Raw genomic sequence first — 57,671 nt, forward strand, 5'->3', positions numbered from 1 at the left:
CTGAAGGGAGCGCAAAGGTAAGAGATCATTTCCGACTTCCAAACCCCGCAGCAAAATTAATTTTTTCCGTTTTTCAAACTCTTCCAGAGCAGCTCGCCGCTCTCCCCCGTAACACCGTCTGCGTCGTTTGGGAGTGCAAATATCAGGACTTTTTGTAGAACAACAAGGCAACAATAGAAATAAATGCATAATTCCGGCTAACTCACTGATTACAAAAGATTAAAATTTTGAAAGGTAAATTTGTCAATCGCAGCTTAGTAAAGCATGTGATGTAAACAGCATATTCTGTTAGAATTGAATTTGCTGAAAAATTATTTTGCCTTATCAAGAGTTTGATTTAATACCTGAAGGTAGGGAGCTCAGGGTAGTACTTTTTTCTTGGGTCTTTGGTGGAAAAAACATATCTAACTGAAACTTCATGCGCTCCACCTGAAACTCTTTGACCTAGCTTGGAAATAGAAAAATCGTAGCTATATCCAAAATCCAAACCTGAGTCGAACTCAACGCCTAGAAGTCCTATTAATGATTCACTATTGGGTAAATTATATTTAGTTGGAAGCCCTCTATACCATAAGCCAATTATCAGAGGCTCAAAATAAAACTCCGCTCCTATATCAAGTTGATCAAAAGCTCCCTGCTTTTTGTAATTGAAAGCAAAAGCTAAGGATCTCTCTTGGTCAGTATTATTGAAGAAATCATTGATGTATCCAGGCGCAAGGTTAAACCGCATCCCTCCCTGAACGGAATATTTGATTGGCAGGCGGTTCGAATTCACCTCTAAATAACTAATCTGAGGCTCTAATAGGTGAAAGGCAGAAAAACCTAACCAAAACTTTTCCTCATAATATAATAGTCCTGCATTGATGTCGCCTGTACGTAATTGGCTATCCCCAGTAAATCCTTGACCTGGTTCTCCGACAATGACGCCTTTGTCAATATCTAACTGAGTCCCTAGAATAACCTGATCAAAAAGTACATCTCTTGACAACAAGCTGCCTTGGGCTCCAACATGTAGATAACGCTTTTCCCCTAAACGCAACCTATAACTATAAACAAGACCAATTTCTGAAGTCGTACTCTGGGTGAATGATTCTTTTGCTCCAGAAATAACAATTCCAATTCCCGAGTTATATTTTTCAGAGAAATAATCAGCATATGCTGTATAAGCTATAAAGCTTTGATCCAACGCTGGCCACTGGTTTCGGAAATTAACCCCAACACGTGTAAGCTCTGTACTTCCTGCTAAAGCAGGATTTAAATAGAAAGGGTTTGCATAAAACTGAGAATACTGCACATCCTGACTTTGTGCCTTCGTTCCCAGAACTAGGAGAATGGAAATGATAAAGCAAATCCTTGTCATTATCTGATCAGTTTGAATTTGCCAGACTTTGTGACCTTTTCCCCATCTGTGGCCACCGCATCATATCTATAAACGTAAAATCCAGCATCCAATAGCTTTTCGTCAAGTTTCCCGTCCCAGCCAGGAGTATTCAAGTCGTCAGTTTGAAAAATCAAATCCCCCCAAGAATTAAAAATCATGAGTTTGCCGGAAACAAGTCCTTTGAATTTTGGTACAAAGAATTGGTTAGAACCATTTAAAGGAGTGAATCCAGTGGGGAACATTACTCTATAGCTTCGGATAATAGAAACTCTTTGAGTTATTGATGCTTCACAGCCCCACATATTAGTGACAGTTAACACTACATCAAAATCACCTTTTTTCCCAAAAACATGAGTTGGGTTTTTCTCAGTTGAAACTGATCCATCTCCAAAATCCCAACTCCAGCTTTGTGCGCCATTGGGCGATAAGTCTCTAAATTGAAATTCATCGTCAGGAAAAAACCCACCATCTTCTTCTCCCTTAACCCCAGTTCCTTTTATTTCAAATGCGAAATTTGCTATCAACTCCTCTTCAAGAATAACTACTTGTATTGGCTCAGGAGATGAATAACAATCTAAGTCTGCATGCTTTATTTGAAGTTGATATTCACCAGAAGCTGAGATCTCCTTCATTTCATCATCCAAATATGTTAGGCCTCCACCAGAAAGCTTGTAGTCAAAAGTAAAAGGATCGTAATTCAATATGCTGCTAGTAACATCTACAGATTCCCCAGGAACACAACCAACAACAGGTGATTCGAAATCAAAATCAGGAAACTCTGGAAAACTCACCAAAATAGAATTGGATATCGCAGGGCAGTTTTTACGATTGTATGCTTTCACTAGGTAAACTCCCGCAGTACTCACATTGTATTTCTCAGATTGAGCACCCTCAATTAATTCATCGTCTTTATACCACTCATACCTCTCATAAATTTCACCTCCTTTAGAAGTGAAAGACACGGATTCTCCACCGCACAACCTTACTTCTTCTACGATCTCAGGATTTCCTTCTTCAAATATATTTATCGGATCTGGTGATTCTTGAATTTTTAAAGTCATTGCATTTCCCGTGGAGCTTTTTCCATAGGTATCGGTAATGGTATAATATACGGTGACACTTTGATCAGTAAATCCTTCATTTGGAAAGAAGGTAAATTCGCCGCCATCTGTTCCCGCCTTGAAAGTGCCTTGTGGCAATTCCAAAACTCGATTCTCTTCACGACATTTACCTTGTGCGCAGATATCGTCACTTTCCTCTTCAATATCTTCTAGCGATGCATAAAACTGCAGACATCTTATTTCACTATTCTCATTTGGTAAAACCACCTCTTCATCGGTTATGTAAAAAGTGTTTTCCTGACCTTCACAAGAGGCAAAATCTGAAAAATCAACTCCAGAAGGATTTTTCAGACCTTCTTCATTTGAAACTTCGACAACCAGATTTCTTATCTCATGAATATTAGTTTCTCCTCCTGTTGATGCAGCAAATCCAATTTTTAAGTTTTTCGGAGCCTCATAAGGAAATGGAATCCCAGGAAAAATAGTGATGGTCCTTGGCTCATTTGCAATGGTAGTAACTACCATTTCCAGTTTAAGCAGGTAGCCAACCCCATTTGGGTTTGGTTCTAATTCAAAAAATACTTTACGATAGCCCGGCAAAGCAGGGTCAGTCACCCTGCTGGTGCCTTGTCCCCCAGAGCTGAGCGGAAATTGATAATCTACCTCTAGTGACAATCCAAGCGGGCCAGTTGGGGGGTCCAAAGTCATTTTCCCAGCCACAAATTCATAGCCATTAAGACCTGACCCATTTTTTCTTAGAGAAATACTATTAGGATAAAGTCTATTTGATGGTCCTGGAAATCCCCCAATTTTACTTTCAGAGGAATTGCTGAAGTTCCCAAAACTATCAAAACCAATCCCTAAATAACCACCGGTCATACCTGGCGTGCTGTTTCTCTGGGCGTAGCCAAAAGATCCTCCGAATCCTCCGGGCTTAAAGTTTTGCACATCTGCGTCAAATAGAAATACAGTGAGACCATCAGCTCCAGTCCCACCATACATAAAGTATTCAAAAGATGATTTTATTCCATATGCTGGCGAAAAAGGGATATCTATATAGATGTATCCGGTTTGCTCTAGTTGTGCTTCTGTCAGCCGGAGCACTCCATCTACCAATTTCGCACTGCCTCCGAAAACAGTTTCTGCACCTAATGACTCCTGGTCTGCAAACGTTTCACAATAAGGAAATCCAACTTGCGAAAAAGTTTCAACGGTTAACAAGAGAAAGGCAACTAGAAAAAATGTAAGTCTCAATTCTACGGCAGGTTTAATGGGTGAGCCAAAATACACTTTAAACGCATAGAAATAGAAAAGCCCTTGATTTAAATATCAAGGGCTTAGAATTTAATGTCGCTTGGATTATCGCATGATTGTCTGGGTACGATCTGGGCCTACGGATACCAGTTTGATCGGAACATTCAATTCTGCTTCCAAATATTCTACGTATTCTTTCAATTCTGCAGGGAAGTTCTCATAAGAATGAATATTCTCTAAGGAGCAATTCCATCCTTTCATCGTTTTGTAAACCGGAGAAACATCCTGCTCTGTAATCTCAAAACTTAGTTTATCAATTTTCTCTCCTGAAGGAAGTACATAATGAGTACAAACTTTGATTTCCTTAAAGATATTCAACACGTCACCTTTCATCATGAATAGCTGAGTAACTCCATTGATCATAATAGAATAACGAAGTGCAGGTAAATCTAACCAGCCACATCTTCTAGGACGACCTGTGGTACTCCCGAATTCATTCCCTTCTTTCCGCATGTCTTCACCATCCTTATCGAATAGTTCAGTTGGGAATGGGCCACTTCCAACACGGGTGCAGTATGCTTTGAATATCCCGAAAACTTCACCGATTTTGGATGGAGCAACACCTAATCCAGTACAAGCACCAGCAGCCATAGTACTGCTACTTGTCACAAATGGATAGCTACCGAAGTCAACATCCAATAAGGAACCTTGAGCACCTTCGGCTAGAATTCTTTTTTTGGAATCCAGAGCGTCGTTTACCACATATTCGCTATCGATTAGATTTAAAGTTTTGAAAAACTCAACTGCAGCGAAGAATTGCTCTTCCATTCCTGGTAATTCATCCAAAGGATGGCTGTAGAATGAAAGCGTAGTTTTATGCTTAGCAACTAGAGCTTCGTACTTCTCTTTGAAATCAGGGCTAAGGATATCCCCAACACGAAGTGCGGTTCTTCCAATCTTATCCTGATAAGTTGGTCCAATACCTTTAAGAGTAGATCCGATTTTCTTATCTCCTTTGGACTGCTCCAAAGCAGCATCCAGCAGTTTATGTGTAGGAATGATAATCGTAGCTTTTTTAGAGATCACTAGATTTTTCATGTAATCGATGGAGAATTTACCTAATCCATCGATTTCTCTTTTGAGGACGATTGGGTCTAGAACGACACCATTTCCTATAATATTAAGTATCTGTGAGCGAAAAATCCCAGAAGGGATCTGATGTAAAACGTGCTTAATTCCGTCAAATTCTAAGGTATGCCCAGCATTCGGGCCTCCTTGGAAACGGGCTACAATTTCATACTCTGGCGCTAATACGTCTACTATTTTTCCTTTTCCTTCATCTCCCCACTGGAGACCTAGAAGTACATCCATCTTCATTTGATGTGCGGTCTTATCTGTTACACTTGACTTTTTGAAGCGTGAAATTTGCGATAAGCCCATACAAAACCAAGAGAAAGGTGGTAATTATTTCTCTTCGTTCAGATTGACATAGTAATAATACATGACATCTTCTTCTGGCTGATCTTTGGCACTAAACATCAAACCATATTTGGTATTTATGAAAGTGGTCGATAAATCCTGATTAATTTCTGACAAATTTAGCTCTCCTACCTTTTTAAAATTTGAATCAAAAACTTCCAAAAAAAGCAACGCATCCTTCTTTCCTTCCCCTTTAACAGCCCTGACATAAACATTGAGATCTTCAATGAAACTAATCGATCCGAATCTAACTTGATTGCGCCAAGCTTCTTGCCATTCCCATAATAACTCTCCAGAATCAACTTCGTCTTTATAGTTTTCGGGTCTTCTTTTTTGAGATGGAAAAAACTTGGATTCGAAAGTATATGTATTGTGCAAACCTGAATTTAAATCATAAATTAAAATATCACTAAAACTAGGATAGCTCACCACTAGTTTATTCCTAAAAACGCTCAGTTGCGGTTCATCGCCCCCTCCTAATGTCAAGCCTTTCCATTTAACATTAAACCTAGTATTATAATAACGAGAAGAGTCTAAGGCCACTGGCAGATTAAACATGGAATCTTGATCTACACTATATCCAATTACCTTGATTCGGTTTTCATAATCATAGATAAAATATCCAATATTATCATTTCTATCCAAACCGGTTAATTCCCGAGATCCTCCAGAAATAGCTAAGGTAGGGTATTCCAAATCTCCAAAAACCCCATATTCTTGTAAAAATTTACTAGACACCTCCTCGGTTTGAATCTTCTGTCTGAAAAATTGCTGGCTATTAATGAAAACATTAAATTTTGGTGTACTAAAATAGGTAAATACTGTACCTACCCCAGAAGGCCCCTCGGTTTCCATAATATCACCATCCTGAGACCAAGCTGAATCAGCACAAATAAAAATACTGTCCAATGAATGGGCAATTCTATTATAAATAGTACCCTTGGTTTTAGAGGAATCAAGAAAAACCATATGATATCCGTCAGAAGTAAGGCCTCCATCCCCTATAAAAAACTCTTTGCGGTCAGAAACCTCCAATACATAGCCTTGTTCCGAGATTGGCTTCTCAGAACAGGAAAAAGAAATAATTAATAGACAATAAAAGGAACTACATCTTCTTTTTAAACTCATCAATTGAATCAAAAACTGTAAAAATATTATTCAGTTTAGTGATAATCAGCAATTTTTTCACATGATCAGAAGGAGCCGTTAGATATACTTCTCCGTCTTTATTTCTCATTTTAGTAAGCATGGTGATCAAAAGGCCAATCCCGCTGGAACTGATGTAACGTACTTCACTCAGGTCAACTACAAATTTTTTCGCCCCTTCTTCTATTGCATCTGAAACTACTTCAACCAACTGGGGGCCTACTTCGTCGCCTATCAAATCACCTTGAATAAAAAGGTAATTTGCTGTTTCATCTTTGCTTGTATTATAAGTCAACTTCATAGGGTTACAATTAGTCTATTAAAGGTCATTTGGATTCTCAGCGAAAAAAATACATCTCTACCGGTAATGCGTGGGACATACCTGATTTTAAGTAATTTCCACTTTTCTATTCTCACAAATCTCTTTAGTACAATTACCATACAAAATTAGAGAGTGGTGAAGTACTTTGAAATTTAAAATTTCCCCAACCGTGTTTTGTATATTTTGAATTCTTGGGTCGCAAAATTCTAACACCTTATTACAATCAGTACATATTAAATGATCGTGCTGCTTGTAACCATAAGACTTTTCAAACTGCGCTAGATTTTGACCAAATTGATGTTTGGTAACCAAGTCGCACTCGACTAATAGATCTAAAGTATTATAAACAGTAGCCCTACTAACTCGGTAATTTTTGTTTTTCATGCTGATGTATAAAGACTCTACATCAAAATGTCCGGTTCGGGAGTAAATTTCTTCGAGGATAGCATATCGCTCAGGTGTCTTTCTGAGTTTTTTAGTTTCAAGATAAGCTGTAAATATCTTCTTTACCTCTTCGAAGTGGGTTGCATTCAAAGCCATTTGCTGGGTATTTTTTCAAATATAACTTTTGTAAGTAAGAAAAGATTCATTGGATCAATCAAACCTTGAAACCTTTAATATTCCATCAACGTCGACCAAATTTTCGATAAGCTTGTCTAAGTGCTCAGTACTATGCACATACAACTTAATCGTACCTTCAAAAATGCCTGCATCTGAATCCACTGTGATGGAACGCATATTTACTTTCAGTTCATTTGAAATCACTTTTGTCACATCATTGATTAGGCCGACCCTATCGGTACCAAGTATCCTCAGGCCAGCAAGGAAAGCTATTTCCTTTTGACTTGTCCACCTCGCCTTTATCACACGATTTCCATGATTAGAAAGTAATTCGAGAGCATTTGGACAGGAAGTACGATGGATTTTGATCCCCTCATTTACAGTCACAAAACCAAAAACATCATCTCCAGGGATAGGATTACAGCATTTGGCCAAAATGTAATCGACTACATCCATATCCTCACCTATCAGCAACTGATCATGGTCTGGTCCTTTAAGACTTTTTATTTCTTTGGTAAAAGACGACTCGTCTCTTACTTTTTCCTGTGTAGACTTGTTCTGGAGTTTCTGGGTTGCTTTAAAATCCTTGAATGATTTAATCGAAGTTGGGTCAATGGCCCCTATTCCCACTCTGAAATAAAATTCATTGGCAGTTTTAAGTTCAAAATATGCCCGAAGCTTTTCCACAGACTCAGAATTGAATTCCATCTTCATCTGCTTCATTTTTCGCTGAACTATTTCTTTTCCGTCCAAAATTGCAGACTTTTTATCCTCTCGGAGCGCATCTTTAATTTTGGCTTTTGCCCGGGTAGTGACAACATTATTAAGCCAATCTTCTGTAGGCTTTTGCTTGTTGGAGGTAAGTATTTCTACTTGATCGCCATTTTTCAGCTTGTGGGAAATAGGGACAAGGCGTTGATTAACTTTTGCCCCTATGCACTTCGCTCCTACTTCAGTATGGATCTCAAAAGCAAAATCCAATGCAGTTGATCCAAATGGGAGAACCTTTAAATCACCTTTCGGTGTAAATACGAATACTTCATCATGGAAAAGATTTCCGCGAAAATCATCCATGAATTCTATGGCATTCCCGTCATTGGACTCCAGCAAGCCTCTTACCTGAGTGATCCAATCGTCTAGTCCAGATGGGCCTTTCGAGTTTTCTTTGTCCTTATATTTCCAATGTGCAGCATAGCCACGCTCAGCTATTTCGTCCATTCGCTCGGTACGAATCTGCACTTCTACCCATTGACCTGTACCACTCATAACTGTGGTGTGCAATGATTCATAACCATTCGAACGCGGCGTACTGATCCAGTCCCGAAGTCTATCCGGATTGGGTCGATAAAAATCTGTAACTATAGAATAAACCTGCCAGCAATCGGCCTTCTCACTATCTAGATCGCTGTCTAGAATAATCCGTATTGCGAAAAGATCATACACTTCCTCAAAAGGAATCCCCTGCTTTTTCATCTTATTGTAGATAGAGAAAACAGATTTTGGCCTGCCTTTGATGGTAAAATCTAACCCAGTTCTATTCAATTCCTCTTCAATTGGTAGAATAAAGCTCCTAATAAACTTATTTCGATAAGATTTGGATTCATTGATTTTAAAGACAATTTCTTTGTAAGTGGCGGTATCTGTGTATTTCAGATACAAATCTTCCAATTCAGATTTAATGGTATAAAGCCCTAATCGGTGAGCTAACGGGGCATAGAGGTACATCGTCTCAGAGGCAATCTTAAGCTGCTTATGCCGTGGCATGCTTGCCAGCGTCCGCATATTATTCAGCCTATCTGCAAGCTTTATCAAAATTACACGTACATCATCCGAAAGAGTAAGCAGCATTTTACGGAAATTTTCCGCCTGCTGAGAACTCCCAGACTCGAATACTCCAGCAATCTTAGTTAAGCCATCAATAATAGTCATTACCTTATAGCCAAACTCCCGCTCTATATCCTCCAACTCCCACTCGGTATCTTCTACAACGTCGTGAAGTAAAGCAGCTACAATTGAGGTAGTACCCAATCCTATTTCTTCCACACAAACCAACGCTACTTCCAATGGATGGTAGATATAAGGCTCGCCAGATTTACGGCGCATATCTTTGTGCGCTTCTAGGGAAACGTTAAAGGCCCTTTTTATCAGTTTGGCATCACCTGGTTTTAGAATAGGCTTAGCCTGTCTCAATAGCCTACGGTAGCGTTTGAGTATTTCCTTTCTTTCTACTTCTATGTCGACTTCAATCATACAGGAGGAATTTAATACAAAAATGTACAGAGACTCATTTTGTATCAAATGATAAATATTTTTTTTTGAATGCTATTGCATTTTATTTAATAGTGCCTACATTTGCATCCACAATTGGATTTGGAAACTTTATTCTATTCTGATTTGTACGTATTGCGGATGTGGCGAAATTGGTAGACGCACTAGACTTAGGATCTAGCGCCGCGAGGCATGGGGGTTCGAGTCCCTCTATCCGCACAAAATACCGAACCCTCAATCACTCAACTGTCTTCAACTACAGGAAAGGGATTGGGGGTTTTTAGTTAATCTTCATTATTAAATTTTGAGCTTTGGAAATCACACAAGACAAGCATTCAGCAAATCAAGCTTTAATTAAAATTAAATTAAACGAAGCAGATTACCAACCTAAGGTTGACGCAAAACTTAAGGACTTTGCCAAAAAATCTAACATCAAAGGATTCAGACCTGGAAAGGCTCCTATATCTATGGTGAAAAACATGTACGGCACTTCTGTACTGGTAGAAGAGATCAACTCCATCCTTAGTGAGTCCCTGAATACTTATTTGAAAGAACAAACTTTCAAAATCTTGGGCGATCCTCTTCCTCAGGATCAAGGCACGATAGACTGGAAAACTCAAAAGGATTTTGAATTTGATTACAAAATCGGATTCGTTGAATCGGTAGAACTTACGCTTGATTCTAAAATCAAAGCAACAAAATACTCCATCAAAGTAGACGATAAGTTGATCAATGAAACCCTTGACAACTTAAAGTCTCAATACGGTAATAGCACCAACCCAGAGGTAAGCGAAGAAGGTGACCACATCTATGGTGACCTAAAAGCTACTGAAGGAACGTTTGAAAAAACTGTTTCTTTGGATTTGACTAAAATCACTAAAAAGCTTGCTGGTAAATTCATCGGTGTAAGTAAAGAAGCTGTAGTTGAATTTGAAGCTAAAGATGTGAAAAAAGGTCAGTGGGAAGAAGCATTCGGATTAAGCGAAGAGGAGTCATCTGATCTAGAAGGATCATTCACATTAACTGTGAAAAACATCAATAGAAAAGAGACTGCAGAAATGAACCAAGAATTCTTCGATAAGATCTTCGGTCCTGACCAGGTTTCTTCTGAAGAAGAATTTATCACAAAAGTTCGTGAGACACTTCAGGCTAATTATGACAAAGAGTCCAAAGTATTTACTGAAGAGGAATTAAAGAAGGTATTGACTGATGCGGCGAAAGTAGATTTGCCAGAAACTTTCCTGAAGGAATGGCTTTTGATCGCAAATGATGGCAAAGTAACTGAGGCAGATGTAGAGAAGGAATTCCCTATCTATGCAAAGCAACTAACATGGTCTTTGATCTCTAATGAACTTGCTACGAAAAACGAAATCAAAGCTGAGCACGAAGAAGTGATCGAGAAAACCAAGCAGATGGTTCGTGAGCAATTCGCAGCTTCAGGTCTTGGCGCTCAAATGGAAGACAGCATGGATATGTTTGTAGACAATTACCTGAAAGGTGAAGAAGGTCAGAACTATATGAATATGCTTACTTCTATTCAGAATGAAAAAGTCCTTGCTTTTGCCCTTGATAAAATAAGTGTAAAAGAAAAGGATATCACTATTGACGAGTTTAAGGAACTTTTAGATAAGTAATTCGCTTAAATCATCATAAAAAAGCTCTTATTCAAGGGCTTTTTTTATTTTTGTTTACCACAACAAACTCGAAAGATGATCAACAAAGAAGAATTCCGTAAATACGCTATTCACAATCAAGGCGTAAGTGGTACTGCATTTGACCAGTACACTCAACATATTGAAAACATGACCCGCTCTGTAATCGAAGAGCGTCCTCAGAATTTCAGAGAGATTGACGTTTTCTCTAGATTGATCATGGACCGTATCATTTTCCTTGGAACAGGAGTAGATGATCACATTGCGAATATTATTGTAGCTCAACTCCTTTTCCTAGAATCAGTGGATTCTAAGAAAGATGTGTTACTTTATGTAAATAGTCCAGGAGGATCAGTGACTGCCGGTCTAGGCATCTATGACACAATGCAATTTATCAATCCTGACGTAGCTACTATCTGTACTGGCATAGCCGCTTCCATGGGAGCTGTATTACTTGCAGGTGGGGCCGCAGGAAAAAGATCAGCACTGAAACATTCTAGAGTAATGATTCACCAGCCTTCCGGAGGAATGCAAGGCAAGTCTACAGATATGGAGATTTCTTTGAAACTTATTCTCTCCATGCGCGAAGAATTGTATGGAATTCTTTCAGAGCATACTGGTAAAACCCCAGAACAGATCGAAAAAGATTCGGAAAGAGATTATTGGATGAAAGCTCCTGAAGCAAAAGCTTACGGTCTTATTGATGAAGTATTAGTTAAAAAACCAAAATAATGGCTCAAGTTACCTGCTCATTTTGTGGTAGAAATAAGAAAGATGTAGATCTAATGGTGTCGGGTATATCTGCGCACATTTGTAATTTCTGTATTGATCAAGCTCACATGATCCTTGGCGAAGAAGACAAAGCCAAGAAACCTGACGGAACAAAACCAAAAATCAAACTTAAAAAGCCGAAAGAGCTGACTAGTTATCTGGACCAATATGTAATTGGGCAGGAAGATGCTAAGAAAGTACTGACAGTTGCTGTGTACAATCATTACAAGCGACTTTTCCAGAAGGATGAAAATGATGATGTAAAGATTGAAAAATCAAACATTATCATGGTAGGTGATACGGGTACAGGTAAAACTTACCTCGCTAAAACACTTGCCAAAACCTTGGAGGTTCCTTTCTGTATTGCTGATGCGACGGTTTTGACTGAAGCAGGCTATGTAGGGGAAGATGTGGAAAGTATCTTAACGAGATTACTGCAAGCAGCAGACTACAATGTTGAAGCTGCTGAAAGAGGAATCGTTTACATAGATGAGTTGGATAAAATCGCTAGGAAATCCGACAACCCGTCAATCACAAGAGATGTGAGCGGGGAAGGAGTCCAGCAGGCCATGCTAAAGTTATTGGAAGGAACAATTGTAAACGTCCCACCACAAGGAGGTCGCAAGCATCCTGACCAGAAAATGATCGCAGTAAACACTGAAAACATTCTCTTTATTTGTGGTGGAGCATTCGATGGTATTGCTAGACATATTGGGAAGAGGTTGAACACTCAGCCAATGGGTTTCAGCAAAGCTGCTGCAGATGCCGTTGCAGATCGTGAGAACCTTTTGCAATACGTAACTGCTCAGGATTTGAAAGCTTTTGGTTTGATTCCAGAACTAATAGGACGACTTCCTGTATTGACTCATTTAGACCCACTACATGCGGACGCTTTGAAAAGAATTCTTACAGAGCCAAAGAATGCATTGGTAAAACAATATGCAAAGCTACTTAACTACGAGGGAGTTACGGTCACGTTTGAAGAAAGTGGGGTTGATTTTATTGTAGAAAAAGCCGTAGAATTCAATCTAGGCGCTAGAGGTTTGAGATCGATATGTGAAGCAATCATTACAGATGCCATGTATGACATTCCTTCAGATGATTCGATCAAGGAATTGATTATTGATGCAAAATATGCACATGAAAAATTTGATAAATCGAAGTTTAAGCGACTTCAAGTAGCATAAAAAAACGAACCCTGCTTCACTGAGGCAGGGTTTATTTTTAATCCAAACTTTTTAGAATGAGCCTAGCTGTAGTATCAGAGGCGCTATTTACGCCTATCCTTTCTTTGATCAAGTCATATCCCTGAAGCATATAACCTTTGTAAACTTGATTTCCTAAAATCTGCCCCAGTTCTGCCTTAAGGTTAAGAACTGAAAAATCATTCTGGATAAGTTCCTTCACCACTAATTTATCGGCAATTAGGTTAACCAATGAAATATATGGGACACGAATCAGATTTTTGGCTATTGCATAAGATACAGCACTGGTACGGTAAACCACTATTTGAGGAACTCTAAACAAGGCTGTTTCCAACGTAGCTGTTCCGGATGTTACTACTGCGGCAATTGCGTGTGATAACAAATCATAGGTTTGATCAAAAATTACGTGAATACCAGCATCAATTCCCCGCTGGTATATACCCGAACCTAGGTCTCCCACTCCTGCTATTACAAATTGGGCATTTGGAAACTCTTGAACCAAAGCAACCATCCGATCTAGCATAGCATTGATCTCTTGAGCCCTACTTCCAGGTAATAAAGCTATGATTGGCTGGTAGCTCAATTCATTCTTTTGGAAGAAGAATTCATGAGGAGTAAACTTAGAAATCTCATCTAAAAGAGGATTCCCTACATAGTGAACCTTCAAATCGAATTTTTCAAAGAATGTAGGCTCAAAAGGTAAGATAGAATAAATATGATCTGTATTTGCCTTTAGCTTTAATGCTCTCTTTTGGTTCCAAGCCCAGACTTTTGGTGGAATATAATAATGCACAGGAATGCCGTGTTCTTTCGCAAATGAAGCGATCTTCATATTGAAACCTCCATAGTCAACCAAAATGATAGCATCAGGTTTAAATGACAAAATATCACGTTTAACTAACTTGAGGTATTTCAAGACTTTGCGAAATCCTAAAACCACTTCCAAAAACCCCATCAACGCTACTTGGGCGTAATCTACAGCCAAGTCTACACCAGCCTCCTTGGAATAACTACCCCCCATCCCACGTACAGTTAAGTTTGGATTATACTCAAAAAGAGATCGAACCAAATTAGAGGCATGAAGATCTCCAGAGCGCTCGCCAGAGATGATGTAGATTTTTTTAGTTCTAGTCAAATGTGAAGTTTGTAAGTCGTGAGCCGTAAGTGGTTAGTAGTGTGTTACAATTAATATTTTGTAAAGTATGTAGTTGGAGAAAAACAAAAGATCACTTCCTCCCTATCGTGCAGAACAAAGACGCTTTAGACATCATCGCATTTAGCTTTTGGTTAATGACTTCACAGGATTTAACAATTAATTCTCTTTCCTGATCATTGACAAGTTCACAATCAAATGCAACTTCAATCCAATGTTGAGTTTCGTACTGCTCTGCATCTGAATCGGTCAGCTTAGCTATAAAATGATTTATATACCTCCATTTAGCCCAGCTTTCCGCAATTTGAGCACCTACCGATCTAGAAGATCTTCTTAACTGATCAGTCAAAGAAAACTTTTCCTCTACGGGAAAATGCTTGGATATCCTATAAACATCCTTCGCTAATTGCCTTGACAATTTGTAAACATCAAGTTCAAAATAAAAATTTACGTAAGCCATAATTTATAAAGTTTAATGAAAACAATACAAAAATTACAACTTACTACTTACAATTCACAAAATTGTCACTCTCCAAAGTACTCCACAAAATTCCTTGGAGTCTCGTAAAGAGTAAGTTTATGTAGTCCCCCGTGCGAAGTAATTTCTTTCACGGCTGGCTCAAGTATCTTCCAAAACTCCATGATAAGATTTTCACAACTCGCCAATTTGCCTTGCATAAAATCGACGTCCACATTTAGGTTCTTGTGATCTACCTTCTCAATCACCAAATTTCTGATTATGGTACTCAGTTTTTTTAGATCCACCACAAACCCCGTATCTGGATCTGGCAAGCCCTTCACCATCACGATCAACTCAAAATTATGACCATGCCAGTTAACATTGGCGCAAGGCCCAAATACCTCCACATTTCTTTCATCTGACCACTTCGGATTCCAAAGTTTGTGGGCGGCATTGAAATGTTCTTTTCTACAAACGTAAATCATAGCATTTTGAAATTCGGGGCGAAGTTAGCCAAAAAGTAGATATTATTCGAAAGACTAGCCCCTGAACACCAAAAGAAAAGCCCGTTTGGTAGCGGGCTTTTCTAGTGAATCTTGCTTATAATTCGTTGAGTTTTTGAAAGAATATGGTCAAATGATCTTCTCTACTTAGGTTTAGATCATTTTTCTTCACTATTTCCTTTCCTATATCCTGATCTTTTTCATTTAAAGCTTTGAGAATATTTCTTGTGTTATCCCGAACACTCTGGACGTTCTCCTCAGAATCTATTAAGTAAAAACTCTCTTCAAACACAAACATTCTACCAGCTGTCACAGCATAGCTGTTTTTAGGTGGTGTCACTAAGTCCGAATAAAATCTCCTTATCAACGTATAGTTTTTCCCCTCAGCAATCACATTCACTAGATCTTTTGGCCCAAGGTTAGGGACAAAGTCAAAGCCTTTTTTCACCAACAAACTGGTTAGCATTCCAGTGTTATTATTTGTCAATTGAATAGAAGGCCTAGTAAGGATTGCATATTCCACATAATCTTTATTCAGATAAATTTTATTACCAGCTTCGTTGATAACTTCTAATTCATTGTCATGAATGTTAAACCTATATGAAACCTTTTCTTTAAGCCCTGCATTGGTAAAGCCTATATCAGCCGTTGACCAATCGTCGAAAAGGTAAGGAGAACCATCTATATCGGTGTAAGAATTTAACCGAGCGGGAGCTCCATTCATATTAATATTGGATATTTGTGCTACTGCAAAATGGGAACAAAAAAGGGTTGCAACCAGTAGGATATTTTTCATTAGTTTTTAATTACTTTTTTATTTAGTGTCAAATTATTTGTGTTAATCTTCAGGATATATAATCCCGATGGACCAGTCATTAAGAGTTCAAAATTCAATTCATCGTCAGATTTAATGGCACTTTGCGAAAGGTAGATTCGGCCTGTAAGATCAATAAGCTGGACTTCAACATTACCTCTATAGTTGTTAGAAATGTTTATACTCAATTTATCCGATGTAGGGATTGGCCCAATAAACACTCCAAACCGACTTAATTCTGACTCATTATCAGGAATTGCAGAAATGACAGTTGGTTCAGAGATCCTATTACAATCATCGTCAAAGATTGCAACCTGATAACGGCCATCTCCCGAAGCTTGAATGGATCTATTTGTAGCTCCTTCTAGTTTAACTTCATTGAGATACCATTGATAAGAGGACCCGGACTGCTGAGAGGTAAGAACATTGCCATTTGCAACAATATTCGGCGTAAGCAAATCATTTTCGACTACAGTTACTAATTGATCAAATTCTGTTGATCCAGAATCATTTGTAATAGTCAATGTAACCAAATAATCTCCAGGCTGCTCAAAAACGAATATAGGATTAGCATTAGTAGAAGAACCTAGTCCTCCGAAATCCCATAAATATTCTGAAATTGACCCTTCACTAAGATTCTTAAATTCAGATGCAGCGCCTACACACGTGTAGTTACTTATAAAGTTGGCAAACAAAACATCCTCGCAATTTTGTGCTAGCCATCCATCCGAATTTGAAAGTGAGGCATTGCTACCAAGATTAATAATTGAAGCTCCCTCTAGGTCTACATTAGATATATTGAGGTTCTCAAAGCAATATTTTCTGTATTCATCGTGAACAATCGTTCCTTTATCTGTGGCTGTTAATTCAGCATTAGCAGTAGAAGTTGCATCAACTGTTATCGTATTCAACACAGAAATTTCGCCAGACTGATTCAAGTCCAACTGAGAACCTGCACCAAGTTTCAAATCTTCCAACTCAAGGGAAGCTGCAGTTTGAATCATTTTACCATTCTGAATTTCTAAATTCTGGAAGCCGTCTGAAGAAACATTCAAAACACCCGAACTTATTACTAGGTTAGCGAAATCCCTTGAAGAGGTATTTTCAAAGAGACCGCTTTCCCCGCTAAACTCCAAATCAACTCCTTCTTTAAGAATGGAATTATTAGCGATCAAGACGCTAGTTTTAAATTCTATTTGCTCGAAATCCCCCGAAAGTTCCGAAGAGGAAGTCAACGAAAGGGAGTTTAAACTCAATCGCGGTATTGATACTGTAAGATTCGCATTTGAAATTGATACCTTATCTAGATTTTCAGCCTGCAACAACTGCCAATTACCAGATTCGAAATTTAATTCAACATTTTCAAATAGTGTTTTACCTAACTCAACTAGCTGCTCATTTATAGTAGGGTTAATAAAAACAATTTTACCGTTTCTAATTTCGGTAAGTTGATTACTAACTCTAAAACCATTAGAAACCACGATATCATTTCCATTCAAGTTCATTGATACTGATTGGCTACCAAATAGGTTTACACTAAACGCATTGGCATCAACAGGGAAATTGACCACAAGGGGACTGGCAGAAGCGCCTTCAAAAACCACTCTTGTTCCTAAAGAAGGAATCTTATTAGCTGTAGAACCATTAGCAGTGGATGACCAGTTAGATGGATTATTCCAATCTCCTCCGGAATTACCTATCCAATACAATGTCTCAGAAGCCCCATCCGAGGTACCTGCTTTCATTACCATAGAGAAATCCTGAATTCCGTTTATCAATTCTCCTTTATGGGTAACAATTACTTTATAGCGTTGTGGCTTTGGGTTGGGAATATAAATTTGCTCGACATTATCTCTAAAATTGTCCTTATCTGTTTCTGCAATAGCAGAAAGTCTCACAGCAGGGTTAAGTGTGTAAGGAAAAAAGGTTTTGCCCTCTTCATCTATGATTCTTAAATCCAAATCATTTACCAACATCAACTTTTGAGGATTTAATGACGGCGAAGCTGGGTTCCCTGCAGGATCTGTCCAAGCAATCGTGATCCGAATTGGTTGAATCCCATCTGATACAAATTCATTTTCGAAAACAGCTCCCTGAGTAAGATTTTCTTCACGAATCACATCTGAACTTCCATTCTCATTTAGTATAATTTCCGCAGCCCCTTTTGTATTTAGCAGCCCCCATCCATATACGTAATCTGGACCAGGGTTATTACCAGCCTCTTTCGTAGTATTTATCATGAGGGCTTTTAAGGTAGATGCCCACATATATCTGCCTGCGTTTCGTTGAGCAAATAATTGCTGAAGCAACAGGAGTGAACCTGTAACATTTGGTGATGCCATTGATGTACCGCTGAGGGAAGCATAAGAATCTGTCGCACCGCCATCAGCTATAGCCGAACTAAATACACTAACCCCCATGCCCACTACATCTGGTTTTATTCTGCCGTCATCTACTGGTCCAACGCTAGAAAAACTACTTATTGCAACATCCTGAGGTCCTGTGTATTCATTAATATTACTTACCGCACCTACCGTTATTACGTTTTTAGCAACCCCTTCTGGTCCAATTGTGTCATCGGGTCCATCAGGATCTCTTGTTCCATCACCAGAGTCAGATCTATCATTACCAGCAGCCCAAACAATCGTATAATAGGGCTTAGCAAAAGCCAATTCGTCTATACCTCTACTTTTAGAAGAATAAAAACCAAATCGGTAATCCTCATCAGGATCGACTGCTGCGTTTCCTGACCAAACCCAAGCATTACTTGCATTTCGATACCACCCCACCACTATTCCATAGGAATGATTAGAAACTAAATGTCCGTCGGTTTGAGTAATCGGATCATAGGCATTCAAATTCATTTTAGAGAGATCACTTTCCCAGTTAAAAGCCCAACCAGTACTTTCATTAGCCATGCCCTTTGCATTTGCATTGATTCCAGCTGCCATTATTGTACCCGCAACGTGTGTTGCATGGTTACTAATTACCTCGGTAGAACCATCAACCTGTGTAAGTCGATCCTGGAATTCAACATGGTTAGCTTTTGGTCGTGTCTGATCATATATCCCAACAGTCATCCCTTTTCCCGTAAGATTCAGTGCCAGACTCCCTCCTTGCTGAAGAGCATTGGTAGAAGTAGTGATTGCAGCCCGAGTGTTAAACGTAGTGTAATATACGGGCGCATTGCTTTCGTCAAAATAATTAAGCTCAGCTACTTGCCCATCTTGTAATTTAAGTAAATAGGGAATTCCTAATTGATTAGCTTTTTGTTTTATAGCTTCTTTATTGAGATAAAAAGAAGGGAAATTCAAATTGAAATCCTTTGATATAACATCCCTTTCCTCCAAAAGAGAAGGAGAATTGACAAACTGTTGGGCTTTCACTAACGCAATGCTTAAACCCAATAGTAAAACTATAAGTATTGATCTCATCAATCTATTATCCATAAACCAGTTTATCAACGTTTTAGAACTAATTAAAGTTTAAAAAAAAGGGGGCTAAAAAGCCCCCTTTATTATGAATTAAAAGAGATTCTAGACTTTGGTAAGGACTACTGTACCACCATCTCCCCAAGTATTTGACCAAATAATGGTAATAGTACCATCCTCATTTACTACACCAGAGATAGTGAAAGGATCACCAAATCTATCTGCATTAGATGCAGAACCTGTTAGGACATCGCAGTTATCTCGGATAGATCCAGTTGGCTTTGAATCATTATAAAGACCAGGGTACATTCCAAAAGACATATCGTCCATATTGTACAAACCGGTACCTGCAACTCCAAACGACATCGTGCTAGCGGAAGCTATAACAAAATCTGTAGTTGTTTGATCTGCACCACCAGCTCCATCTCCGAGTTGGAGTTGCTCCCAGAAAACAGAGTAAGTACCAGCTAAATCTGAAGGACAGATAACACGAATAGCTACAGTCAAAGAACCATAATTGGAAGAAACTTCTGCACCAGTAGCGCTAGTGATGTTCAAAATCAAATCAGGTGTCTCAGATGGATCAATATTCCCTGTTAACACGGTGACTGGTAAGTTAGAAACAAACTCACCAGAACCAATTGTTATAGATTTGGAATCCAATCTATAATGAACACCTTCAACTGCTGTTGAAGTAGGATCTGCCTCTATATTAACTGTAATTGCAGCACTACCTGAAGTAGAAACTCTGTTGATTTGAACATTCAACACATCTGTTTGCGAAGAATTCAATCTCACAAAGGATTGAGTCAATCCATTAGGAAGATTTGCAGCGTTGAATTCAACCTGATTTCCATCAAAGAAGGTATCAACACCCTGATCATCAAAACAAGCAGTGGTCGTCAGCGTAGCGACGAGCATTGCTAGAAATATATATATTTTATTGCTTTTCATTATTTTTTCCGGTTTTAGTTATAACCTGGGTTATCTACCAACAGCTCATTTAATTGTACCTGATCCTGAGGAAGTGGGGCAAGAAGTCTATAATCCGAATAAGGAACTGGCTCATTGTCACCATGCTTAGTAATGGTAAGGCCATTTCTTTTTAGATCGAACCATCTATGACCTTCCACTGCAAATTCAAGTCTTCTTTCAGTCATAATCTGATTAAACAATGCATCTCCAGACAATCCGCCATCGACTGCAGGCAATCCTCTGTTAGTTCTAAGAGCATTCAAATCTGATCGCGATCCAGCAGCATCACTAGTTCTAAATCTAGCCTCAGCTCTGATTAGGTAAAGCTCTGCAGCCCTAATAATCGGTAGATTTTCAAGAAAATCACCCTTAGTACCTAACCATTTGTTTGACCTGTAAACTGTTCCTGATGCACCAGAACGAGTAGTCTCAGTCCAAGTATTTCGTCTTACGTCTCCTGTCTCATAGGCTGCAAGCAATTCGTTTGATGCAGTTACAATAAATTGCGCACTACTGAAAACATTAGCTGTAAGCGTACACATGGAGTTATTCACACCATCTACTGTTGACCAATCCACAGATCTGATTTCCACTTCAAATAGAGATTCAGGATTAGGATAAGTAGAAAAGCTTGACACATAATTAGCAGGTGTTGCTAGCCCAGTGCCATCATTTCCAAGGCCAAACGTAGCCATCGCTTGCGTTGCCATTGAGGCAGCTTCAGAAAATTTAGAATCATACAAATAAACTCTCGCAAGAAGCGCTTCAGCAGCTCCTTTGGTCACTCTGTAAATTCCTGCTGTTCCTTTTGCAGCTGATGGAAGTAAACCAATTGCAGTACTCAAGTCAGACTCAATCTGATCATAAACTTGTCTATTGGTAGATCTAGCTCTAAAATCTGCATCAGAAAAGCCTAAGGTAGGCTCAGTTCTGATAATCACAGAATTATTCCAACCATCTACCTCTTTACCTGGCTCATAGCCATAGACTTTAGCCAAATCGAAATAATATAAAGCTCTCAAGAAAAGAGCTTCACCTTTAATTCTATTCTTTCTGGTAGCGTCCCCTTCAACATCATCAATACCTGCAAGGATAATATTTGTTTCATTAATTGAACTATAATTACCCCAGAGCGACATATGCGCTCTGTCTGCATTTACTTCCTGACCAATGTATCGACCTGTATTTGCGATAATTCTTAAATTATCAGCCATTATTTCAGGTGCAATCATTAACGTCTGTCCGTAAGCACCAAACGCTCTTGCTCCACCGTAAGATGCCGCCAATAGTGATTCATAACCATCCACGTCTGAAAGTGCAGACTCGGGAGTTAAACTTTGTCTTGGTTCAGTTTCCAATAAATCTGAACAAGATGCCAGAGATAGTACAGAACCAAGCGCAATGATTTTTATATAATTTTTCATTCCTATTTCTAATTAGAAGTTAAGATTGATACCAGCAGAAATCTGACGTGCATTTGGATATGCTCCGTAAGTACTTCCGATAGAGTTCGCCTCTGGATCAATTCCGTTATACTTAGTAAAAGTCGCCAAATTCAACCCTTGAACGAATATAGAAGCGCTTGCCATACCTATTTTACTTGCAGTTGCAGCACCTAAAGTATAGTTTAATGTCACTTGCTTCAATCTTATATATCCTCCATCACTTATTAATCGAGTAGAGAATGTGTTGATATTTGAAGTCCCTGGTTCTTGACCGCCTTCATAAGGTCTTCCTACAGTTGTGATATCGCCTGGTTGTGTCCAATAGTCTAACTGATCTACTGTCATATTACCCGTGCCAGATCCCCAGTTGGAAAGATTATACAAATCTGAGTTGGTGGCTAAATTCCCGAACTGGTATTGGAAGAACACTTCAAGTGATACTGGTCCATAAGTGAAAGTATTAGAAAGTCCTCCGTAGCTAGAAGGCAAAACGCTTCCTCTGTAGTCCAAGGTACTTTGACCCGTCACATAAGTAAAATTCCCAGTTCCAGTCCCATCATCATACATCGCTCTACCATTTGCAGGGTTAACTCCCAAATATTTATTTGTATAGAAAAACGATATAGGTTTTCCAACAATCAAATCGTTACCAATACGATCTAGACCATCATAAAGTGATATTAATTCATTCTCAAGGAAAGTGATATTGAAACCAGTGCTCCACTGGAATTTCCCTGCTACAACGTTCACTGTTTGCACATCAAGATCAATACCTTGGTTTCTTACTTCTCCTGAGTTTCTAGTGATTGATCCGAAACCTGAATCAGTAGGAAGCGGGGTATTAAATAGAAGTGCTTGAGAATTCTTTCTCCAAAACTCAACAGTTGTGATAATTCTTCCATTGAACAAAGTTGCATCTAAACCGAGGTTGATAGATTCTGCTTCTTCCCAAGTCAATAGGTCATTACCCAATTGAGTCAATGTCAATCCTCCTTGACCTAAATATTGTCCTGAAGACCCTACTAAAGATCTTGAAGCAAAATTGGCAATATCAGAGTTACCAGTTACCCCGTAGGATGCTCTTACTCTTAAGTTGTCCAACCAAGTAACATCCTGAAGGAATGCTTCAGAAGAAAGTCTCCATCCTGCAGAAACTGCATAGAAAGTACCCCATCTGTTTTGCTCACCAAATCTAGAGTGACCATCTCTTCTCAATGTAACGTCTGCTGTGTATCGGTCATCATAATCATATTTTGCCTGACCGAAGAAACCAGCTCTCTTGTATTCAGTGTATGAACTACCTACTGAGAATGGAGTAGCAGCATTATTTAAATAAATCAATGTAGGATTTGGGAATCCTCTACCAGTTGCAGTTTGCAAATCAGACTGAGACCCTTTGTACTCAAAACCTAAGATACCGGACACAGTATGAACGTCGTTAAATTTCTTATTGAAATTAAAATTGTGGTTGGTATTTAAGTTTGTATTTCTTCTAGCTGTAAAAGTTGAAGCTCCTCCATAAGAAGAAAACACCGGAATCGTAGATGGTCTGTTATTGATATCCGCATTGTCGGAGAAATCAAGTCCAAAGTAAGAAGTCCAGCTTAACCATGGAGCAAATTGATAGTTCAACTGCAGGTTAGATACTGTCTGTACTGTTTTACCACTTCTCAATTCTTCGTATACACCTTGTACAATATTGTATCCAAACAGGTGATTTGATGGATAAGGGGCAAAAGTCCCATCCTCATTATAAATTGGAACATTAGGACGAGCTGAAAAACCAGCTACGAATGGACCATTTACAAAATTTCCTCTATCGATTGATCCATTTGTGTTTTGGAAAGCCAAAGAGAGATTAGCTGATACAGTTAGATTTTTCGTAGGTCTGTGAGTAACATTCAATCTACCCGTAGCTCTATCATAATCCGACATTTGAATTTGACCTTCCTGCTTAGTATATGACCCTGAAAGGAAGAACGTAGTTTTCTCATCTCCTCCAGAGACAGAAATATCATAAACACTCAGTCTACCCTCTCTATAAAGGGCATCTAGCCAATCATAAGACTCAAGATTAGGATCTTCTGGATTACCATAAGTCGCATCTGATCCAGAAGTAGCCAAACCACGGTTTTGGTAAGCTACTCTTTTGATTCCAGCCAATTGGGAGGCGTCCATCACATCATAAAGATTGATTGGCTGAACAATTCCTTCTTGAACAGAAACTTTAACTTGTGATTTACCTTTCTTACCTCTTTTAGTATTGATCAAAACAACACCATTTGCAGCCTGAGCTCCATAAATTGCAGCAGCGGCTGCGTCTTTAAGAACTTCAATCGACTCGATGTCATTAGGGTTGATTGATGCTAGTGCGTTCTGGGAACCTTGGCCGGAAAGACCACCATTGTTTACCTGGACACCATCCACTATGTAAAGTGGATCATTACCGGCGTTGATAGAACCAACACCTCGGATTCTAACATTCAAAGTACCACCTGGCTGACCAGAAGTAGAAGTCACTTGAACACCAGCAACTCGACCTTGCATAGCACGGTCAAACGATTGAACTGGAAGATTTTCGAAGATTTCACCTTTTACAGATGATATAGCCCCCGTAATCTCTCTTTTTGATTGATCTCCATATGATGTTACCACTACTTCGCTCAGGCTCTGAAAATCAGGCTGCAAAGTTACATCGATAACAGATTTTTGACCAATGTTGATTTCTTGAGTGGTTGTTCCAATGAAACTAATCACCAAAACTGTTCCACCATCGGGAATGTTTAACGAATACTTGCCATCAAGATCTGTGGCAGTACCAACAGTAGTACCTTTAACGAGGACGGTTGCACCTGGGATTGGTTGACCATCTTCTGCTGAAGTTACTATTCCGGTTACTCTACGCCCCTGTGCAAATGCCACAGCACCTACCAGGAATAGCGAAAGCCCTAGGAGTAAAATTTTCTTCATAAGTGATATGATTTGGTTTATATTTACCCAATGATATTCTTATTGATGCAATATCGCAAAGCAGCAGGTTACATATTTAACCTGTAAATAGAGTTAAGAATTTAATATAAATCTATTTTTTAAAGATTTAACAGAATTAAAATTGGATTCAATCAAAAAATAACCAATTAACAAACTTTTGTTCTGTCATTCAAACGTTAACAAAAGTTAATTTTTTGTAAAAATTATTTAACAATTAGGAAATTTTCTTAGGTTATTATTAAAACAATTTAAATTCCAAAATTTTCCTTTTATGCAGAATATTAATAATCATAACACCGAAAATCATCTCTATTATTGCTTAAAACAGCAATTAAAAGAAATTTAAATTTGAATTGGTCAAAAAAATAAGACCTATAATAGCGCTATTAGTTTTAGAATTTACTAAATAGTTGGATTTAAGAGGGATTTTAGTAACAGAATATTAACATTCCCCCTTCTTATAATACCTTAATTGTGATTCTACGATTTAAAGCTTTGTTTTCAGGACTATCGTTTTTGACCATTGGATCCTTATCCCCTTTCCCCTCTACTAAGACTCTTCCATGATGAAAACCTTGACTAGTAAGGTATTCCTGAACACTTTTTGCGCGCTGTAAACTAAGTGTTTGATTATAATTTGCGCTACCCACATTGTCCGTATGTCCAATTATCAAAATATTAACATTTGGATTTTCAGATAAAAATTTTACTAGCCTCTTCAGTGATGATATTGATTCCGGTTTTAAGCTATAATCATCAAATTCAAAAAATACATTTTCAAAAACGAACTCCTCCCCAGCTGCCACTGGAACAAGCTCTACTTTTAAATCTTTGACATTTTTAATATTGTCCCGCTCTACATTATAAATTTTTGGTAAATAACCTTTTTTCTCAACATAAAGCCCTGATATAGCTTTTTCAGGATAAATCATAGTAAATGCACCGGTCTTCCCATCTGAATTGAATCGATAAAGCGTGCTGTCATTGACCAGAGAAACTAGCGATAAAGTAGCATCAATTGGTTCGCCAGTTTCCGAATTAAATACTTTGCCTTCTGTCACGGTAAGATTTTCACCCAGTGAAATCTCCTCAGGAAATTTGAATCTATATAACAGAGACCTGTCATGTTCTTTTTCTGAAGAAGTTAGCTCCGTAAAGTATGCATAGTCCTTTTGAGCAGTAATAAATAAAGCAACCTGATCTAATTGATCGTTTATTGGCCATCCTAAATTTTCAGGCTTGGTAAACTCTCCATCCACTACTTTAGACAGCTGGATATCCATTCCACCAAAACCAGGATGACCATTAGATGAGAAAAAAAGAATCTCGTTATTAAAGAACATGAAAGGGGAAATTTCATCTTTTGGTGTATTTACCACATCCCCAAGATTTTTAGCTTCGGACCAGCTTGCATCATTTTGCATCACGCTATACCAAATATCATTTCCTCCAAATCCCCCCTTCCTATTTGATGAGAAAAACAAAATCCTACCATCTGCAGATAAGGATGGCTGAGAGTCCCACGATCTCGAATTCACATTTTTCCCCATATTTCTTGGTCTTTGCCACATCCCATTGATCTTATATGCGATATATAGGTCACAGCTTCCTTCTGAATCTGGAGCATCACATGAAGTGTAGATCAGGATATTCCCGTCTGCAGTGACCGAGCAGGTCCCCTCGTTATATGGTGAATTAATCGTTTGTGCTATACTCTGAGGTTTGGACCAATCTCCTTCTGGAGAAACAAAAGCCATGAAAATATCCTCCTTATCATTATTCCCTGTGCCGTCCCGTTTCGTGAAAAGTATCTGTTCACCATCCGCTGTCAATACAGGAAAATACTGTAGTCGAAACTCATTGAGAGGTTCCGGCAATTTCTCCTTTTCGATTTGCCGAAAGTTCTCCAACTGATCAGCAAGAAACTCCATTTGGCTTTTCATTTCCAGATAATTAGGCAAACGGCGAAATGATGCGGTAAATAATGGGTCAGTGGCTGCAAATTCCTGGTAAGCCTCCTTGAATCTACCTTGCTTCAAATATACATGGGTCAGAACCCATCCCAAATCTGCCTTATGCTGAGTTGTGGCATTCTTACCGGATAGCCTTGATTTTCCAGCAATAACGGTCTTCTCCGCATTTTCTAATTCCCCCACCGTAATTTGAAGCTGGGCCAATTTTACATAGGCTTCTAAAAATGAAGCTTCTCTATTGATCGCATCCTGATATTTTTCAATAGCCGAATCGTATTGCCGAGAAAGGGTAAACTCTTCTGCCTCCCGATACAGCTTAATAGCCTTCCCATCAATGATCGAATAGCTTTGCGCATTTGCGAAAGATATTGTCAAAAAAAGAAGAATTCCGGCTAAAATTGGGCGCATGGACTTAGGGTATGTCCATAAATTTATGAGTTTGAAGCGAAATTTTCCATTTTGGATGTTTTTTTGCAAAATCTATAATCACGGGAGTAAATTTTTCAGCCTTACTCCACTCTGGTTGTAAGCGCAATTCACAGTTGGAATTCACCTGCTTAGCATGCTCTTCTGCAAAGGCAAAATCACTTTGATGAAATACTACAACCTTTAATTCATCTGCTACTGCGTAGATCGAAGGATGTGGCTTTTTGAACTTTTTGGGTGAAAAACAAACCCAATCAAAATCACCTGAATAAGGATGTGCTCCGGAAGTTTCAATATTAGTTGTAAATCCTTTTTCCTTCAAAAGTGATGTCAAAGGTCCAAGATCATACAGTAGAGGTTCACCTCCTGTTATGACTACCAACCTCCCTGGGTAAACCAAGGCATCCTCCACAATCTTTTCTATTGAAAGAACCGGCCACTTACCAGAATCCCAGGACTCTTTTACATCACACCAAACACATCCTACATCACAGCCTCCAAGCCGGATAAAATAAGCAGGATGCCCAGTAAATCTACCTTCCCCTTGTATGGTATAAAATGCCTCCATTAAAGGAAGCTCCAATCCTTTCGCCACTAACTCCTTTGTGTTCATATTCATCTGAATTTTTGGTAAAGCGGGCAATTGAACCGCTGGTGAATTATGCCGCAAAGGTAAGGTTTATGATTGAAAAACTCGAAGATTACAAAATTGTAATATTCCAAACTCGATTTATCAGTCCTTTGAATTCTAGAAGCTCTTCCGCATCACTATTCTATAATCATCCTCTGACCCTTTTTTGATCATCCCCACAATCTTAAAACCTCTTCTCATCCCAAAATTGATCATGGCAGGAAACCTATTCCGTGTTTTGAAAAAGACCCGTGTAAATCCATTTTCCTTAGCCCATAGCTCTTGCTTGTCAGCCAAAGCACGTGCAACACCTGCTTTCCTGAATTGAGGTATCACTCCTCCCATCCAGGAATAAAACATTTGTGGCTCGTTACTTTCATAACCAACTTTAAATCCAGCCAATTGGCCTCCTACTTCAGCTACCAAGACCAAATGCATCTTGAGCTTGAGTCGCTCTTCATAAAAGCCACTCCTAATCTCCCCTGGAAACTCCGGAATCAGCCTATGGATATAATAAACATCTTCAATACTTCCTTTCCGAATAATCACATTTCCCATATCACACTTTTCCGTAAACAAATAAATCTATTAAAAACCTTTCCGTTATGTGATAATGATCCGTTAAATAAACAGCAAGTCTTTATGAATTACGAATTTGAACCACAAAGCCCATCAATTTTTCTATTTTTGCAGGCGTTCAGCTAAAAAACTAGAAAAAATACAATCATGGCGGAGTACACTTTTAAGGACATTGAGAAAAAATGGCAAGCATACTGGGAAGAAAACCAAACTTTTCAGGCCAATGTAAACCCTGACAAACCAAAGTTTTATTCTCTAGACATGTTCCCATATCCATCTGGAGCGGGACTTCATGTTGGTCATCCGCTGGGTTACATTGCTTCAGATATTGTCTCTAGATTCAAAAAGTTAAAAGGCTTCAACGTTCTGCACCCGATGGGTTATGATAGTTTTGGTCTACCTGCTGAGCAATATGCCATCCAGACTGGACAGCATCCTGCGATCACTACCGAGCAAAACATCGCCAGATACACAGAGCAGTTGAAGAACATCGGCTTTGCATTCGACTGGAGTAAAGAAGTCAGAACTTCCAATTCTGATTATTACAAGTGGACACAATGGATCTTCATGCAGCTTTTCAATAGCTACTATGATCTAGATGCGGACAAAGCACTTTCTATTGATTCATTGATCGAGCGATTTGAAAAAGAAGGGAATGCTTCCATAAAAGCTGCCTGTGATGAGGATACGGAGAAGTTTACTGCCGCAGATTGGAATGCTTACTCTGAAAAAATAAAACAAGAAACACTCCTTAAATATAGACTGACTTTTCTAGCAGAAACCACCGTAAACTGGTGCGCAGCTTTAGGCACTGTACTTTCCAATGACGAAGTGAAAGAAGGCTTCTCCGAGCGTGGCGGGCATCCTGTAGAGCGAAAGAAAATGATGCAGTGGTCGATGAGAATTACCGCTTATGCAGATCGCTTACTACAAGGTTTGGAAAAACTAGACTGGTCAGAACCAATCAAAGAAATGCAGCGCAACTGGATCGGTAAATCCATCGGAGCTGATGTGGTATTTCAGGTGAAAGATTCCGATCAGAAGATCAAAGTATTCACCACTCGAGTGGATACTATATACGGTGTGACTTATTTGGCTTTGGCCCCAGAATCTGAGCTGGCAGCAGCGCTGATCACAGAAGATCAACGCGAAAAAGCGGAAGCATACATAGAAGTAGCCAAAAACCGCTCAGAGCGTGAGCGAATGAGCGATGTAAAAACCATATCAGGGGCTTTCACTGGCTCTTATGCGATCAATCCATTTAATGGAGAAGAAATCCAAGTTTGGGTAGCTGACTACGTACTGGCTGGATACGGAACTGGTGCAGTGATGGCCGTTCCTGCGCATGATGAGCGGGATTATAACTTTGCGAAGCACTTCGGACTTGAAATCAGACAAGTGATCGAAGGCTCTATGGAGGAAGGTTCTTTTCCTGGAAAAGGCGGCTTGATTATCAATTCCGGCTTCATTTCCAATTTGTACATGAAAGATGCCATGAACAAAGCCATTGAGTTTTTGGAAGAAAAAGGCATCGGAAAAGGCAAGATTCAATACAGAATGCGTGATGCGATTTTCACCCGCCAGCGTTATTGGGGTGAGCCACTTCCCGTATATTTCAAAGAAGGACTTCCCTATTTAATAGAAGAAAAAGACCTGCCTTTGGTTTTACCTGAGGTAGATAAATACTTGCCAACAGAAGACGGCGAGCCTCCACTTGCCCGAGCGTCGGACTGGAACTACAAAACCGCGGAGGGAGAATTCCCTCTGGAAAGAAGCACCATGCCAGGCTGGGCAGGATCAAGTTGGTATTTCTTCAGATACACCGATCCTAAGAACGAAACTGAGTTAGCCGACAAAGCAAAAACTGACTATTGGGGCTCTGTAGATCTGTACATTGGCGGTTCCGAGCATGCGACAGGACACCTGCTGTATTCCAGATTTTGGACAAAGTTCTTGTACGATCTTGGTATAGTAACCGTGGATGAGCCATTCCAGAAGATGATCAACCAAGGGATGATCCAAGGTAGATCGAATTTTGTATATAGAGTAAAGGGCACGAACCAATTTGTCAGCTATGGCTTGAGAGACCAGTACGATACGTTTGCCATGCATGTGGACGTCAATATTGTCTACAACGATCAGTTGAACTTAGATAAATTCAAAGCATGGAGACCTGATTTGGCGGATGCAGAATTCATCTTGGAAGACGGCAAATACATTTGCGGATCTGAGGTGGAGAAAATGTCCAAGTCTAAATACAACGTGGTAAATCCGGACGATATCATTGAGCGATACGGAGCTGACACTTTGAGATTGTACGAGATGTTCTTGGGTCCTTTGGAGCAATTCAAACCTTGGAATACAAACGGAATTGACGGAGTGTATAAATTTTTAAGAAAGCTTTGGAATCTATATCACAACAGCTCTGGGGAATTCCAAGTTTCTGATGCAGAACCTAGCAAAGAAGAATACAAAGCACTTCATAAAGCCATCAAAAAGATGGAAGATGACATGGCCAATTTCTCTTTCAATACCTCCGTCTCCAGCTTTATGATCTGCGTGAATGAGCTTACCGCACTGAAATCAAACAAACGTGGAATTCTGGAACCACTTGCGATTTTGGTTTCTCCTTATGCACCACATATTGCAGAGGAACTTTGGAATTTACTTGGACACGAAGGTTCTATAACTGATGCTACTTTCCCTATTTTCGACGAAAGTCATCTAGTTGAAAGTGCTTTCGAATATCCAGTGATGATCAATGGTAAAATGAGAACTAAACTCAGCCTGGACCTTTCATTAAGCAAGGATCAGATTCAGGAAGCTGCTTTATCTGATGAAATCGTCATGAAATGGTTGGAAGGAAAAGCGCCAAAAAAGATAATAATTGTTCCAGGAAAGATTGTGAATCTGGTGGTTTAATTAAGTCTCAGTCCAAGTTTGTTTTATTGGATATTGAGCCTTGTTTTCAAGGAAACTAAATGAGCCGAAATAAAATCCTGTACATCACGCCATCCCTGCAGTCCTTTGTGAAAAGCGACCTCAGGATTTTGTCAAAATATTTTAACGTTCGGGTAATCAACCAACCTTGGGGTAATAAAAAGCTTGCGCCTCTAAATTTCATAGCGCAGTTTTTCTCCATGCTTTTCAGCATTTTCGGAGCTGAGTTTATCCTTGTCAATTTTGGAGGATATTGGGCTTTTTGGGCTACAGTATTTGGGCAGGTCTTTGGCAAAAAAGTCTTCATAGTCACCCATGGTACTGATTGCGCTTCTATTCCTGAGATCAATTACGGCAGCTTAAGGATTGATCTTCTAAAGCAAATTTGCAACTTCAGTTACAGACGAGCCGATGCGATCTTTCCAGTGAGTGAATCTCTAATCGAAACAGAATTGCTTTTCGATCCAGCCATCAAGTCTCGAAAGCAAGGTCTGCTTTTTCACTTTCATGGATTACAGGCACCCATAAAAACAATCTACAATGGATTAGATGACATGCAATGGACACTACCTACAAAGCCTAATAGAATCCCAAATAGCTTTTTGGCCGTCATGTCATCCAGTCAATTTGAGCTGAAAGGCGGAGATTTGATTTTAAAGATTGCTGAGAAATACCCAACCTGTAACTTCTATTTTGCAGGGATAAATGATTCAGAAATAAAGTTAGATATACCCGCTAACGTTTATTTCTTAGGATTTCTATCTCCAGAAGAGTTGCTCGAGCGTTATCAGAAAACTGAGTTCTACTTTCAACTCTCCAGTTTTGAAGGATTTGGCTGCGCTTTAGGTGAAGCCATGCTTTGCGGAGCTATTCCTATCGGATCGTATACGAATCACATTCCTCAAATCGTAGGTGATTCAGGGTTTATCCTAGGTGAGAAATCCCTAGAAGCCGCAATACTAGTGGTGGATAAAGCCCTTGGATCCATCAATAAAGATTTACTTTCCATAAATTCACGACTTCATATTCAAGCCAACTACTCTCTTGCACTCAGAGAACAAACGTTAATCGGGACTTTGGAGCAATTTACAGGTAAGTCATATACTCTCTAATGGAACAAGTATTAAGTAAAATATCTAGAAATTTATATGTAATTCCAGGCGGTTTTTTTGTCACTAAATTGTTTCGAAAATTCTATGGCTCTTCAAAAAAAGAAGGGGATTGGAGGAATTTTACCTTTCGAGGAGTAGCCATGAAAGTGGACATCGCAAAGCAAATGGGCAATGCAATCTACTGGCGTGGCGCGCATGATTGGGCACCGATTTTTGTATTGGAGAAATATCTGAAAACAGGTGACACCTTCATAGATGTGGGGGCAAATCAAGGAGAGTATTCCCTCTGGGCGGCTAGAAAAGTAGGCACAAATGGAAAGGTTGTTTCATTTGAACCTATGCCTCAGCTTTTCGATCAATTGACTGCAAACATCCGACTTAACGAATCCTTTCAAAAGACCATCTCTCCAGTGAAACTTGGCCTTTCGGATAAAAAAGGTGAGGTAACACTCTACGCAAGCGAAGATTCTAATGAGGGTACAAACACCATTTACAATACTGATAAATTCAGCATAGAACTCGGGAAAATTCAGCTTGATACACTTGACGAACAAATAGAAGAGTTGAAAATCAACAAGGTTAACTTCTTAAAAATAGATGTAGAAGGAGCTGAGCTTCAGGTTCTCAAAGGAGCTCTCAATACACTAAAAAAGCACCTTCCAATTCTTCTTCTAGAAATCAATAAGGACGCATGCATCGCTGGCGGCTACCTACCAGAGGATATTTTAGAATTGTTGAAGCCATTCAATTATACTTTTTCAAAAATAGGTCTGCGGGGATCTTTGAACAAGGTGGACACATTGCCTGATTTCTGCAATATCCTTGCAACTCCCCAACAATTGTAACCTTATACTCACTTGGGGATCAGAGTTTATGAGCAGTTGGATGTTTAACTCAGATTGATCTTGACACGATTCGAATGTATGGCGGAAATCCCATACTGATTGATACACTCACTTTTCTTTCAAAAGTAGATTGTTCACAGACTCCTTCAGCAATCTCAACTTCTACCCCCACCTCACTCACAGCGAAGCCAAAACCGATTGGGAAATTTCTACCAGGTATCACGGCATAATAAATGGCTTCGTAATCAAATAGAAAATTCATACCCATTCGACATTCAATTGTATTGCTGGTATGAAGAAACTCGCTGTAATGCCATTTAAGTTTTTCTAAATCAACAATAGAACTTCACTAAAAATCATGACTAGCGAAACATAAAAATGATAATCCGCAATCATACATTTTGCCAATCACTTACAGATGTGTAGATAATAATGATTGCCATGTGTTAATAGATTCATGATTTATATTCCGTGCAAACATGGAACTCGAGTAAATCCCAACACCATTCGCAAAGAAGAACCCAACAACTTATTGAGCTAAAGGCCTTTAATCAAAACAACAAATTAAAACACCTCACAATTAATGATAAAAGTTTTTTGGCCGTTTAAGATTCCAATACTTAATAAAAAAATAACCTCCCTTTTTGGCCTAAATCCATAAAAAAACCATTTCAGTATTTTAATCCTCCAAATAACATATTTCGAAATTTTAGGAATGACTTTTTCAATTATGCCAAATTTTCAATTCGAAAGAACCAATTCAAAATTACCCACTCAAATAAACCAGTTTTTTGAATTTGAACATAAATTTGATCTAAATCAAAGATTTTTTAAACCACCTTTTCAACTTTAAACAAAATGTAAAAATATATAGACATAAAAAAAGGGAGCTTTTTAGAAAAAGCCCCCGAGAGTGGGTCTATTGTCAATCATCTAAAACCAAATATACTTTTGTAATCCTTGCTGTGTATTTGTTTTTTTGATCTTTATATTTTGATAAACATAATGAAAATGTTTTAAAGCGCCCAAAAACAAATAATTATTTTTTCTCACATTAACCCTCCACACAGTCACCCTTCTTCCCTGAAAATAAAAAATGAAATGAAATCTATAGCCTATCTCTGTTCAAAAGCATTTGTCAGAGGATAGACCATTTTTCATTATCTTCAATGGTCTTATCATTTGCTATGAAGAAATTAATAATCGCACTTGGGGTTTTAGTCCTTATCTATTTAGCTGCAACCCTTATAGTCCCACCCTATATAGAATCTCAAAGAAATCCCGTCAAGTCTTCTCCACCCTATTCTGTTTCATCAGACGCACAGGCTTTGTATGAGCGCTTGGATTTTATATCGGATTTACATTGCGACGCCTTGCTTTGGGGAAGGGATTTGACCCAGAGAGGAAGTCGTGGGCAAGTTGATTTCCCAAGAATGAGAGAAGCCAATGTCGCTTTGGAGATGTTTACCATTGTTTCAAAATCCCCAGCCGGACAAAATATGCAGAGTAATAGTTCGGATGCATTCGACAACATCACCCCGCTGACCATAGCAAAAGGGGAATCTCCGTCAAACTGGTTTAGCTTAATAAACCGTACTCTTTCACAATCCCAAAACTTAGCAGATTTCATACAGGATGAAGATGGCAACGCGATCTTCGTTAAAAACAAAGCGGATCTAAACAAACTCATTTCTGCTAGAAAAAATGATGAATCTGTTATCGGCGGCATGTTAGGAATCGAAGGTGCACATGCACTCGAAGGAGATATAGAAAATCTAAATCGAGTTTATGAAGCTGGCGTTCGCATGATAGGGTTAACTCATTTTTTTGATAATGAACTTGGTGGATCTGCTCATGGACAAAGTCAAGCGGGCCTTACCGAATTTGGGAAATCAGTAGTTCAGAAAATGAATGAGCTCGGTATTTTTGTGGATTTGGCTCACTGCTCTCCTGCAATAGTAGATGATGTGCTAGAGATGACTACTATGCCCGTGATGGTATCACATACTGGGGTGAGGGCTGTTTTGGACTCACAGAGAAATCTGAGTGATCTCCAAATCCAGAAAATCGCTGAAAATGGAGGCATCATAGGCATCGCATTTTTTGATGAAGCAGTAGGAGTTCCTGAATTGCCCAATATCATTGCTTCGATAAAGCATGTGAGAGACTTAGTGGGTATAGAATATGTCGCACTTGGGTCAGATTACGATGGATCGGTCGCGGTTCCTTTTGATATCACAGGATTTCCTCTTTTGGTAGAGGGAATGATGAATGCCGGATTTAGTGAAGCGGAGATCAAAGCTATAATGGGCGAAAATGTGAAAAGATTTTTCCTAACAAATCTGAGATAAATGAACGAAGCTCACCTGCATCAAAAGAGTAAATACTTCCAGAAACTTCAGGAATATCTTCGAGAGTTTGTGTACGGAGGAATTGATGGTGCTGTCACGACATTTGCAGTAGTTGCCGGGGGATTTGGCGCAGATCTGGATGCTGGGATCATTATAATTCTTGGTTTTGCAAATCTCTTTGCCGATGGATTTTCGATGTCTGTGGGTGCCTATTTGTCCTCAAAGAGTGATAAAGAAAACTACAATAAGCATCAGGAAATTGAATATTGGGAAGTAGAAAATCTTCCGGAAGTAGAGCGTGAAGAAATCCGAGACATTTACAAAGCTAAAGGATTTGAGGGGGAACTCTTGGAGAAAGTTATAGATCAAATCACTTCCAACAAAGACATCTGGGTTGCAGAAATGATGAAAGACGAGCTAAACTTAATGGAAGAAACCAAAAGCCCCTTTAAGATTGGGGTCGCCACATTTGCATCATTCCTAATTGTCGGATTCATTCCACTGCTAGTTTATCTCTGGACATTTTTCTATCCCTCAGACATTAATACTTTCTTTTGGACCAGCATACTTACAGGCCTGGCATTCGTATTAATCGGAGCTTTAAAATCCTTAGTAAATCAAACTTCACCAATAAAAAGCATAGCGGAAACCGTTGCCTTAGGCTTGTTGGCAGCCATTGTTGCATATTATGTAGGTGATATTCTAGAGAACTTTTTTATTAAACAATGATATGAAGACCATAGATGAAGTACTGGTGCGAATGGATCAAATCGTAGCTGAATGTAAAAATGATCAATCACGGATTGGCTATTTTGCCATTCTCTACAGGCAGGTGACTCGTAGAATTCGTGACGGAATCCTAGCTAGAGAATTCGAAGACAATCCAAGAATGGAAAAGCTAGATGTTCTCTTTGCGGGCAGATTTATCAATGCATATAACACATGGAAAATCGCTCAAGCCCCTACTAATAGCTGGATGCTTGCATTTGAAGCAAGCAAAGACAGCAAGCACCTAGTTCTTCAGCATTTGTTTCTAGGCATCAACGCACATATTAATCTTGACCTGGGCATCTCAGCTGCAGACACCATGGGCTCAGAACCTATTGCAGGCATTCAAAATGATTTCAATAAAATCAATGCTGTCCTGGCAGAATTGGTAGATGGAGTCAAGTCCAATATTAGCATGGTTTCTCCGATTTTTGGCTGGCTGATCCCATTAGCAAAAGGCCGCGATGAAATGCTGCTGAATTTCTCTATCCAACTTGCCCGAGATGGAGCTTGGAAATACGCCGGTGAATATTATGGTTGCGAAGACCGAAATGCATCAATACTAGAGCGAGATAGAAACATTTCCAAGTTGGCAAACAAGCTAATCAACCCAGGTAAGTTTCTATCATTTATGGTGAAAATAGTTGGATTCGCTGAATGGAAATCAGTGAGTCGCACGATGGATCAGCTGGACGTAGTGGTCAAAAAAGCTCAAAAGGATTAGGAGAATTGAGTTTCAGATATCCTGATTAAACCCTTTTTCAAACTCCATAATTTCTGCGTCAGTCTGGGCTTTATTTTTCTTGTTAGTCTTTTCCTTGTTAAGATCCATAGCATAGAAGTGAGTGTCTTGGAAGTAGCCAACCCTTGCCTCGGATTCGCCTTTGGCAAAAGTCCATTTCTCTCCTTTGAACAATCTGACTTTGTCCTCATGTAGCTCTAAATACTCATCGTATGGTCCACGTGGAGAAATTAACTTCACGAAAATTGGTGCTGTTTCAATAGCAATAAAAAGCAACATGATAAAGGTGTTTGCTAAAGCCATTGCTGAACTTTCCTTGGTTAAAGCATCCAATGCTTCCATTCGAGCAGCCAACCCATCAAAGCCTTCGATTCCTGGCTGTTGCTTTTCAAATTCCAGTTGTCTCAAAGCAACAAATTCACGAATCTGCGCTTCCAGCGTGTCAACACGAACCTGATTCCTATTTCTAAGCTCATTCAATGTGACTTGAGCCGCATCTAGCTGCTCCTCCTTCTTCTTAGCATTTGTTCCCAATCCAACAATTCCACTTGTGCTAGTTGTCTTCTCCCCAAATCGCTCTGCATCATATTCATCCTGCAGCTGATTTCTGTATTGTTCGAAATCTAAAACTTCTGCCTTCAACGTGTCAATTTTAGCCTCTAACTCTTGAATCTCAGGGAAACCCTTTGCAAGATTTTGCTTTGATTCTGCTATAAACACAGTTCTCTTCTCATCGATTTTACGATCAATTTCCCGCTCAAACATTTTCAATTCCAGCGGCTTTGATATCACCAAGGCAAGTAAGACAGCTAATACTAATCGCGGAATCGCCAACTTCCACTCACCCCAAGCATTTTCTTTTTTCCGGATACTGGAAACGATAAATCGATCCAGATTGAATATCATCAACCCCCAAAGCAGGCCAAAAAAGATCGCAGGCCAAATTGATTGGAACACGGTAAACAAAGCATATCCTGCTGCCAATGCTGCAAGTATTCCCGTGAAGAAAACGGTAGCACCGATCCCGAGATATTTGTTTGACTCAGTTGGAGATCTTTTTAATAATGAGAAGTTTGCGCCGCTACAAAACCAGAAAAAACGAGTGATGCTATTCATATAAGGTAAATGGTTGACCTAAATACACAACGCTAAAACTTCACCAAAAAGGCAGAATTTGATTTTTCTAGATTGAATTGTGACGAATTCAAGGAAAAAGGCCTATTCTGATCAATCAAGGGGCAATTCAAGTGATAAAAATGTCATTTACAAAATCGAGGACATTCTTCATTTTTGTACGCAGTGTTCGAAAATGCTCGCCATATGATCGGTTTTGTTCAGGTTACTAAAATCAGAAAGCAATTTGAAAACACTTTGCATGGAATTTACTCAGTAGGTTGAGTATATTTAGGATATGAAGAAGTTACTCTCTGCACTCGTTTTACTATTTCTGGTACAATTCTCATTTGCGCAAGAACTCCCCTTTCAAGAGGAAGTAAATAAGCGCGCAAAAGAAATCGATGATGCCGGCTGGAAAAAAGGCAGCGTAGTTTTTACAGGCAGTTCGAGTGTAAGGATGTGGAAAAACCTTCAGGAGCAATTTCCTAATGTAGCTATCATCAATTCTGCTTTTGGTGGCTCTACGGCAGATCAGCTATTGATGCATTTGGACAGAACTGTACTTCGTTTTGAACCCTCAAAAGTATTCATCTATGAAGGTGACAACGACATCAATGCAGGCCAGGAGATATCAACTATAATGGGCAACCTAGATGAATTAGTTACGCAGATTCATACAAAATATCCAAATACCACGGTTAACCTGATCGCTGCAAAACCTAGCCCTTCGCGCTGGGATAAAAAAGTTTCCTACGTTGCATTAAATGATCTGATTAGGCAATATGCGACCACCCATGAAAACGTACATATAGTGAATGTATGGGACATCATGCTGGATGATACTGGCAAACCTAGAGCTGATATTTTCATAGAAGACAATCTTCATATGAATGAAAAAGGCTATGAGCTTTGGAAGGAGATTTTTACTCCTTTTTTGAAGTAAGGAAAGTCTGATTAGAACTGATACGAAAGTCCCAAAATCACTTGCTCTGACCTGAAATCATCCTTCCTTTTAATTACCTGATCCAAATTTAATTTTTGGTCATTCAGTACGCGTTCGTATCGCAAGTCTAATCCCACCGGTCCAAAATTTAGCCCCAAGCCAAACTGGTATCCAAAAAGCAAGTCTTTTTCAGAGGGAGTTTCAAAAAAATCATTGTAGTTGTCATTCAATAGGTAGTGGAAAGAAGGCCCGCCTACTACTGTGAATAGTTTAAATAGATGCATTCCTACCATCACTGGCGCATCCAATCGGTTGGCCTTGACTTCACCTAAGCCTGATTCAAACTGGGAATGTGTATAGAGCAATTCCGGTCGCAGGAAAATATCATAAGACGCCAATTTATAAAAAGCTCCAACTTGGTAACCCGCGGAACTACCTGGACTTTTCCAGATTGACCCAGCATCTTTGAAATACTTTCCTGAAGTGCTATAGCTCAAGCCTCCCTTAACCCCAAAACCCGAACCTTTGTGCTGCGCTTTTGCTTGTATACAAACCAGCGAACACATAACTAAAAAGAATAGTAGTAGCTTTTTCATGAGATTCAGGCTTAGTGAAATTTGGTAAAATGTAAGCTGTAAGACAAACCGAGTTTGATCTCAACTCGTATTTCAATGCATTGGAACCATAATAGTCCATAAACTCTCAAACAGAATCACGTAAATTGAGTTTAGATTAAAATGATTTCTATATCATCCAAAACAAAAAAAGAACCAAAAACATGTTTAGTTCAAATAAACTTACTACACCCATGCTATCTCTCATCCTAGCGCTGATGTTTGCCTGCGGTAACACTGCGGTGCAAAGTCAAGAATCAACTGCAGACACAGACAAACTTGCTAACTACAAAGGAAACACCGAGTTAGCCACATTTGCTGGCGGATGTTTCTGGTGTGTAGAAGCTCCATTTGAGGGAATAGACGGCGTAATTACGGTAATTTCGGGCTATGCCGGAGGCAAAGAAAAAAACCCTACATACGGTGAAGTATCCAGCGGAAAGACTTCTCACAGAGAGTCAGTTCAAATCACATTTGACCCAGAAGTAATCAGTTATTCTGAATTGGTAGATATATTCTGGCAGACTTTTGATCCGACAGATGTAGGAGGTTCCTTCTATGACAGAGGATCTCAATATGAATCAGCCATTTTCTTTCATGACTCTGAGCAAAAGAAAGTAGCCGAAGATTCCAAGAAGCTACTTGATAAATCCGGTAAATTCGACAAGCCTATTGCGACTCCTTTGATCAAGTATACCAACTTCTATCCTGCAGAAGAGTATCACCAAGATTATTATAAAAAAAGTCCTCAGGATTACTATTCGTATAGAAATGGATCTGGTCGTGATAAATTCATCAAGGAACATTGGCCGGAACTTAGTGAGAAAGAATATAAGGCTCCGCCAAAATCCGAGTTGAAAAAGACCTTGACTGATTTGCAGTATGAAGTAACTCAAGAAGATGCTACTGAAATGTCATTTCAGAATGAATACAACGGAAATCACGACAAAGGAATTTATGTTGACATTGTATCAGGTGCTCCGCTTTTCAGCTCCAAAGACAAATACGAATCAGGATCAGGCTGGCCAAGCTTCACCAAGCCTATTGATGCTAGAGCATTAGAAAAACCAACTGACGACGATCTGGGCATGCTCCGAGTAGAAGTCCGAAGTAAGTTTGGAGACAGTCATTTAGGTCATGTTTTCTATGACGGTCCAGAACCAACTAGCCTTAGGTATTGCATGAATTCAGCTGCGATGAAATTTATACCAAAGGAAGAAATGGAAGCTGAGGGTTATGGTGATTATCTCTGGCTAGTGGATTAACAACACAATTGAAAAGGCTGCTTATGTGCAGCCTTTTTTTATTTAAAAAAGGAAGTAAGTTGATTTTTTTACTAAGTTTTTCACTTAAAAATCATCCCGATATCTATCTTTAAGCCAAACTTATTCTTGTTATGAAAAAATTTGCTTGGATTGCTGGTATAGTTATAATCGGACTTTTAGCTGGTATTTTTTGGTATAAATTCTATTTCGTATTCGGTGAGGGGGTAAAAGCCGGAAGTTTAAATTACTTCGTAAAAAAAGGAGTAGTATTCAAGACCTATGAAGGCAGAGTAGTACAGGAAGGATTTCAGAGCCCTACAGCAGGCGGGCTACAGAGTAATGAGTTTCGGTTCAGTGTGGTAGATGGCGAGATCGCAGAGCAGCTAGAAAGAGCCTCAGGGAAGTTTGTAGAGCTTCGCTACAAAGAATATAATGGAATGCTCCCATGGAGAGGGACCAGCAACTTTGTAGTGACCGAAGTGCTCACAGTCAATAATGCGGGCAAAACTGACGGATCAGCTTTGCCCTTTGATCAATAATTAAGGACGAGTCCAGTAATCTACTACGGTTACTTTATCCAAATGAGGACCTAGAATAGCGCCGAAAGCCGCATGAGCTGGATGTGGCAAATATGCGTCTCTAGCTTCCTCAGAATAAAAAGTCAAGGTGAAAGCATGCGTCAGGCCTTGATTCAATTCTTCCGGACTAGAGTTAACGCCCCATTCAAAATCTTCGATTCCGTCAATTTCATTTTTAAGATTTCGGAAAGCATCTACTACTGTTTGAATATCCTCAGGAGTTGAAGTTTCTTTAAAACTGAAATAAACATTGTGTCGTAGGACGGAATCTGGTTTTGCTGGCATAACTACTTCTTGGATTTCTTTAATTTCTGTTTCGACTTGTTTCTCTCCTTTTTCTGCGCAGGAAAGCGCTAAGACTAAAGGAAGAAAATAGAGTATTTTTTTCATAGGTTATAGATTTTTGACCAATCTAAGGAGATTCACCAAAATATTCTAAACCTCAGACTCTTTGTAATCGCAACTCACCAATAATCGCAAGGCCCAGAATTTTTCATATATTTAACGAAATCTTAGTAGATCTACGAAATAAACACACATGAAACTTCAGCATTACCCCTTATTAGTATTCAGCTTGATGATCCTTTCCATCACATCTGGATGCAATTCCAATTCAAGAGACACTTCCACAAGTGAACCTGATACTTATGAATTGGTCAAAATTGATTCATTCCAAGTTGATAATTTCACCCGGGTAAATATTTTAGACTACAATCCAAGTGAGAAAAGATACTTGGGATATTCTATCAATGAAGATGACATAGTGGAGATCTCCGAAAGTGGTGAGATCCTAAACCGCGCTCATAGAAAAGGTGATGGTCCTTCAAATTATGGAAACTGGAATCCAATTGGTTTAGGATTTGGACCTGAAGGACAGCGAATAGTCGAATTGCCTTTCGAATTAATCAGCTATGATAAAAACTACGAGATTGTAAAAAGGCTTAGAATTCCTTCTCCTCTTCCAGTTCGGGCAAATACACCATTTGGAAGTCCCCCCTATTTCCAAAGTAATGACACCACCTTTCTTCTGGTAGGGCCTAGCAATTACTTCACTGCCACCTACTTGATTCACAATCAAGAGGGAAAAGACACGCTTCAGAATTTTTACCAATTGAATTTACAAACTGGAGCCATCAAAACGGTGGTTCCTTATGAAGGCAATTCAATCTATAATGCTACAGAAAACATTTACCCGGAATTGATGGGGAAATCATTTTTCATAGACCATAAAAACAATGAATTGGTGCTTGTGCAGAATCTTGACACCGAACTATTGGTTTATGATTTACCTGGCATGACTTTAAAAAAATCAATCCCAATTACTCATTCTGAATTTCTAACTTACCCACCAGTCCCTGTTGAAACTGCCTTTTCGGATGAAAGAGCAATTGCCTTGGGAAGACTTTCCGCAAGAAATCAGAAGCTTTTCAACATGGGAGATCACACTTACCTCCTCCAATATTTCACAGGAATATCCCAATCAGAATACGATAGTAGAACTACAGAAGAGGAGCCATACCTTGGTAGGTTTGATAACAATGAACAGCGAATAGTGATTTTCAAAAATGGCAAACAAGTCTCTAAGGAACTTTTAGGAATAAATGGCACTATAGTCCTTTCATTACCAGGCCAAAAATTACTAGTTCAAGAGCCAGAAAATTCGGAGATTGAAGAAGAGTTTACCCGCTTTTCTATTTATCAACTTCAATCCAACTGACCATGAGAGTGGCGTTTTTTAGCACCAAATCATACGACAAAGAAAGTTTCAATCATTATTTGCCCGATCATTCTCACGAATTCACCTATTTCGAACCAAAACTAGACAGCAATACCATAGCATTAGCTGAAGGTTTTGATGCCATATGCTCGTTTGTTAATGATCATTTAGATGAAAAAACTCTGATTAAACTAGATGAATTGGGCGTAAAGAACATAGTACTAAGATGCGCCGGATACAATCAGGTCAATTTAGAAAAAGCTGCTGAACTCGGATTCAAACTGTGTAGAGTGCCAGCGTATAGCCCAGAAGCTGTGGCCGAGCATGCACTTGCACTATTAATGACCCTGAGCCGTAAAACTCACAAAGCCTATAACCGCGTCAGAGAAAATAACTATTCCATCGAAGGTCTTACTGGGTTCAACATACACGGTAAAACTGTAGGAGTAATCGGTACAGGCGCTATTGGCAAAGCCTTTTGTGAAATCATGCTAGGAATAGGCTGTAAGCTGCTCGCACATGATATTTATGAAAATGAGGAGCTTAAAAAGCTTGGTGTTACTTACCTGACTTTAGACGAGCTATTTGCTCAAAGTGATATCATTTCACTTCATTGTCCTTTGACACCTGATACTTTTCATCTGATAAACTCTACCACGTTGAGCAAGATGAAAAACGGAGTTGTCATCATCAACACGAGCAGAGGAGCATTGATTGAAACCAAATCGGTCATCAAAGCATTAAAAAACCGTAAAGTGGGTAATTTAGGAATCGATGTATATGAACAGGAGGAAAACCTGTTTTTTCAGAATTTATCAGAAACCATCGTATTGGATGAGCAAATCGCACGGCTGATGACTTTCCCAAACGTGCTAATCACCGGGCACCAAGCTTTTCTTACACATGAAGCTTTGGCACAGATCGCGAAAACCACCCTTCAAAACCTAGATGAACTAGCAGCTGGAGGAGATCTGAGCAATGAAATCAAGTGGAAAAGTTAGTAATGTGCTGCGTTTGGAACTCAAGTTTCAATAAATCAGAAATCACAAATCAGTTCCAAAAATCACAAAAAAAAATGCCTGCAAATCAGAGATCTGCAGGCATCAAACTTTGTATTTCTTAATTGGGCAATGCCCGACAGGAATTACTTAGCTACTTTCACGTTCACAGCGTTAACGCCTTTTTTACCTTGAACTACGTCATAAGTAACGTGATCGTTCTCACGGATTTCGTGTACTAGACCTGAGTGGTGTACGAATACATCTTCACTGTTGTCTGCTGGTGTAATAAAACCAAAACCTTTGGTTGTGTTAAAGAATTTTACTGTTCCTTCATTCATGATTACTAACTTTTTAAATTGGTGTTTCTATTATTTTGTGCATTGTTCGGATATTCTCTTCTAGGAGGATTCTCTTTCCTTTGCGGGTTTTCTTTTTTCGGTGGTTCTGGTTCTGGCGGCGTGTCTGAGATGTTACCAAACTCATCCACGTACGCAATCATATCGTCCAGATCTCCGCTTTTCGGCTGATCTTTACGAGCAGCCATCTTTTCTTGCTTTTCTCTCTTTTTTCTTTTCTTAAGTTCTGCTTTTTGCTTTTTAATGAATGTGTTCTGGTTTTTTGACATATCGCGATTTTAATTGACAAATGTTATGGCCTTACCGGTTTTTCCGGCCCGACCTGTCCGTCCTATTCTGTGGATATAGCTATCCATAGTCATGGGAAGCTGAAAGTTGATTACATGGGACACATCTGCTACGTCTATACCTCTAGCAGCTACATCTGTTGCTACCAGTACACGAGTCATTCCAGTTTTGAACTCATCGATGGTTCTATTTCTGAAATTCTGAGATTTGTTTCCATGAATCAACCCAGATTTTATTCCGGACTGATTTAATTGCTTGCTTAACTTATCCGCGAGTCTTTTGGTTTCTGTGAATATTATCACCTTATCCAACTCATTTCCCTTGAATAAATCAGCAAGTATATCAAACTTATTCTTGCCTTCCGGCACACGAATAATTTCTTGATCTACATTTTCACTGGTTGTTCCACCAGTATTTACTTTAATCTCAACTGGATTATTAAGTAATCCATCGATGAGTGCTTTTTGGCTTGGCTCTAATGTCGCAGAGAAAAGCATAGTCTGACTTCTCTTAGTCATTAAATTAACCAGCTTTTTCACATCGTGAACAAAACCCATATCTAACATCCTATCAAACTCATCTAATACGAGTGTATTTACTCGATTAAGATGTAATAGTTTACGATTCGATAAATCTAACAGGCGACCGGGAGTACCCACGATCACATGTAGTTTTCTGCTCAGCGCTTTGAAGTCAGAATTGATATTCGTACCTCCGATAAATGTGTTCGAATACAAGTTCATTCCTTTACTTAGACTCTTAAACTCCTCTTCAATCTGTAAGGCCAACTCACGTGTTGGAGTCACTATCAGAGCAGTAAAATTCTGAGGATCTAGCTTAGCATGTTCAATAATTGGGATCAAAAAAGCCCCCGTTTTACCTGAACCTGTATTTGATATTCCAAGTATATCTCTTCTATCCATCAAAGCAGGAATTGCCTGCTCTTGAATATTGGTCATACTTTCATACCCCTTTGCCGCCAGATTTCTTAATAAGGAAGCGTTAAGCTCGACACTTGAAAAAGGTGTCTCTGATCGAAACCCTTGTTGTCCACTTGGCTGAGCCTTTTTGACAAACAGGTTAGGATCAAGTTTAGATTCCTTTTTCTTATTTTGACCTGGTCTACCTGTAGGACGAGAATTTCGTCTTTGGTTTGCCGGTGGTCTTGTATTACTATTTCTATTACTATTCATGTTATTAGGCTTTAATTGGCTCCATTTCAGGTTCATTACCCAAAACATAGAGCATTTTGAAATGGTCCAACACAGCCATTAAAAAATGTGGTTTAGAATAATAGGGCACGTTAAATTCCTCTGCGGTAGCCTTTACTATTGGTGCTATCTCCTTGTAATGCACGTGGCATATATCAGGAAATAGATGATGCTCAACTTGATAGTTCAATCCTCCAACAAACCAGAATAAGATCTTATTATTTGGAGCAAAATTACAGGTGGTAGCCAGTTGATGTAAAATTCTTTCGCCTTCTACTACCCCGTTGATGTCCGCCTTAGGGAAATCCACATCCTCTACAATATGTGCAATTTGGAACACCATTGTAATCACAAATCCTGTCACAAAATGCATCATGATAAATGCAAGAATGATCATTCCTGCCGAGAATGGCGAAAATATAATAGGTAATCCTATAACAACTGAGAAGTATGCAATCTTGAGGAATATCAACTTAACGATTCCCTTTTTATATGCCTTCTCTCCGCCTTTCACCAGGCCTCTATTGTAATATCGTGTAAATCTAATGAAGTCTTTAGCAGTCACCCATGAAAGGGTAGATAGCGAATAGAAGAACCATGCATAGAGATGTTGATATTTATGCAGCCCATTTTTCTCAGCATTAGGCGAAAACCTTAGAAAGAAAGGTGCATTGATATCGTCGTCATGCTCGTCTATGTTAGTAAAGCTATGATGAAGCACATTGTGTTGAAGATGCCAAACCATTGAGCTAGCTCCTACCATGTCCAGGGTGTAGCCGATCCAACTATTTATTTTTTTGTTTTTAGAATACGAGCCATGAATTGCATCATGCATCACCCCCATGCCAACACCAGCCATTCCAAAAGCAGATAACAAATAGCAAGCAAATAATTGAGGTGTAGTGGTGGCAACACCCGTGATTACAAGAAAAATAGGAACGACATACAGAGAAAGAAGAATGATGGATTTAATAACCATCTCCATATTCCCGTATTTCGATTTGTTAGTGGACGTAAAATGTCCATAAACTCTTTTCCTTAGTGTTTGGGAGAATTCAGATAATTCTGATTCTGAGAACCTTACTGTCTTAATGGCACTGAAATTAAATTGTAAATACTATTGTTTCCCTGTGGGATTTACTCTGCAAGTTTTAATTCGAAAAATGAAATCAATCATTTTGGAATTAAAAAAGTAGAAAGATGAAGAATTAAAACCTTGCGAGGGGAAACTCCTGAATTTGCTACTTAAGCAGGTTGATAATCAACGCATACTTTATTTCAAGTAAAAAGGATATCCGTGGACAGCGCCTTTATGCGTACAAAGGTGAGTAGAAGATTTCGCATATCCTAATAACACACAAATCAACACTCAATACTTTGACTTAAATTAACACTTATGTCGTTAAAAATCCAAAAATTTAATGCCAAATCTACTATTTTACCCATCTGAACCATGAATGATCAAATTCAGCCTCGATAGAGAATATACTTAAATTTATTTCCACCTCCAGTTCACTATGCCATTTATGTGAACCATTTGCACCTTATTATATGTCTGTCTGGGAGTTAGCACTTGATTACCAAGCGCTGCTTTATTCATTACTAGCAATTGAAAATCTAAGTTTGAAATAGATTTAGGAGCATATTTAACCCCCACATTAAGTTGCCGATAGGATGGCATATTGTATTTATTTTCAGCGGGTGCAGACAGAGGAGGCAGCCAATGAAATCCAAAATGAACAAATGGCCTTATTGTAGTATTGGGCAAAGTATATTCTACAAATGCCGTAAGGGCATCCAGTGAACTAAAACCCTCATTTCTTTCTCTGGGAATAAAAGTGTACCAAGCATCTTTACCCCACTCTCTCGGACTAAGCCAAATTCCTTTACCTCCGGTCTTAGTATAATTCAAATTTAAATTCCAAGCAGATTTTTTTAAGCCAAATCGAGTGGACAACGCCCAGTTTCTGTCATTTGGACTTTTATATTGAAAAATCGGATCTGAATTCCCTCCATCACCTAAACCCGACTGGAACCCAGCCTGCACCCCCCAAAGCCAAGTGATCCCAGTTTTTTCATGCTTCCATCTCTTTTCGCCTTGTAGCCAGGTAGTGTTTGAAATATTTTGGACTATGGTGTGGGAAGCATTCAAGCTAAATGATTCCCATTCCTTAGCTACTTCAGCAATCCCAATCCAATCACTTGATGTATTTTCTGCATAAAGCGATGCTTGTCCATTTGCATTTCTACCCACCGGAAAAACTCCAATACTTTCGCCGACAGAAAGCCACTCACTTGTTCCACGTACACTCATCTTACTTATTCCCCAAGCAGAAAGCTTCCATTTATTTTCTGTCGAAAACCAAACATTCGCACCTTCAATCCCCGTAGGAGAAAGTCTGCCGTCTTGCCCATTTATCCAATCCGCTTCGATTGCCATCCTGCCTAAAGTTATTCCCAAATAAGCACTTGAGTAGCCAAAAGACAGCTTCTCTAGTTTACCGAAAAATCGATCATTTGGATTTAACAAATCAAATAAGCCAACTTCATATCGATTCGATCCGCCACTGACTGGATCAGAAGCTGTAAGGTCGCTGCTCCATAGATTTGCAAAGACCCTGTAGCCGATCAGAAACTCCCAGTGATTAGAGTATTCAAGTTTTGTTCCAAGACTCAAACTTGAACCTAGCGCATAATCATCCTTAAACTCCCCCGAATTTGAAGTATTCATCCAGAACAATCTAAAATGAACATCAGGATTCACAACTAGCTTTCTCTCAGGCTGCTGAGCTAGAATTAGAAATGGGACAAAGAAGAGAAACCCAAATAGGAATTTTCTCATTGTTTCGCTTCAACTTTTATTGCTTGAAATGGACCAAACTTGTGTTGTTCTTCTGAGAATTCATCAGCATATGGACCAAAAGGATGATCTATAGGTTTCTTGGAAATGTCAGGCCAATCATTCGGAAAATCCCTCTTTGGTCTATCTAAGCTATTTACATAGGCTGCAACATCCCACGCTTCCTCATCTGTAAGCATTGGGTTTTCATAGGTTGCGCCAAAAGGCATATTTGCTTTTACGTAGCCTGCAAATCTTGACATACGAAACAACCCTGCGCCTTGATTATAACTATGCTCTCCCCAAAGAGGCGGGTAAATATAACCGCTACTATCAGGCTTAATCACACCCTGACCATCAGTCATATGACAGGTCACGCATTGTCTCTCGTAAATAGTTTTTCCTTTAACAGGATCAGCGGCTCTATCAAGAAAAGGTAATTCATAGATACCTGCTCCCTTTGGCTTTTCTCCTTTAGGGACATCTTTACCAAGCCAATCCATGTACGCTACGATAGCTATCATTTCTTTACTATCATTGGGTAAAGCTTCCCCATTCAAGCTTCGCTGAAAACACCCATTGATTCTCAACTGGATGTCCTCAGATTTCCCTGACCTGCCTCTCACTTTTGGATACGTGCTTTTGGCAGCTGAATAATTATTTCCCAATGGCACAGTGCCGGCCTGCAAATGGCAATTCTGGCAGTTTAATCCATTTGAAATCTTTCGAACCTTGCCATTTGGCCCTAGATATTCAGCCGTATTGGCAATCAATTCCCTTCCATACTTAATAACTTCAGCATTGGGCGCTGAATCTACTGTGCCCCAATCAGGAGCCACCCACATCCCAACCGGATCCATTAAGGCCGTAGGCTTGTGTTCTGCTAAAGCTGGTAAAGCCTCGGAAACTTGCATCTGAGTGGGTTGTAAACCAACATGATCAAAATACAAAAGTCCTGCAACTAGCCCAACGAGTAGCACTACAGTCACTAATAGGCCTGCGATTAGGGGGAAGAGTTTTATTAAAGGTCTGGATGTCTGATTCATAGTTAAGTGATCAAGCTACAAAAATGCAGGTATTGATCCACGAAGCATGTGACGAAGATCACCTTGGCCGTCAAAAAAACAATAATTCCATCTCAAAATCAGGACTCCTATTTGGCTTCAGCCAAAAATACCTGCTTATCCCCCACAGTCCCGAGTACCATATAATGATTCAGGTATTTATACAAATGGATATCCAACTCGTCTCCCAACACACATTCCGCTAGGTAGTTGATCAAAAATGGAAGCGTTTGACACCCATTTTCCCTGAGGATATTTTCAACCCATTGCACATAGCTAGTGTTATTCACGTGATTGTTCAGGTCAAGATCAGAGTGCCTTACCTTTAACTTCTCAGATTTAAGTAATTCTCCTTTTAATCTGATTTTTTCAGGCTGCCAAGCTGGCTTCTCTTTAGGGTCAAAAAGCTCCGCAGGCAATGCATTTTCTGGTCTAAAAATCCGTTTTGTTACCACATTCATCAAAACCCAGGAACTCATCGCCCAGGCAAGGACTAGTCCTTCAGGATTGGTGATCAAAAATTCACGAAAAGCAAAAAGTTTATCAACTCCCCTTCCTGCAGTATAAACCTTAATAGAATCCCCCCAAGAGGGTAAATTTTCACATTTTATCTCTATTCTGGACAGAATCCAAGACAGATTCTGCTCCTGCAAATTCCTTCCAAAATCAGCTGAATCCGCATGCCGCCATGCTATTTCCTGAAACAAATTGGATAATGCAGTCAAGCTCAGCTTCCCATCTGGATCAACCTGATACGAACGGACTTCAAAATCTTTTTGAAACTGAAAGAGAGGGTTTAAACTCATTTAGTTTGACTTGGGGAGGGTTTTACAGGAATAAGGAAAACAGCTTTTCTGATACTTGAAAGTACGGTAATCCCCAATCCTGCCACAGCAATTAATGCAAAAGAAACTTTCAAATTAAATAATTCAGCGATAAAACCAATCATCGGTGGCCCTAGCAAAAATCCAAAAAATGAAATTGTGGACACCAAAGCCAATGCGACGCTAGGAGTATACAATTTAGATCTTCCAGCGATACTATAGGATAACGGAATAATGGATGCTACACCCAGCCCAACCAGTAGAAAGCCGGCAGTAGCCATAATGACTGTTGGGAAAATCACAGCTAAACTTAGACCTATGAATATTAAAACCCCACTTACTTGGATTACTTCAACCTTGGTATATCTAGCAGCGACCTTATCTGTAATAAACCTACCAGCCGCCATGGTGCCCATAAATGCGACGTAACCAAGTGCGATCAACGATGGATCAGATTGAATGACTTTTTTGAAGTAAACACCAGACCAATCGAACATACAACCCTCAGCCATCATTCCTAGAAAAGCAATCAAGCTGATTCTCATCAATAGCGCATCTGGTTTTTTTAAAACCAATCCTCCACCACCCTCGGAGACTTTTCTATCTTTAATGATATAGCGCTGGGCAGAAAGGATGATGGTAATAGAAATAACCATCACTACTCCATAATGCTGTGCGGGCGACAAGCCTAAAAATATCATCAAAGCTCCTAAACCCGCTCCTGAGAACCCTGCCAAGCTCCATAAACCATGAAAGGATGCCAGAATACTTTTACCCATCTCATCTTCTAACCCTAAAGCCTGAGTATTCAACGAGATATTCATCACATTCCCAAGCATGCCATACAAAATAAGGACTGGAATTAGCAACCAAGTGGTCGGCGCCAAACCTATCAAAGGCAAAGTAAAAGCATACGCAAAAGCCCCAAACATAACCACAGCCCGACTTCCAAACTGATGAACGGCCCAACCAGCAATAGGTAATCCAATAACCGAACCCAGCGGTAAAAACAACAATAAGGTACCTAACTGTCCTTCTGAGAGATCAAACTTGGCTTGAATATCTGGAATCCTCGCTGCCCAAGAGGCAAAACAAAGACCTACGAAAAAGAAAAATGCCCCTAGGGCAACTCGTCTTTTGGAAAGTGTGTTCATCTAAATAGCTAGGTTTAAGAGGCTCACAAAAGTACAGAACATTCTACCAAAAACATGGTCAATTCAGAACATTGCCACTACAAACTAGTTATCAAAGCCGAACTCACCTAATCAGAAATCTCATGGAATTGGTCATAGCAGGAGCCGTAATCGTTACCGCCATTTTTATTGTGCGTTTTATTATCAAAAAAGTTTTTGACTAAAAAAACCACTTCCTTTCCAGAAAGTGGTCTTCAAATCGCTTTTTTTTGATTGTGCAGTTGCTAGTTAGGGAGCTTATGGGAAAATTTACCATATACCCAAGTGCCCGCAATGGCGGAAAGTAAAGTCACCAAAACCACTGTAAAACCAGATCCAATCTGTGCGAAAAGCGGACCTGGACAAGCTCCAGTAATTGCCCAGCCTAATCCGAAAATAAATCCTCCGTAAATCTGCCCCTTGCGGAATTCTTTAGTTGGAATATTGATTTCCTCTCCGGAAATAGATTTGATTTTCAGGCGCTTAATCAACTGAATGGAAATAATCCCGGTGACTATCGCCGAGCCTATCACTCCATACATGTGAAATGAATCCAATCGAAACATTTCCTGTATTCTAAACCAAGAGATGATCTCGGCCTTCACAAACACGATTCCGAACATCACTCCTAGAATCAAATATTTCAACAGTGCTAAACCTCTTTCTCCAGTCTCTTGTGAATTTGGTGCATCACAAGCCACTTCCTTTATATTTTTCTCTGCTAGTAACATGTCTTTTTTGATTAAAATCCTGCCAATTTCATTAATGGTCCAATGAACACCTGAGTCATCAGAAATCCTCCAGCCATAAAGAAAATGGTGGCGACCAGCGATGGCCATTGAAGTGAACTAATACCCATAATTGCATGGCCGGATGTACACCCACCTGCGTACCGGGTACCAAACCCTACTAAAAACCCTCCTAACACGAAGAATATCAATCCTTTTGCAGTAAATATATTTTCCCAAGTGAAAATATCAGAGGGCATTAAGCCAGAGAAATCAGTAATTCCTAGCGCAGTCAAATCTGCTTTTGTCTGAGTTGCAATTACAATTTCTTCGGGATTTGAAAAGAAAGTAGTGGCCACAAAGCCGCCTATCATGACGCCTAGGACAAAGACCAAATTCCATGTCTCTTTTTTCCAATTGTATTGAAAGAATGGAATCTTGGCAGGTACACAGATAGCACACACATGCCGTAGTGAGGAAGATATCCCAAAGCTTTTATTTCCCAAAATGAGAAGCGCAGGTACGGTAAGGCCTATCAGCGGTCCAGCCACATACCATGGCCAAGGCTGAGAAACCCAGTCTATAAATTGATTCATTAGAATATTAATTGGGTGATATAATTCCAAGCTGCTAGTCAGCTTGAAAAATCCACCTAGTGATCTATGTCTCACAGATCACTAGGTCGATACTTTTGACTATTTAATCGTGACTCTTTCTATTTACCGGTTACAGCAAAGTAGTTGGACATACATATTCAGTCACATCAATCTTTTCAGAATCTTTGATAGCCTTAAATCCACCATCAACATCAATTAGGTTGTCATAGCCTCTTGCTCTTAAGATGGAATTGAAAACCATAGATCGATATCCTCCTGCACAATGCACGTAGTACGTTTTATCTTTATTGATTTTCAGCATACTATCATTGATATAATCAAGAGGAGCATTTTCCGCATTTACAACATGCTCTGAAAGGAACTCGCTATTCTTTCTCACATCTAAAATATTGATTTCAGCATTTTCTGCCTGTCTTTTCGCAAGTTCTTCAGCACTTATTGACTCTATTCGATCGATTTCATGACCTGATTTTTTCCAAGCTTCAATTCCACCATTCAAATATCCGATCGCATAATCATATCCCACACGAGCCAATCTTGTAATCACCTCTTCTTCTCTTCCTTCATCAGCAACTACCAATATTTCTTGTTTCAAATCTGGTATCATCGCTCCTACCCAAACGGCAAAGCTTCCGTCAATTCCAATATTTACTGAATTAGGGACAAATCCCTTGGCAAATACCTGAGGAGCTCTAGTATCTAGTATTAATGCTCCAGTCTCATTTGCAGCAGCTTCAAATTCTGAAGGGGTCAAAGGTCTCACACCTCTTTCTAAAACTGCATCAATGCTGTCATAACCCTCAATATTCATCATTACGTTTTGCGGGAAGTAAGCAGGAGGAGGTGTTAGCCCAGTTATCAATTCTTTGATAAAGTCCTCTTTGCTCATATCCTGAAGCGCATAATTGGTTTTCTTCTGGTTACCTAAGGTATCTGAGGTTTCCTTACTCATATTTTTACCACAAGCAGAGCCTGCCCCATGCGCTGGATAGACGATTAGGTCATCTGGAAGTGGCATTATTTTATTTCGAAGAGAATCATACATATGCCCTGCAAGAATTTCCTGAGTCAAATCTGCCACAACTTTCTGGGCTAAATCTGGTCTTCCCACATCACCTATAAATAAGGTATCGCCAGTGAAGATCGCTTCTGCTTTCCCTTCTTCATTGAATAGTAAGTAGCAAGAACTTTCCATTGTATGACCAGGAGTGTGAAGTACTTTTATCTTAGCTTTCCCGACTTTGAATTCTTGCCCATCTTCAGCGACAATCGCATCAAAGCCCATTTTCATAGTAGTAGGACCGTATACGATTGACGCTCCTGTTTTGGCAGAAAGATCCTGATGTCCAGAGACGAAATCTGCGTGAAAGTGAGTTTCAAACACATATTTTATCTTAGCATTTCTGCGATCTGCTTTCTCAATGTATGGCTGAACTTCTCTTAATGGGTCAATTACCGCTGCTTCTCCATCTGACTCAATGTAATATGCACCTTGAGCAAGGCATCCTGTATATATTTGTTCGATTTTCATATGATTATTTTTTTTTATTTCTAATGGATACCCAAAAGTAGGGATTTGATTAGTCGCCCTAAATGACTTTTGTCACAGATGGTCTAGGCTGTCTCTTGAATATTCGTTTTGATGGTATTTACCAATTGATGGGCTGGAACTACACCAGATTCTCTCCATAGGATTTTTCCTTTTTGGAAAAGTATCAAAGTCGGCACACCACGCACTTGAAATTTACTTGCTGCTAACTGATTCTTATCGACATCCACTTTCAAGATTTTCACCTTATCGCCGAGTTGTTTGGCTGTATCCTCCAAAATCGGCTGCATCATTTTACAGGGACCGCACCAAGTAGCAAAGAGATCTACCAATACGGCTTGGTCACCATCGATAAGTTCTTGGAATGTTTTGGCTTTCGTAGACATGATTTCTGATTTTTTTATCACAACAAAAGTAGGAGCAAAATCAGTTCAACACCGTAATTAATATCACATAGCGGTTAATATCAACATGCCTCAAGTTTTAAAATACCTAAAATCGCCCTATTTGGCATTTATTTTTTTTATTTTCGCCAGTCAAATTCCACTTATTAAATGCTCAATTACAAGCAAATCAATAATCTGACCGGTTGGGTCGTTTTTGCGGTAGCTACTTTGGTTTACGTTCTTACTGTCGAACAAACAGCTAGCTTCTGGGATCCAGGAGAATTCATAGCCGTAGCATACAAGTTACAAGTACCTCACCCTCCAGGAGCTCCATTCTTCCTTTTGGTATACCGAATGTTCAGTTTCTTTGCATTCGGAGATCCTTTGCAAGTGGCTTATTGGATGAATATCGGTAGTGCGCTATTCTCAGGTTTCTCTATTTTATTCCTTTTTTGGTCGATCACTTTATTTGGAAAGAAGCTTTTCAAAGTTATAGAAGGGCAAGAAAGCAAAGGCGAAACAATCACCTTGATGGGTGCTGGGATCGTCGGCGCATTGGTTTACACCTTCTCAGATAGTTTCTGGTATTCGGCTGTAGAGTCAGAAGTTTACGCGATGTCTTCCTTCTTTACAGCGATCGTGATTTGGGCATTCTTGAAGTGGGATGTGATCAAAGACCCGCGCGAAGAAAACAAATGGATGATTTTCATCGCCTATTTGGTCGGACTTTCTATTGGTGTTCACTTGCTGAACTTGGTGACTCTGCCTGCTTTGGCCCTGATTTACTATTTCAAAAAATACGAGAATCCTACGCTGAAAGGTGGTCTTCTTGCTATGTTTTTGGGGGGAGTTGCACTGATTATCATCAACAATCTGATTATACCAGGACTTCCTAGCTTAGCTGGATCCATGGAGATTTTCTTTGTGAATAGCATTGGCTTGCCATTTGGGTCAGGAATCGTAGTCTTTATGCTTCTGTTTTTCACAGCAGTATTCTTCGCCTATAAGTATTCTCGTAAAAAGGGAAATGCAATTCTAAATACAGCTCTTTTATCCTTCATCTTCATCTTGATCGGCTATGCGAGTTATGCCTTGATCGTGGTACGAGCAAACCAAGATCCGGTTATCAATGAAAATGCGCCAAAGGATATAGTCAGCTACGTCTCATACCTAAAGCGTGAGCAATACGGGTACAGGCCTTTGCTTCATGGCCAGTATTTCACTGCGCAATTGGTGGCTCAAGAAGAAGGCGCACCAGTTTATATGAAGGGAAAAGATAAGTATGAGATCGTAGATTATTCTTTGGTAAACACTTACGACCCTACAAAAACAACAATTCTTCCTAGAATCTATTCAACACAAGAAAATCATAAAAGGCTTTACCGACAGAAACTTGGCCTGAGAGAAGGGCAAGACCCAACTTTTGGTGACAATATCTATTTCATGTTCTCGCATCAGCTAGGCAAAATGTACTGGCGCTATTTTATGTGGAATTTCTCCGGCAAAGAGTCAGATTTCAGCGATGCACCTTGGGTAGGAATTACGGATGCATTCAAAGATTATCCTGATTACATCACGGAAAACAAAGGACACAATAACTACCTCATGCTTCCGCTGTTGCTGGGAATTATAGGATTATTCTTCCAAGCTAAAGCAGATCCAAAGTCTTTCTATGTGAATCTAATGCTGTTCCTAATGATGGGCGTGGTACTGGTTCTTTACCTGAATTCCCCTCCAGTAGAACCTAGAGAGCGGGACTACATCTATGTGGGTAGCTTCTATGCTTTTGCCATATGGGTTGGGCTCGGAGTAATGGCCATCGCACACATGATCGGTCGGGCCACGAAGAATATGGCAACTGCCGGAATAATTGCGACGCTACTTACTTTGCCGGTAGCCGGCTTGATGGGCGCTCAAAACTGGAATGATCACAACAGAAAAGGAAGATATTTCTCGGTGGATTCTGCTAGAAACTTCTTGGCCTCATGTGCTCCAAACGCAATTCTATTCACAGGTGGAGATAACGATACTTTCCCACTTTGGTATGTACAAGAAGTGGAAGGTTTCCGTACAGATGTCCGAGTGATCGTATTAAGTTATTTCGATACAGATTGGTATGTGGAGCAAATGACTCGACCAGTGAATGAGTCAGAGGCTTTACCGT

Annotated in this window: 49 protein-coding genes and 1 tRNA gene (1 of these 50 running past the window's edge); 16 read left to right on the forward strand and 34 right to left on the reverse strand. The window is 39.4% G+C overall.

What is annotated here, in order from left to right; all coding sequences use genetic code 11:
- Positions 1–337: 337 nt before the first annotated feature.
- From QOL76_RS20870 to QOL76_RS20900, 7 genes are all read right to left on the reverse strand, one after another.
- Positions 338–1,360 carry a PorP/SprF family type IX secretion system membrane protein gene (locus tag QOL76_RS20870; RefSeq protein WP_283414903.1) on the reverse strand — a complete coding sequence of 341 codons (1,023 nt, stop codon included), beginning with the start codon at positions 1,358–1,360 and terminating at the stop codon, positions 338–340.
- On the reverse strand, positions 1,360–3,696 hold the full coding sequence (locus QOL76_RS20875) for a PKD domain-containing protein (RefSeq protein WP_283414904.1): 2,337 nt from the start codon (positions 3,694–3,696) through the stop codon (positions 1,360–1,362). The genes QOL76_RS20870 and QOL76_RS20875 overlap by 1 nt, the downstream gene beginning before the upstream one ends.
- 105 nt (positions 3,697–3,801) lie before the next feature.
- Entirely contained in the window at positions 3,802–5,073 is a 1,272-nt protein-coding gene (locus tag QOL76_RS20880) for an adenylosuccinate synthase (RefSeq protein WP_283414905.1), read from the reverse strand.
- Positions 5,074–5,160: 87 nt separating this feature from the next.
- Positions 5,161–6,144 carry a DUF4221 family protein gene (locus QOL76_RS20885; RefSeq protein WP_283414906.1) on the reverse strand — a complete coding sequence of 328 codons (984 nt, stop codon included), beginning with the start codon at positions 6,142–6,144 and terminating at the stop codon, positions 5,161–5,163.
- Between the two features lie 136 nt (positions 6,145–6,280).
- Positions 6,281–6,622, reverse strand: a complete 342-nt coding sequence (locus QOL76_RS20890; protein ID WP_283414907.1) for an STAS domain-containing protein — start codon at positions 6,620–6,622, stop codon at positions 6,281–6,283.
- An 87-nt stretch (positions 6,623–6,709) separates the two neighbouring features.
- On the reverse strand, positions 6,710–7,183 hold the full coding sequence (locus QOL76_RS20895) for a Fur family transcriptional regulator (protein WP_283414908.1): 474 nt from the start codon (positions 7,181–7,183) through the stop codon (positions 6,710–6,712).
- A 54-nt stretch (positions 7,184–7,237) separates the two neighbouring features.
- On the reverse strand, positions 7,238–9,454 hold the full coding sequence (locus QOL76_RS20900) for a RelA/SpoT family protein (RefSeq protein WP_283414909.1): 2,217 nt from the start codon (positions 9,452–9,454) through the stop codon (positions 7,238–7,240).
- A 155-nt stretch (positions 9,455–9,609) separates the two neighbouring features.
- Between QOL76_RS20900 and QOL76_RS20905 the strand changes: the two genes are divergently transcribed.
- From QOL76_RS20905 to clpX, 4 genes are all read left to right on the forward strand, one after another.
- A tRNA-Leu gene (locus QOL76_RS20905) sits at positions 9,610–9,691 on the forward strand.
- 92 nt (positions 9,692–9,783) lie between these two features.
- On the forward strand, positions 9,784–11,106 hold the full coding sequence (gene tig / locus QOL76_RS20910) for a trigger factor (RefSeq protein ID WP_283414910.1): 1,323 nt from the start codon (positions 9,784–9,786) through the stop codon (positions 11,104–11,106).
- 75 nt (positions 11,107–11,181) lie between these two features.
- On the forward strand, positions 11,182–11,856 hold the full coding sequence (locus tag QOL76_RS20915) for a ClpP family protease (RefSeq protein ID WP_283414911.1): 675 nt from the start codon (positions 11,182–11,184) through the stop codon (positions 11,854–11,856).
- Entirely contained in the window at positions 11,856–13,082 is a 1,227-nt protein-coding gene (gene clpX, locus QOL76_RS20920; protein WP_283414912.1) for an ATP-dependent Clp protease ATP-binding subunit ClpX, read from the forward strand. The genes QOL76_RS20915 and clpX overlap by 1 nt, the downstream gene beginning before the upstream one ends.
- Positions 13,083–13,119: 37 nt before the next feature.
- Here clpX and lpxB read toward each other — a convergent pair whose 3' ends face one another.
- The 11 genes from lpxB to QOL76_RS20975 all read right to left on the reverse strand — a co-directional run bounded on the left by lpxB (position 13,120) and on the right by QOL76_RS20975 (position 28,481).
- Positions 13,120–14,235: a lipid-A-disaccharide synthase gene (lpxB, locus tag QOL76_RS20925; protein WP_283414913.1), complete on the reverse strand. Its 1,116-nt coding sequence runs from the start codon at positions 14,233–14,235 to the stop codon at positions 13,120–13,122.
- Between the two features lie 91 nt (positions 14,236–14,326).
- Positions 14,327–14,713 carry a four helix bundle protein gene (locus QOL76_RS20930; protein ID WP_283414914.1) on the reverse strand — a complete coding sequence of 129 codons (387 nt, stop codon included), beginning with the start codon at positions 14,711–14,713 and terminating at the stop codon, positions 14,327–14,329.
- 65 nt (positions 14,714–14,778) lie between these two features.
- On the reverse strand, positions 14,779–15,198 hold the full coding sequence (locus QOL76_RS20935; RefSeq protein WP_283414915.1) for a 6-pyruvoyl trahydropterin synthase family protein: 420 nt from the start codon (positions 15,196–15,198) through the stop codon (positions 14,779–14,781).
- Between the two features lie 115 nt (positions 15,199–15,313).
- Positions 15,314–16,012: a hypothetical protein gene (locus QOL76_RS20940; protein ID WP_283414916.1), complete on the reverse strand. Its 699-nt coding sequence runs from the start codon at positions 16,010–16,012 to the stop codon at positions 15,314–15,316.
- Positions 16,012–19,479: a S8 family serine peptidase gene (locus QOL76_RS20945; protein WP_283414917.1), complete on the reverse strand. Its 3,468-nt coding sequence runs from the start codon at positions 19,477–19,479 to the stop codon at positions 16,012–16,014. Before QOL76_RS20945 ends, QOL76_RS20940 begins: the two co-directional genes overlap by 1 nt.
- Before the next feature lie 87 nt (positions 19,480–19,566).
- A complete protein-coding gene (locus QOL76_RS20950; protein WP_283414918.1) occupies positions 19,567–20,415 on the reverse strand; it encodes a hypothetical protein in 849 nt (282 codons plus the stop codon).
- Between the two features lie 14 nt (positions 20,416–20,429).
- A complete protein-coding gene (locus QOL76_RS20955) occupies positions 20,430–21,860 on the reverse strand; it encodes a RagB/SusD family nutrient uptake outer membrane protein (RefSeq protein ID WP_283414919.1) in 1,431 nt (476 codons plus the stop codon).
- A gap of 12 nt (positions 21,861–21,872) precedes the next feature.
- Positions 21,873–24,851: a SusC/RagA family TonB-linked outer membrane protein gene (locus tag QOL76_RS20960; protein WP_283414920.1), complete on the reverse strand. Its 2,979-nt coding sequence runs from the start codon at positions 24,849–24,851 to the stop codon at positions 21,873–21,875.
- 479 nt (positions 24,852–25,330) lie between these two features.
- Complete coding sequence (locus tag QOL76_RS20965) at positions 25,331–27,253, reverse strand: OmpA family protein (RefSeq protein WP_283414921.1); 1,923 nt, start codon at positions 27,251–27,253, stop codon at positions 25,331–25,333.
- A gap of 4 nt (positions 27,254–27,257) precedes the next feature.
- Positions 27,258–27,884, reverse strand: coding sequence for a 7-carboxy-7-deazaguanine synthase QueE (locus QOL76_RS20970; protein WP_283414922.1), 627 nt, complete (start codon positions 27,882–27,884; stop codon positions 27,258–27,260).
- A 135-nt stretch (positions 27,885–28,019) separates the two neighbouring features.
- On the reverse strand, positions 28,020–28,481 hold the full coding sequence (locus QOL76_RS20975; RefSeq protein ID WP_283414923.1) for a GNAT family N-acetyltransferase: 462 nt from the start codon (positions 28,479–28,481) through the stop codon (positions 28,020–28,022).
- Between the two features lie 147 nt (positions 28,482–28,628).
- Between QOL76_RS20975 and leuS the strand changes: the two genes are divergently transcribed.
- Genes leuS through QOL76_RS20990 form a run of 3 tightly spaced genes read left to right on the forward strand, consistent with a single transcriptional unit; the run spans position 28,629 to position 33,378 of the window.
- The gene (gene leuS, locus QOL76_RS20980; protein ID WP_283414924.1) at positions 28,629–31,403 is read left to right on the forward strand and encodes a leucine--tRNA ligase; all 2,775 of its coding nucleotides are present in this window, start codon (positions 28,629–28,631) and stop codon (positions 31,401–31,403) included.
- Between the two features lie 59 nt (positions 31,404–31,462).
- On the forward strand, positions 31,463–32,533 hold the full coding sequence (locus QOL76_RS20985) for a glycosyltransferase family 4 protein (RefSeq protein ID WP_283414925.1): 1,071 nt from the start codon (positions 31,463–31,465) through the stop codon (positions 32,531–32,533).
- On the forward strand, positions 32,533–33,378 hold the full coding sequence (locus tag QOL76_RS20990; RefSeq protein WP_283414926.1) for an FkbM family methyltransferase: 846 nt from the start codon (positions 32,533–32,535) through the stop codon (positions 33,376–33,378). The genes QOL76_RS20985 and QOL76_RS20990 overlap by 1 nt, the downstream gene beginning before the upstream one ends.
- 49 nt (positions 33,379–33,427) lie before the next feature.
- Here QOL76_RS20990 and QOL76_RS20995 read toward each other — a convergent pair whose 3' ends face one another.
- Positions 33,428–33,640 carry a hypothetical protein gene (locus tag QOL76_RS20995; protein WP_283414927.1) on the reverse strand — a complete coding sequence of 71 codons (213 nt, stop codon included), beginning with the start codon at positions 33,638–33,640 and terminating at the stop codon, positions 33,428–33,430.
- A 925-nt stretch (positions 33,641–34,565) separates the two neighbouring features.
- On the opposite strand from QOL76_RS20995, the gene QOL76_RS21000 reads away from it, so the two are divergent.
- From QOL76_RS21000 to QOL76_RS21010, 3 genes are read left to right on the forward strand one after another with little or no spacing between them, the layout of a single operon-like run.
- The gene (locus QOL76_RS21000; protein ID WP_283414928.1) at positions 34,566–35,729 is read left to right on the forward strand and encodes a dipeptidase; all 1,164 of its coding nucleotides are present in this window, start codon (positions 34,566–34,568) and stop codon (positions 35,727–35,729) included.
- The gene (locus tag QOL76_RS21005; protein WP_283414929.1) at positions 35,730–36,458 is read left to right on the forward strand and encodes a VIT1/CCC1 transporter family protein; all 729 of its coding nucleotides are present in this window, start codon (positions 35,730–35,732) and stop codon (positions 36,456–36,458) included.
- A 1-nt stretch (position 36,459) separates the two neighbouring features.
- Positions 36,460–37,221: a DUF5995 family protein gene (locus QOL76_RS21010; protein WP_283414930.1), complete on the forward strand. Its 762-nt coding sequence runs from the start codon at positions 36,460–36,462 to the stop codon at positions 37,219–37,221.
- A 12-nt stretch (positions 37,222–37,233) separates the two neighbouring features.
- Here the strand turns inward: QOL76_RS21010 and QOL76_RS21015 are convergent, their stop codons facing one another.
- On the reverse strand, positions 37,234–38,355 hold the full coding sequence (locus QOL76_RS21015) for a DUF4407 domain-containing protein (protein ID WP_283414931.1): 1,122 nt from the start codon (positions 38,353–38,355) through the stop codon (positions 37,234–37,236).
- A 295-nt stretch (positions 38,356–38,650) separates the two neighbouring features.
- Between QOL76_RS21015 and QOL76_RS21020 the strand changes: the two genes are divergently transcribed.
- Entirely contained in the window at positions 38,651–39,298 is a 648-nt protein-coding gene (locus QOL76_RS21020; RefSeq protein WP_283414932.1) for a GDSL-type esterase/lipase family protein, read from the forward strand.
- A gap of 11 nt (positions 39,299–39,309) precedes the next feature.
- Here QOL76_RS21020 and QOL76_RS21025 read toward each other — a convergent pair whose 3' ends face one another.
- Complete coding sequence (locus tag QOL76_RS21025) at positions 39,310–39,894, reverse strand: outer membrane beta-barrel protein (RefSeq protein WP_283414933.1); 585 nt, start codon at positions 39,892–39,894, stop codon at positions 39,310–39,312.
- Between the two features lie 212 nt (positions 39,895–40,106).
- Between QOL76_RS21025 and msrA the strand changes: the two genes are divergently transcribed.
- Together msrA and QOL76_RS21035 are read left to right on the forward strand one after the other, a co-directional pair.
- Positions 40,107–41,177, forward strand: coding sequence for a peptide-methionine (S)-S-oxide reductase MsrA (gene msrA / locus QOL76_RS21030; RefSeq protein ID WP_283414934.1), 1,071 nt, complete (start codon positions 40,107–40,109; stop codon positions 41,175–41,177).
- Positions 41,178–41,308: 131 nt separating this feature from the next.
- A complete protein-coding gene (locus tag QOL76_RS21035) occupies positions 41,309–41,716 on the forward strand; it encodes a hypothetical protein (protein ID WP_283414935.1) in 408 nt (135 codons plus the stop codon).
- Here QOL76_RS21035 and QOL76_RS21040 read toward each other — a convergent pair whose 3' ends face one another.
- A complete protein-coding gene (locus tag QOL76_RS21040; protein ID WP_283414936.1) occupies positions 41,717–42,145 on the reverse strand; it encodes a Dabb family protein in 429 nt (142 codons plus the stop codon).
- A gap of 148 nt (positions 42,146–42,293) precedes the next feature.
- On the opposite strand from QOL76_RS21040, the gene QOL76_RS21045 reads away from it, so the two are divergent.
- Together QOL76_RS21045 and QOL76_RS21050 are read left to right on the forward strand one after the other, a co-directional pair.
- A complete protein-coding gene (locus QOL76_RS21045; RefSeq protein ID WP_283414937.1) occupies positions 42,294–43,472 on the forward strand; it encodes a hypothetical protein in 1,179 nt (392 codons plus the stop codon).
- A 2-nt stretch (positions 43,473–43,474) separates the two neighbouring features.
- A complete protein-coding gene (locus tag QOL76_RS21050) occupies positions 43,475–44,473 on the forward strand; it encodes a 2-hydroxyacid dehydrogenase (protein ID WP_283414938.1) in 999 nt (332 codons plus the stop codon).
- Positions 44,474–44,616: 143 nt separating this feature from the next.
- Here the strand turns inward: QOL76_RS21050 and QOL76_RS21055 are convergent, their stop codons facing one another.
- From QOL76_RS21055 to trxA, 12 genes are all read right to left on the reverse strand, one after another.
- The gene (locus tag QOL76_RS21055; RefSeq protein WP_086501652.1) at positions 44,617–44,811 is read right to left on the reverse strand and encodes a cold-shock protein; all 195 of its coding nucleotides are present in this window, start codon (positions 44,809–44,811) and stop codon (positions 44,617–44,619) included.
- 5 nt (positions 44,812–44,816) lie between these two features.
- Positions 44,817–45,098 (reverse strand): cold-shock protein, encoded by a 282-nt coding sequence (locus tag QOL76_RS21060; RefSeq protein WP_283414939.1) that lies wholly within the window; start codon positions 45,096–45,098, stop codon positions 44,817–44,819.
- A gap of 9 nt (positions 45,099–45,107) precedes the next feature.
- Positions 45,108–46,310, reverse strand: a complete 1,203-nt coding sequence (locus tag QOL76_RS21065) for a DEAD/DEAH box helicase (protein WP_283414940.1) — start codon at positions 46,308–46,310, stop codon at positions 45,108–45,110.
- A gap of 4 nt (positions 46,311–46,314) precedes the next feature.
- A complete protein-coding gene (locus QOL76_RS21070; RefSeq protein WP_283414941.1) occupies positions 46,315–47,313 on the reverse strand; it encodes a fatty acid desaturase family protein in 999 nt (332 codons plus the stop codon).
- A 510-nt stretch (positions 47,314–47,823) separates the two neighbouring features.
- Positions 47,824–49,170, reverse strand: coding sequence for a hypothetical protein (locus tag QOL76_RS21075; RefSeq protein WP_283414942.1), 1,347 nt, complete (start codon positions 49,168–49,170; stop codon positions 47,824–47,826).
- Entirely contained in the window at positions 49,167–50,213 is a 1,047-nt protein-coding gene (locus QOL76_RS21080; RefSeq protein ID WP_283414943.1) for a c-type cytochrome, read from the reverse strand. The genes QOL76_RS21075 and QOL76_RS21080 overlap by 4 nt, the downstream gene beginning before the upstream one ends.
- 107 nt (positions 50,214–50,320) lie before the next feature.
- Positions 50,321–51,037 carry an acyl-[acyl-carrier-protein] thioesterase gene (locus tag QOL76_RS21085; RefSeq protein WP_283414944.1) on the reverse strand — a complete coding sequence of 239 codons (717 nt, stop codon included), beginning with the start codon at positions 51,035–51,037 and terminating at the stop codon, positions 50,321–50,323.
- Positions 51,034–52,209, reverse strand: a complete 1,176-nt coding sequence (locus QOL76_RS21090) for an MFS transporter (protein WP_283414945.1) — start codon at positions 52,207–52,209, stop codon at positions 51,034–51,036. Before QOL76_RS21090 ends, QOL76_RS21085 begins: the two co-directional genes overlap by 4 nt.
- Before the next feature lie 263 nt (positions 52,210–52,472).
- Positions 52,473–52,958, reverse strand: coding sequence for a DUF6691 family protein (locus QOL76_RS21095; protein WP_283414946.1), 486 nt, complete (start codon positions 52,956–52,958; stop codon positions 52,473–52,475).
- An 11-nt stretch (positions 52,959–52,969) separates the two neighbouring features.
- The gene (locus QOL76_RS21100; RefSeq protein ID WP_283414947.1) at positions 52,970–53,551 is read right to left on the reverse strand and encodes a YeeE/YedE family protein; all 582 of its coding nucleotides are present in this window, start codon (positions 53,549–53,551) and stop codon (positions 52,970–52,972) included.
- 130 nt (positions 53,552–53,681) lie between these two features.
- Positions 53,682–55,103 (reverse strand): MBL fold metallo-hydrolase, encoded by a 1,422-nt coding sequence (locus QOL76_RS21105; RefSeq protein WP_283414948.1) that lies wholly within the window; start codon positions 55,101–55,103, stop codon positions 53,682–53,684.
- Positions 55,104–55,186: 83 nt separating this feature from the next.
- The gene (gene trxA, locus QOL76_RS21110) at positions 55,187–55,507 is read right to left on the reverse strand and encodes a thioredoxin (RefSeq protein ID WP_283414949.1); all 321 of its coding nucleotides are present in this window, start codon (positions 55,505–55,507) and stop codon (positions 55,187–55,189) included.
- Positions 55,508–55,675: 168 nt separating this feature from the next.
- Between trxA and QOL76_RS21115 the strand changes: the two genes are divergently transcribed.
- A protein-coding gene (locus tag QOL76_RS21115) for a glycosyltransferase family 117 protein (RefSeq protein WP_283414950.1) crosses the window boundary here: on the forward strand, positions 55,676–57,671 show its 5' portion. Its footprint extends 986 nt past the window's final position; the window shows 1,996 of its 2,982 coding nt (coding positions 1–1,996); its start codon is at positions 55,676–55,678; its stop codon lies off the right edge, out of view.

Source organism: Algoriphagus winogradskyi, assembly GCF_900182815.1.
Taxonomy (GTDB): Bacteria; Bacteroidota; Bacteroidia; order Cytophagales; family Cyclobacteriaceae; genus Algoriphagus; species Algoriphagus winogradskyi.

What these genes read in the sequence shown, in the direction of transcription:
- QOL76_RS21010 (WP_283414930.1), top strand. Translation starts at nt 36,460, where the DNA reads ATGAAGACCATAGATGAAGTACTGGTGCGAATGGATCAAATCGTAGCT.
- QOL76_RS21050 (WP_283414938.1), top strand. Translation starts at nt 43,475, where the DNA reads ATGAGAGTGGCGTTTTTTAGCACCAAATCATACGACAAAGAAAGTTTC.
- QOL76_RS20990 (WP_283414926.1), top strand. Translation starts at nt 32,533, where the DNA reads ATGGAACAAGTATTAAGTAAAATATCTAGAAATTTATATGTAATTCCA.
- QOL76_RS21000 (WP_283414928.1), top strand. Translation starts at nt 34,566, where the DNA reads ATGAAGAAATTAATAATCGCACTTGGGGTTTTAGTCCTTATCTATTTA.
- QOL76_RS20960 (WP_283414920.1), bottom strand. Translation starts at nt 24,851, where the DNA reads ATGAAGAAAATTTTACTCCTAGGGCTTTCGCTATTCCTGGTAGGTGCT.
- QOL76_RS20985 (WP_283414925.1), top strand. Translation starts at nt 31,463, where the DNA reads ATGAGCCGAAATAAAATCCTGTACATCACGCCATCCCTGCAGTCCTTT.
- QOL76_RS21090 (WP_283414945.1), bottom strand. Translation starts at nt 52,209, where the DNA reads ATGAACACACTTTCCAAAAGACGAGTTGCCCTAGGGGCATTTTTCTTT.
- QOL76_RS21105 (WP_283414948.1), bottom strand. Translation starts at nt 55,103, where the DNA reads ATGAAAATCGAACAAATATATACAGGATGCCTTGCTCAAGGTGCATAT.
- QOL76_RS20965 (WP_283414921.1), bottom strand. Translation starts at nt 27,253, where the DNA reads ATGCGCCCAATTTTAGCCGGAATTCTTCTTTTTTTGACAATATCTTTC.
- QOL76_RS21025 (WP_283414933.1), bottom strand. Translation starts at nt 39,894, where the DNA reads ATGAAAAAGCTACTACTATTCTTTTTAGTTATGTGTTCGCTGGTTTGT.
- QOL76_RS21015 (WP_283414931.1), bottom strand. Translation starts at nt 38,355, where the DNA reads ATGAATAGCATCACTCGTTTTTTCTGGTTTTGTAGCGGCGCAAACTTC.
- QOL76_RS21080 (WP_283414943.1), bottom strand. Translation starts at nt 50,213, where the DNA reads ATGAATCAGACATCCAGACCTTTAATAAAACTCTTCCCCCTAATCGCA.
- QOL76_RS21040 (WP_283414936.1), bottom strand. Translation starts at nt 42,145, where the DNA reads ATGAAAAAAATACTCTATTTTCTTCCTTTAGTCTTAGCGCTTTCCTGC.
- QOL76_RS21045 (WP_283414937.1), top strand. Translation starts at nt 42,294, where the DNA reads ATGAAACTTCAGCATTACCCCTTATTAGTATTCAGCTTGATGATCCTT.
- QOL76_RS20940 (WP_283414916.1), bottom strand. Translation starts at nt 16,012, where the DNA reads ATGAAAAATATCCTACTGGTTGCAACCCTTTTTTGTTCCCATTTTGCA.
- QOL76_RS20880 (WP_283414905.1), bottom strand. Translation starts at nt 5,073, where the DNA reads ATGAAGATGGATGTACTTCTAGGTCTCCAGTGGGGAGATGAAGGAAAA.
- QOL76_RS20900 (WP_283414909.1), bottom strand. Translation starts at nt 9,454, where the DNA reads ATGATTGAAGTCGACATAGAAGTAGAAAGAAAGGAAATACTCAAACGC.
- QOL76_RS20930 (WP_283414914.1), bottom strand. Translation starts at nt 14,713, where the DNA reads ATGGCTTACGTAAATTTTTATTTTGAACTTGATGTTTACAAATTGTCA.
- trxA (WP_283414949.1), bottom strand. Translation starts at nt 55,507, where the DNA reads ATGTCTACGAAAGCCAAAACATTCCAAGAACTTATCGATGGTGACCAA.
- QOL76_RS21020 (WP_283414932.1), top strand. Translation starts at nt 38,651, where the DNA reads ATGAAGAAGTTACTCTCTGCACTCGTTTTACTATTTCTGGTACAATTC.
- QOL76_RS20870 (WP_283414903.1), bottom strand. Translation starts at nt 1,360, where the DNA reads ATGACAAGGATTTGCTTTATCATTTCCATTCTCCTAGTTCTGGGAACG.
- QOL76_RS21065 (WP_283414940.1), bottom strand. Translation starts at nt 46,310, where the DNA reads ATGAATAGTAATAGAAATAGTAATACAAGACCACCGGCAAACCAAAGA.
- QOL76_RS20895 (WP_283414908.1), bottom strand. Translation starts at nt 7,183, where the DNA reads ATGGCTTTGAATGCAACCCACTTCGAAGAGGTAAAGAAGATATTTACA.
- QOL76_RS20950 (WP_283414918.1), bottom strand. Translation starts at nt 20,415, where the DNA reads ATGAAAAGCAATAAAATATATATATTTCTAGCAATGCTCGTCGCTACG.
- QOL76_RS21060 (WP_283414939.1), bottom strand. Translation starts at nt 45,098, where the DNA reads ATGTCAAAAAACCAGAACACATTCATTAAAAAGCAAAAAGCAGAACTT.
- leuS (WP_283414924.1), top strand. Translation starts at nt 28,629, where the DNA reads ATGGCGGAGTACACTTTTAAGGACATTGAGAAAAAATGGCAAGCATAC.
- QOL76_RS20995 (WP_283414927.1), bottom strand. Translation starts at nt 33,640, where the DNA reads ATGAATTTTCTATTTGATTACGAAGCCATTTATTATGCCGTGATACCT.
- QOL76_RS20945 (WP_283414917.1), bottom strand. Translation starts at nt 19,479, where the DNA reads ATGGATAATAGATTGATGAGATCAATACTTATAGTTTTACTATTGGGT.
- QOL76_RS21005 (WP_283414929.1), top strand. Translation starts at nt 35,730, where the DNA reads ATGAACGAAGCTCACCTGCATCAAAAGAGTAAATACTTCCAGAAACTT.
- QOL76_RS21100 (WP_283414947.1), bottom strand. Translation starts at nt 53,551, where the DNA reads ATGAATCAATTTATAGACTGGGTTTCTCAGCCTTGGCCATGGTATGTG.
- QOL76_RS20915 (WP_283414911.1), top strand. Translation starts at nt 11,182, where the DNA reads ATGATCAACAAAGAAGAATTCCGTAAATACGCTATTCACAATCAAGGC.
- QOL76_RS20935 (WP_283414915.1), bottom strand. Translation starts at nt 15,198, where the DNA reads ATGATTTACGTTTGTAGAAAAGAACATTTCAATGCCGCCCACAAACTT.
- QOL76_RS21085 (WP_283414944.1), bottom strand. Translation starts at nt 51,037, where the DNA reads ATGAGTTTAAACCCTCTCTTTCAGTTTCAAAAAGATTTTGAAGTCCGT.
- QOL76_RS21070 (WP_283414941.1), bottom strand. Translation starts at nt 47,313, where the DNA reads ATGGAGATGGTTATTAAATCCATCATTCTTCTTTCTCTGTATGTCGTT.
- QOL76_RS21055 (WP_086501652.1), bottom strand. Translation starts at nt 44,811, where the DNA reads ATGAATGAAGGAACAGTAAAATTCTTTAACACAACCAAAGGTTTTGGT.
- QOL76_RS21035 (WP_283414935.1), top strand. Translation starts at nt 41,309, where the DNA reads ATGAAAAAATTTGCTTGGATTGCTGGTATAGTTATAATCGGACTTTTA.
- QOL76_RS20885 (WP_283414906.1), bottom strand. Translation starts at nt 6,144, where the DNA reads ATGGTTTTTCTTGATTCCTCTAAAACCAAGGGTACTATTTATAATAGA.
- msrA (WP_283414934.1), top strand. Translation starts at nt 40,107, where the DNA reads ATGCTATCTCTCATCCTAGCGCTGATGTTTGCCTGCGGTAACACTGCG.
- QOL76_RS20970 (WP_283414922.1), bottom strand. Translation starts at nt 27,884, where the DNA reads ATGAACACAAAGGAGTTAGTGGCGAAAGGATTGGAGCTTCCTTTAATG.
- QOL76_RS21095 (WP_283414946.1), bottom strand. Translation starts at nt 52,958, where the DNA reads ATGTTACTAGCAGAGAAAAATATAAAGGAAGTGGCTTGTGATGCACCA.
- QOL76_RS21075 (WP_283414942.1), bottom strand. Translation starts at nt 49,170, where the DNA reads ATGAGAAAATTCCTATTTGGGTTTCTCTTCTTTGTCCCATTTCTAATT.
- clpX (WP_283414912.1), top strand. Translation starts at nt 11,856, where the DNA reads ATGGCTCAAGTTACCTGCTCATTTTGTGGTAGAAATAAGAAAGATGTA.
- QOL76_RS20955 (WP_283414919.1), bottom strand. Translation starts at nt 21,860, where the DNA reads ATGAAAAATTATATAAAAATCATTGCGCTTGGTTCTGTACTATCTCTG.
- QOL76_RS20890 (WP_283414907.1), bottom strand. Translation starts at nt 6,622, where the DNA reads ATGAAGTTGACTTATAATACAAGCAAAGATGAAACAGCAAATTACCTT.